Origin of the sequence: Chitinophaga sp. MM2321 (assembly GCF_964033635.1) — a bacterium.
In the GTDB taxonomy this organism is placed as follows: Bacteria; Bacteroidota; Bacteroidia; order Chitinophagales; family Chitinophagaceae; genus Chitinophaga.
This window is the reverse complement of sequence record NZ_OZ035533.1, coordinates 4,498,366-4,556,036: the sequence shown is the minus strand read 5'-3', so window position 1 is coordinate 4,556,036 and position 57,671 is coordinate 4,498,366. Positions and strand designations below refer to the sequence as shown.

36 protein-coding genes (2 of these 36 only partly in view) are annotated in these 57,671 nt (G+C 46.8%); 27 read left to right on the top strand and 9 right to left on the bottom strand.

Annotated features, from left to right (window positions below):
* The 20 genes from ABQ275_RS17465 to ABQ275_RS17370 all read left to right on the top strand — a co-directional run.
* Positions 1–741, top strand: the 3' portion of a protein-coding gene (locus tag ABQ275_RS17465) for a FecR domain-containing protein (protein ID WP_349314440.1). It extends 300 nt beyond the left edge of the window; 741 of the gene's 1,041 nt are visible here — the last part of the coding sequence; its start codon lies beyond the left edge, outside the window; it ends in the stop codon at positions 739–741.
* A gap of 16 nt (positions 742–757) precedes the next feature.
* The gene (locus ABQ275_RS17460) at positions 758–4,147 is read left to right on the top strand and encodes a SusC/RagA family TonB-linked outer membrane protein (RefSeq protein ID WP_349314439.1); all 3,390 of its coding nucleotides are present in this window, start codon (positions 758–760) and stop codon (positions 4,145–4,147) included.
* A 3-nt stretch (positions 4,148–4,150) separates the two neighbouring features.
* A complete protein-coding gene (locus tag ABQ275_RS17455) occupies positions 4,151–5,632 on the top strand; it encodes a SusD/RagB family nutrient-binding outer membrane lipoprotein (protein ID WP_349314438.1) in 1,482 nt (493 codons plus the stop codon).
* Positions 5,633–5,779: 147 nt separating this feature from the next.
* Complete coding sequence (locus ABQ275_RS17450) at positions 5,780–8,176, top strand: ABC transporter permease (RefSeq protein WP_349314437.1); 2,397 nt, start codon at positions 5,780–5,782, stop codon at positions 8,174–8,176.
* A 253-nt stretch (positions 8,177–8,429) separates the two neighbouring features.
* A complete protein-coding gene (locus ABQ275_RS17445; protein WP_349314436.1) occupies positions 8,430–11,324 on the top strand; it encodes a SusC/RagA family TonB-linked outer membrane protein in 2,895 nt (964 codons plus the stop codon).
* A 12-nt stretch (positions 11,325–11,336) separates the two neighbouring features.
* Positions 11,337–12,845, top strand: a complete 1,509-nt coding sequence (locus ABQ275_RS17440) for a RagB/SusD family nutrient uptake outer membrane protein (protein WP_349314435.1) — start codon at positions 11,337–11,339, stop codon at positions 12,843–12,845.
* 9 nt (positions 12,846–12,854) lie between these two features.
* On the top strand, positions 12,855–13,865 hold the full coding sequence (locus ABQ275_RS17435; protein WP_349314434.1) for a fasciclin domain-containing protein: 1,011 nt from the start codon (positions 12,855–12,857) through the stop codon (positions 13,863–13,865).
* A 27-nt stretch (positions 13,866–13,892) separates the two neighbouring features.
* A complete protein-coding gene (locus ABQ275_RS17430; protein WP_349314433.1) occupies positions 13,893–14,945 on the top strand; it encodes a DUF5007 domain-containing protein in 1,053 nt (350 codons plus the stop codon).
* A gap of 12 nt (positions 14,946–14,957) precedes the next feature.
* Entirely contained in the window at positions 14,958–18,074 is a 3,117-nt protein-coding gene (locus tag ABQ275_RS17425) for a SusC/RagA family TonB-linked outer membrane protein (protein WP_349314432.1), read from the top strand.
* A gap of 11 nt (positions 18,075–18,085) precedes the next feature.
* Positions 18,086–19,549 (top strand): RagB/SusD family nutrient uptake outer membrane protein, encoded by a 1,464-nt coding sequence (locus tag ABQ275_RS17420; RefSeq protein WP_349314431.1) that lies wholly within the window; start codon positions 18,086–18,088, stop codon positions 19,547–19,549.
* An 8-nt stretch (positions 19,550–19,557) separates the two neighbouring features.
* Positions 19,558–20,256: a fasciclin domain-containing protein gene (locus ABQ275_RS17415; protein WP_349314430.1), complete on the top strand. Its 699-nt coding sequence runs from the start codon at positions 19,558–19,560 to the stop codon at positions 20,254–20,256.
* Between the two features lie 19 nt (positions 20,257–20,275).
* Entirely contained in the window at positions 20,276–21,874 is a 1,599-nt protein-coding gene (locus tag ABQ275_RS17410; protein ID WP_349314429.1) for a DUF5008 domain-containing protein, read from the top strand.
* Positions 21,875–21,879: 5 nt separating this feature from the next.
* Complete coding sequence (locus tag ABQ275_RS17405; protein WP_349314428.1) at positions 21,880–23,550, top strand: alkaline phosphatase family protein; 1,671 nt, start codon at positions 21,880–21,882, stop codon at positions 23,548–23,550.
* A gap of 27 nt (positions 23,551–23,577) precedes the next feature.
* A complete protein-coding gene (locus ABQ275_RS17400; protein WP_349314427.1) occupies positions 23,578–25,251 on the top strand; it encodes an alkaline phosphatase family protein in 1,674 nt (557 codons plus the stop codon).
* A 150-nt stretch (positions 25,252–25,401) separates the two neighbouring features.
* Positions 25,402–27,531: a catalase gene (locus ABQ275_RS17395; RefSeq protein ID WP_349314426.1), complete on the top strand. Its 2,130-nt coding sequence runs from the start codon at positions 25,402–25,404 to the stop codon at positions 27,529–27,531.
* A gap of 253 nt (positions 27,532–27,784) precedes the next feature.
* Positions 27,785–28,162, top strand: coding sequence for a hypothetical protein (locus ABQ275_RS17390; protein WP_349314425.1), 378 nt, complete (start codon positions 27,785–27,787; stop codon positions 28,160–28,162).
* A 90-nt stretch (positions 28,163–28,252) separates the two neighbouring features.
* Positions 28,253–32,605 (top strand): CusA/CzcA family heavy metal efflux RND transporter, encoded by a 4,353-nt coding sequence (locus ABQ275_RS17385; protein WP_349314424.1) that lies wholly within the window; start codon positions 28,253–28,255, stop codon positions 32,603–32,605.
* 10 nt (positions 32,606–32,615) lie between these two features.
* On the top strand, positions 32,616–33,743 hold the full coding sequence (locus ABQ275_RS17380) for an efflux RND transporter periplasmic adaptor subunit (protein WP_349314423.1): 1,128 nt from the start codon (positions 32,616–32,618) through the stop codon (positions 33,741–33,743).
* 173 nt (positions 33,744–33,916) lie between these two features.
* The gene (locus ABQ275_RS17375; RefSeq protein ID WP_349314422.1) at positions 33,917–34,774 is read left to right on the top strand and encodes an urea transporter; all 858 of its coding nucleotides are present in this window, start codon (positions 33,917–33,919) and stop codon (positions 34,772–34,774) included.
* A 50-nt stretch (positions 34,775–34,824) separates the two neighbouring features.
* Positions 34,825–35,553, top strand: a complete 729-nt coding sequence (locus ABQ275_RS17370) for a metallophosphoesterase family protein (RefSeq protein ID WP_349314421.1) — start codon at positions 34,825–34,827, stop codon at positions 35,551–35,553.
* A 175-nt stretch (positions 35,554–35,728) separates the two neighbouring features.
* On the opposite strand, the gene ABQ275_RS17365 is transcribed toward ABQ275_RS17370, so the two are convergent.
* The 5 genes from ABQ275_RS17365 to ABQ275_RS17345 form a co-directional block, all read right to left on the bottom strand.
* Positions 35,729–38,275, bottom strand: a complete 2,547-nt coding sequence (locus tag ABQ275_RS17365; protein ID WP_349314420.1) for an outer membrane beta-barrel family protein — start codon at positions 38,273–38,275, stop codon at positions 35,729–35,731.
* 98 nt (positions 38,276–38,373) lie between these two features.
* Positions 38,374–39,084, bottom strand: coding sequence for a LytTR family DNA-binding domain-containing protein (locus tag ABQ275_RS17360; RefSeq protein ID WP_349314419.1), 711 nt, complete (start codon positions 39,082–39,084; stop codon positions 38,374–38,376).
* Between the two features lie 18 nt (positions 39,085–39,102).
* Entirely contained in the window at positions 39,103–40,143 is a 1,041-nt protein-coding gene (locus ABQ275_RS17355; protein WP_349314418.1) for a histidine kinase, read from the bottom strand.
* A 71-nt stretch (positions 40,144–40,214) separates the two neighbouring features.
* A complete protein-coding gene (locus tag ABQ275_RS17350; RefSeq protein WP_349314417.1) occupies positions 40,215–41,549 on the bottom strand; it encodes an AarF/ABC1/UbiB kinase family protein in 1,335 nt (444 codons plus the stop codon).
* Positions 41,550–41,554: 5 nt separating this feature from the next.
* The gene (locus ABQ275_RS17345) at positions 41,555–42,181 is read right to left on the bottom strand and encodes a TetR family transcriptional regulator C-terminal domain-containing protein (protein WP_349314416.1); all 627 of its coding nucleotides are present in this window, start codon (positions 42,179–42,181) and stop codon (positions 41,555–41,557) included.
* Between the two features lie 313 nt (positions 42,182–42,494).
* Here ABQ275_RS17345 and ABQ275_RS17340 point away from each other — a divergent pair, with 313 nt between their 5' ends.
* From ABQ275_RS17340 to ABQ275_RS17310, 7 genes are all read left to right on the top strand, one after another.
* A complete protein-coding gene (locus ABQ275_RS17340; RefSeq protein ID WP_349314415.1) occupies positions 42,495–44,591 on the top strand; it encodes a glycoside hydrolase family 20 zincin-like fold domain-containing protein in 2,097 nt (698 codons plus the stop codon).
* Between the two features lie 197 nt (positions 44,592–44,788).
* Positions 44,789–45,349 carry a sigma-70 family RNA polymerase sigma factor gene (locus tag ABQ275_RS17335; RefSeq protein WP_349314414.1) on the top strand — a complete coding sequence of 187 codons (561 nt, stop codon included), beginning with the start codon at positions 44,789–44,791 and terminating at the stop codon, positions 45,347–45,349.
* Between the two features lie 53 nt (positions 45,350–45,402).
* Positions 45,403–46,527: a FecR domain-containing protein gene (locus ABQ275_RS17330; protein WP_349314413.1), complete on the top strand. Its 1,125-nt coding sequence runs from the start codon at positions 45,403–45,405 to the stop codon at positions 46,525–46,527.
* A gap of 203 nt (positions 46,528–46,730) precedes the next feature.
* Entirely contained in the window at positions 46,731–49,961 is a 3,231-nt protein-coding gene (locus ABQ275_RS17325; RefSeq protein WP_349314412.1) for a TonB-dependent receptor, read from the top strand.
* A 15-nt stretch (positions 49,962–49,976) separates the two neighbouring features.
* On the top strand, positions 49,977–51,494 hold the full coding sequence (locus tag ABQ275_RS17320; protein WP_349314411.1) for a RagB/SusD family nutrient uptake outer membrane protein: 1,518 nt from the start codon (positions 49,977–49,979) through the stop codon (positions 51,492–51,494).
* Positions 51,495–51,506: 12 nt separating this feature from the next.
* Entirely contained in the window at positions 51,507–52,373 is an 867-nt protein-coding gene (locus tag ABQ275_RS17315; RefSeq protein ID WP_349314410.1) for a PKD domain-containing protein, read from the top strand.
* A 31-nt stretch (positions 52,374–52,404) separates the two neighbouring features.
* Positions 52,405–53,517: a DUF5009 domain-containing protein gene (locus ABQ275_RS17310; protein WP_349314409.1), complete on the top strand. Its 1,113-nt coding sequence runs from the start codon at positions 52,405–52,407 to the stop codon at positions 53,515–53,517.
* Positions 53,518–53,666: 149 nt separating this feature from the next.
* Here the strand turns inward: ABQ275_RS17310 and ABQ275_RS17305 are convergent, their stop codons facing one another.
* The 4 genes from ABQ275_RS17305 to ABQ275_RS17290 form a co-directional block, all read right to left on the bottom strand.
* Entirely contained in the window at positions 53,667–54,821 is a 1,155-nt protein-coding gene (locus ABQ275_RS17305; RefSeq protein WP_349314408.1) for an MFS transporter, read from the bottom strand.
* A 207-nt stretch (positions 54,822–55,028) separates the two neighbouring features.
* Positions 55,029–55,820, bottom strand: coding sequence for a DUF1080 domain-containing protein (locus ABQ275_RS17300; protein ID WP_349314407.1), 792 nt, complete (start codon positions 55,818–55,820; stop codon positions 55,029–55,031).
* Between the two features lie 55 nt (positions 55,821–55,875).
* A complete protein-coding gene (locus ABQ275_RS17295) occupies positions 55,876–57,024 on the bottom strand; it encodes a Gfo/Idh/MocA family oxidoreductase (protein ID WP_349314406.1) in 1,149 nt (382 codons plus the stop codon).
* Positions 57,025–57,068: 44 nt separating this feature from the next.
* Positions 57,069–57,671: the 3' portion of a TIM barrel protein gene (locus ABQ275_RS17290; protein ID WP_349314405.1), read on the bottom strand. 444 nt of this gene lie beyond the right edge of the window; 603 of the gene's 1,047 nt are visible here — the last part of the coding sequence; its start codon lies beyond the right edge, outside the window; the stop codon is at positions 57,069–57,071.

Genomic DNA, 57,671 nt, shown 5'->3' with positions numbered 1-57,671 from the left:
GTAGTGGTGAGTGCGGCCTTTTTGTTCCGTACCCGGCCACTGGTAGATACACATATCAGTCAGGAGAAGAATAAGATCGTTATGCGCAAAGGCGCCAGATCCAGCATACAACTGCCGGATGGCACCACCGTATGGATGAATAGCAGCAGTCAGCTTACCTATGGCGATGGCTTTGCCCATGGCAACCGGGAAGTATTCCTGGAAGGGGAAGCCTATTTTGATGTGGTGCAACACGAAAGCCATCCCTTTATTGTACATACCGGACATATCGATATCCTTGTGCTGGGAACCGTTTTTAATGTAAAAGCATATCCGGAAGATGATCATTCAGAGACGGCGGTACTGAACGGCAAAGTAGCCGTAACCATGCATGGCGGGGAACGAAAAGTGGAGGTCACTCCCGGACAAAAGCTGCTGGCATGGAGCAAAGGCTCTCCTGATAGTTTACAGATAGTCCCGATAAACCTGAAAAAAGGCGATAATTTTTGCGATGAAACAGCCTGGATAAACAACCAACTGATCTTTAAGAATAAACCCTTCCGGCTACTGGCCAGGGAGATGGAACGATGGTATAATGTAGATATTCATTTACAGGACTCCACTTTAGGCAATGAGTTATTTAATGGCGTATTTGAAAAGGAAAATATTGCGGAGGCATTAAAGGCATTACAGATTGCCACTCCCTTTTCCTTCTCTCAATCAGGATCTGATATTTATATAAAGAGGCAGACACAGAACTAACCAACTGTAGACCATTATGATGTTTCGAGTAGTGTTATGCATGCTGATAGCTGTGTTAGGGAACACGTATGCACGGGCGCAGCAAAAATTTACCTTTTCCTATACCAACACCAGTATGGAGAAGATCCTGACAGCTATGGAAGAAAAAAGCGGTTGCAAATTCCTGTATAATCCCCGCTTGTTGCCTACAGGCCCGGTAACACTGCGGGCTCGTAAAGTATCTCTTCCCCATGCACTTGATATGCTCCTGGGCGATTCTCTCGCTTACAGGATCCTCGATAATAAGTTAATCGTAATAGCAGCAGTAGGCTCCAGGTCCGTTATGCAGTCTGTTTCGGGAACAGTAGTGAATGAAGAGGAACAACCTGTAGTAGGTGCTACGGTACATGAACAGGGCGCAGAAACAGGGGTGATAACAGATGAAAAAGGCATGTTCAATCTGCTGGTCACTGCCAATGGTGCGCTGGGGATCAGCCATGTGGGTTATAACCATAAAACCATATTAATAGAAGGAAAGCAGCAGCTGCATATCGTGCTGGAAGAGCAATACAAAGAGTTGCAGGAAGTGATGGTAACGGCATTGGGCATACAAAAAGAAGCCCGTTCCATCGGATATGCTGTTCAGGAAGTAAAGGTATCCGGAACAGAGATGGTTAAAGCCAGAGAACCGAATGCATACAGCGCCTTATATGGTAAAGTTGCCGGCCTGGCGGTGCAGAACTCCCGCTATCTCTACAATAATCCCCAATTATATCTGCGTGGAAAAGTACCCCTGATCGTGGTGGACGGCGTACCTGTCAATTCCGATTCCTGGGATCTGAATATTGATGATGTGGAATCCATTGTAGTGCTGAAAGGCGCTGCCGCCGCTGCTTTGTACGGACAGGCAGGTGCTATGGGCGCTGTGCAGATCATCAGCAAACGGGGTAGTAATAATAAGCGCGGCTTCGAAGTGGAAATCAATTCAACAACAGAATTACAGAAAGGCGCTATCGCTATCCCGCATGCCCAGTATAACTACGGACCGGGAGATTATTTTAAATATGCCTTTGTAGACGGAAAAGGCGGTGGCATATTTGATTACGACTATAACATCTGGGGCCCACGGCTGGAAGGACAACTCATCACCCAGTGGAATAGCCCGCGGGATGCAAACGGCAACCTGGTACCGCTGCCCTGGGAAGTCAAAAACAAAGACAACCTCGGCGACTTTTTACAAACAGGAATGCTGGCTACAAATAATATAGCCGTTTCCGGTAGGAATGAGCAGGGCGATTTCCGGTTGTCTGTTACACAGCTGAATCAACGCGGCACTTTACCTAATACCAGGCTGGGGATTACCACCATGCAAATGTCCGGTGGGTATAAACTGGGTAAGAAAGCAAGGGTGGATGCACAGTTTACCTACAATAAACAATACGCTCCCAACTATCCCAGTATCGCGTATGGGCCTGAAAGTCCTATCTATGGCTTATTGATCTGGAGTGGAAGCAATTTTGATATCAATGACCCTGAGCTGAAAAATTACTGGTATCCCGGTATGGAAGGGCTACAACAACGCTGGGTGGAATATACCCGTTATAACAATCCCTGGTTTAATGCCAACGAGTATAAGAAAGCTTTTTATAAAGATGTATTGACGGGGTATGCATCGTTGTCGTATAATTTGAATAAATACCTGGACGTACAGGTAAAATCTGCCTTCAATATTTATTTTACGAATCAAAATACGAACTACCCGGTGTCAGGTCTTTATTACGGGGTGGATTTTTATAAAAACGGCGCTTATGCAGAAAGTTCCAACAGGTATAGCCAGCAGAATAATTCTGTGCTGCTGAACTTTCACCGGCAGTTGCCTGCTGGCTTTGCCATGAAACTGAGTATGGGCGGTAATATACAAACGATTCGTTTTCAGAGTAGTGATGCGCATACTTCCGGGGGCCTGTTAATACCCGGTGTATATACCTTGCAGAACTCTGCCAAACAGATTGATAATGCTACCAGCTACCGCGCTGTGAAGCAGGTGGCCAGTGTATTCGGCTATGCTGATTTCAGTTATAAAAATGTGTTGTTCCTGGATATTACCGGTAGGGCAGACCGGAATTCCAGCATGCCGATAGATCACAATACTTATTTCTATCCGCAGGCCAGCATGAGCGCCGTGATCTCGGATATGGTAAGTTTACCAAAGCCGATTTCTTTTCTGAAACTATCTGCCTCCGTGGCGAAAGTGGGAGAAGGCATCAGTTCCACCGCGCTTAACAGAGATTATTCGCTGGTGCCCACTTACGACAAGGGGAATACCTGGCTGGGTAACAGGTCTGTTAACTATGCCATAGATAATGTGCTGTATAATAAAGATATCCGGCCGGAATTCCATACAGCGTTTGAAACGGGCATGGATATACGTTTTTTTAATCAGCGGCTGGGATTAAGTGCACAGGCTTACAGATCTGTCGATGGTCCGCAGATCTTCAGTCTTTCCATTTCCAATGCATCGGGTTTTGGCTACCGGAAAGTAAACGGGCTGGTAACAGAAAGACGCGGGCTGGAATTGAACCTGGCAGGGGCTTTGGTAAAAACAAAAACATTTACCTGGGATATGGTGATGAACTGGAGCAGTAATATCACTTATCTCAAAGAAGTATATGACACCATGGATAGCTATCAACGGGTGAAGATAGGTGAGCGGTTTGACCAGATCTATATCAATCCTTTTGAACGCAACCCCACCACCGGTGCGATGCTATATCACAGTAATGGAACACCAATCGTAAATGACCAGGTGTATAAGTTCTGGGGCTATGCTGATCCCGACTGGATGCTGGGCACCACCCAAACTATTGCCTATAAGGATATATCGCTTACCCTGGAATTTGATGGCAGCTTTGGCGGAAAGATCTTCAACTACCTTAATTACAAGATGTGGCAATCGGGTACCAACCCAGCTTCGGATAATGAATACCGCTATCAGGACTGGCTGCACCGCGATGATCCGGGATATAAAGGAACGCGTGTAGGCGTTGGCGATATAGTAACCAGCGGAGAAGTGAAGTATGATCAGCAGGGAAAGATCATTTCGGATACCCGGACCTTTGCCCCCAATACCATGCCTGTACTGGAAGAGAACTGGGCCAACAGCTATGAAACAGCAGATGAACGGAAATACCGGAGCAAAACCTATTTTAAGTTAAGAGGTATCACGCTGACTTATCGTTTCCCTGAAAAGCTATTACGCAGGGTGAAAGAAGTGCATGCCGCCAGCGTATCGCTGGTCACCCGCAACGTGATGTACTTTGCGCAGTTGAAAGAGATTGACCTGGATCATTGGGCATATAATTCGGAGAGTGAACTGGAAGAGCCGTCTATGAGAAGCATAGGTATTAACCTGAATATTAAATTCTGAGTCATGAACCGTAGCAGGAGCATCTTAGCGGGGATCGTGTTGTTATATTGTGCAGGTTGTATGAAGCCGGCAGATTTGCAGGTAAATCCCAACAAGGCCACCGTGGCGCCGCCGGGGGCAGTGCTTACGGGTATTGAGCAGGCGATGTTTTCCGCTCCCTGGAGTTATGCACAGCGTAGCAGTCAGTATCATTGTCTTACCTACACTTATTACGGTGATCAAAGCTACCGGTTTGGATCCGGTACTTTTTACTATTACAACCTGCGTGATGTAACGCAGCTGGAAAAAGAGGCAACGCGTGTAGGAGGGGATGAGATGCGTCCTTATTTTGCACTGGCCAATTTTATAAAGGCATACTTTTATATTAACATGTCGGCGCAAATGGGGGATGTGCCTATGAGTCAGGCTATGATGGCTGATAAAGGGATAGACCGGCCTGCGTATGACCTGCAAAGGGATGTGTACAGGCAATCTTTCCTGTTGTTAAAACGGGCGCATGATACGCTGGCTGCATTGAACCGCAGCGGCAACTATACCGTTAACGGCGATGTATTTTATAATGGTAATCTGAAGCAATGGCAGCAGCTCGTTAATGCATTCCGCCTGCGCGCACTGATCAGTTTAAGTAATAAAACAGGTGATCAGGAGCTGCGGATAAAAGAAACCTTTGCGGAAATAATGCAGCTTCCTTTACCTGCCGGTAATGTGGACAACCTCCAGGTTACGTATGGCGCAGATGATGTGAGTAATTATAATCCTGCTTATTCCGCTAACGCCGAAGTGGATGCCAAACGTAATCCTTTGGGCGCCGTTTATATCAACTTGCTGACTGCCCTGCGTGATCCGCGTTTATTTGTAGTAGCGTTGCCGGCAACTATCGCGGATTCCAGTGGGTTGCAAGTGCATGATTTCAATGTTTACAGGGGTGCGCATACCGGCACTACCCAGGCGGAGCTGAATGATTCCGCCAGCGAGGGTTATTTCTCCCTGCCGGATTACAAATACTTTTTCTCTTCTAAAACAGGTCCTTCTACCATTCTGCTGGGGTATGCAGAAATGAATTTTACCATTGCAGAAGCGATCAACCGCGGCTGGATTACCGGTAGTGCAGCGTCCTATTACACGGCAGGTATCACCGCCTCCATGCAGGGATATAATATTCCGGCAGATACCATTAATGCATACCTCACGCAAACGGATATACGTTACAAGGGGAATAATGGTGCCGGCCTGGAACAGATCCTGCAACAGAAGTACCTGGCCTTTTTCCAGAACTCCGGGTGGGAACCTTTCTACAACCAACGCAGAACGGGTGTGCCTGTATTTGAAATAGGCCCCTCTAATTTAAACCAGGGCTTGCTGCCGGTGCGCTGGGTGTACCCGGCATCGGAGTATCTCGACAATGGCGTACACCTGAAAGAAGCGATTAACAGGCAATATGGTGGCGCCGATGACCTGAACGGGGTGATGTGGTTGCTGAAATAATGGCTTAAAACGAACACCCTCCTTATCAAAACCGGACAATTTATGATTTTTTTAAAAAAGTAATTGATTGACTTTCAGATGTTTGATAGGATGGCATTTTTTTGGCGCGGGTAGGAACAGGTGTTGTACTATTAACCATTCATCAGTATGTTTAAAAATTACTTTAAAATAGCTTTTCGCAATCTTGTTCGTCATAAATTATTTACCGGCCTGAATATTTTCGGGTTGGCTATCGGGATGGCCAGTAGTATCTTGATTTTTTTATGGGTACAGGACGAGTTAAGCTATGATAAGTTTAATGTACATGCCAATAATATCTACCGGCTCACTACCCGTTTATCTGACATTAATGCTGCGGTAGTACCAATACCTATGGCGGTAACGATGAAAGCAGAGATCCCTGTTATTAAGAATGCCACCCGTTTATCCACCCTGCATAGTATTGTAACGATAGGCAATACTAAATATGACGAAAAGAATATTTTTTACGCCGATACCAATTTCCTTCAGATGTTCAGCTACCCGCTGCTGGAAGGCAATAAAGCTACTGTGCTTTCACGCGCAGATGGCGTGGTACTCACCGCAAAAACAGCCGCGAAATATTTTGGCAACACACAAAATGCGATGGGGAAGGTGTTGCATATTGATAATGATATTAAGGGGAAAGACCTGGTGGTAACCGGTGTCCTAAAGGATATTCCGCATAATTCGCACCTGCAGTTCGATCTCTTGCTGCCTATATCGCTCTATGATAAAATAATCAATCAAACGCAGGCGTGGGGAAATTTTGATGTGTTTACCTATTTCCAGCTCGATGATCATTTTGATGCTACGCCTGCCGCATTAAAGTCACTGGAGCAACAGATAAATGTAGTCCACGATAAATTTGATGTCACCAAAACGAAAAGTGTGTACTTCCTGCAACCGCTTACGGCTATTCACCTGGATGGCCAACTGATGCTGGATGTAGAAGGGCAGGGCAACGGGCAGTATGTACGGGTGTTTTCACTGGTGGCCATTTTTATTTTGCTGATAGCCTGTATTAATTTTATGAATTTGTCTACCGCACTTTCATCGCAGCGGGCCAAGGAAGTGGGCATGCGTAAAGCCGCGGGAGCTATGCGTTCCCAGTTGATCATGCAGTTTATCAATGAATCGTTGTTCCTCTCTTTTATTTCGATGGTGATTGGTATCGTTGTGGCATTTATGTTGTTACCGCTGTTCAATGATCTGGCTGCCAAGACGATTGTATTCGATCTGTTCAACGTAAAGTTAATGGCCATCCTCATCGGTACTGCTGTATTGGTGGGCCTCATTGCCGGTAGTTACCCGGCATTGTACCTGTCATCGTTCAGTGCTGTGAAAGTATTGAAAGGCGTAAAAAATCTGCATGGAGGAAAAACATTCTTCAGGAATGGACTGGTGGTGATGCAGTTTGCTATTTCGGTGATCCTGATGGTAAGCACATTGGTGGTTTATCAGCAGTTGCAATTTATCCGCCACCGGGATATTGGTTTCAATAAAGATAACCTGCTTTATATGCAGCTGCCGCAGGTGGGTGACCTGCAACATAACAACCAGGCTATAAAGGCGTCCCTGAGCCAGTATCCGGATGTTGCTGACTATACCACTGTCAGCCATCTGCCTACTTATCTGACCACCGGCACCACCAATGTAAACTGGTCGGGCAAGGATCCGCAACAACAAATAATTTTTCCGCAGATATGGGTAGATGAAAATTTTGTCAAAACCTTTGGTATGCATATGCTTGCCGGCAGATTTTTTTCGAAAGAATTTAAAGGAGATGAAAATAATTTTGTGGTGAATGAAACTGCTTTGAAGATCATGAAGATGAATCCGGCAACGGCAGTAGGGCAGGCAGTTGAACATAACGGGCAAACAGGACAAATAATAGGCGTTATAAAAGATTTTAATTTTAAGCCTGTACAGAAATCGATAGAACCCCTTATATTAAAGAATGCTGTTTCCGGGAATATGAATGGTAATGCTGGTTATATGGTAATCAGGACCACCGGTGGAAACCTGGAACATACTATCAGCGAGTTGAAGAAGGTTTCGCAGCAGGTGTATCCTGACTATCCTTTTTCCTATGGATTTATAAATGATGACCTGACTAAATTATATAAAGCCGAACAGCAGATGGGCAGGCTTTTTAATGTCTTTTCTGTGCTGTCTATCCTGGTTTCCTGCCTGGGTCTTTTTGGCCTGGCCACTTTTACCACACAAAAGCGTATTAAGGAGATAGGCGTACGAAAAGTACTCGGCGCCAGTGAAGCGGGTATTGTTGCACTGCTGTCGAAAGATTTTGTAAAGCTGGTTTTACTGGCCCTCGTCATTGCTTTTCCTATTGCCTGGTTAGTAATGAACAAATGGCTGGAGGGCTTCGCCTATCGTATCAGTATCAGCTGGTGGATATTTATATTTGCAGGCGTTATTGCCATCCTCATTGCCTTCCTGACCGTAAGCTATCAATCTGTAAAAGCCGCTTTTGCCAATCCCGTAAAGAGTTTAAGATCAGAATAAAGCACCCCTTTTCGCCTTCCTGAAAAAAAATATTTATTCCTTTGGGGGTATTCTGAAATTTCTGTGTCCCTTATACAACGCCCCTGTAAAAACGGCGCGACATTTTTATCAACCATGTGAACGATGATGGGTATGTAGTGTCCACAACCTTTCATAATAAGATCGGGACAGGCTTGCAGTGCAGGCTTGCATGATATTGTATTGCGTTTACAGGAAGATGATTTTTTGCATTGGCTAAATATTATTCAACCTGATGATTTCACCTTTACTCATTACCCGGCTTGGTACTTTATCGCTGTTGGCAGGCATCTTTTGGGCGCAGCAAGGCTTTTGCCAGGATGCGCCGAAGGATACTTCGTATAGGCGTACCATTTGGAAGAACTCCACTTTTTTCTCAGACAGAAAAGATTCACTGTCTTACAACACTGTAAAGGAATTACCCTATCTCTATACAGGGGAGCTACTGGAAGGCAGGATGGCCGGTGTATCGTTATTGCGAACCTCCGGTGAGCCCGGCGTAGCGCCGGTACCGGTTATTCGCGGGTTCTCTGTTCCTTTGGGCGGTTACAAAGATCTCTACAGCAACCAGCCCTTGTATGTTGTAAATGGTATGCCGCTGGTGAGTAACAATCATCCCTATGCGCTGGCAATAAAGGATGCTGACTTCACTACTATAGGCAGTGGTATCGATGTAAATGCATTGCTGGATATGGACAACGTGCAAAATGTATCGGTACTGAAAGGCGCTGAAGCCGTTGCATTGTATGGCCCGCGTGCAGCCAGTGGCGCCATTGTCATTACTACAAAAGATCCCGAACCGGGCGCCTATCATATCGGTTTTAATATGTATGGCGGTGTAGCGGTGAAGCCTGCCATCAAAACAATGAACGGCAGTTTTCAGCGCGACTTCCTGATGCCTTTTTATCAGCAGTATGCGAAGCCTGCACAATGGATGAACTTCCCTGCCTATCTCGCAGATTCCACACAGCCGGTATATTTTGGCGCTGCCAACTGGGATGATGCCTATTATCGCAATGCTTTTCAACATGGCATGGGGCTGAGTATTGCCGGTGGCAGTAATCGCGCTAACTTCCGCTTTGGTGTAGGGGAGCGTACGGAAAATGGTGTAGCAGATAATACAAACCTTAAAAAGTATAATGTGTTCTATGACATGACCATTATACCCATAGAAAAATTGTTTATCAATACTTATGTACAGGCGCTTACCGCACGCAGAAGCAGGAACCACAGTATCCGCGAGCGCCTGGCGGAAGAAGAATATTATACCAATCAGCAATACCCGTTATCTCCCAATAAAAATTATCTCGCAAAATATAATGAGCTGCTGGAAACGGGCATAGACAGGAATATGGGAAATTCCATACAGGCAGCTATTGATGTGAGATATGATCTGTTGAAAACACTGTCACTCCATACACAGTTCTCTATCGATTACAACGATAATAACCGCGACCTTTTTGTACCTGCTTCCCTGAATGATGGCAACAGCTACAACTCTTATTTCACGGGTGTCAACAGGCGTATCCGCTGGAATAATTATGTGGAATACAGTAAACGCGCATTGCGGATACAGGTAGGACAAACACTGGAAGATGATCAGCTGAAATATGATTATATCCGCGCTTTCCGCGGACCATCAGATTTTATAAAGGTGATCCAGGTGGATACAGATAGCTCGCTGTGGATTTCGCATGATAAAACGCTGGTGTATACCTATAAAGATTATATGCGGCAACGCACTTTATCTTTCTACGGTAATCTTTCCTATGCTATGAAAGATAAGTACACCGCTACACTTTCCCTTCGCAGCGATGGATCATCGTTGTTTGGAAATGGTTACTGGTGGGCTGTTTCACCGGTTGCATCGCTGAACTGGGATCTGAAGAAAGAAGCATGGCTGAAAGATGCGGCGGCTATCAATGCGCTGCACCTGAATATCAGTGGTGGACGTACCGCGCGCATGCCTGTAGATGATTATTATAGTTACGGACCTTATTATACCGTAGATATTGGCTGGAGCGGAAGTAGCAAAGTAGCCACCTATGCTTCCATGCCTACGCTTGGAATGCCTTACAGCAGAGGCTATACGGGCGGTGGTATTAAATGGCCTTATGATGAACACCTGGAACTGGGTATTTCTTTACAAGCCTTCCACCATTTTACGGCTGCACTGAATATTTATTCCCGCACGAGCAAAGACATCCTGCTGCAATCTCCGGTGGACGCAGCTTACGGCTTCTCCGGAAAAACGGTGAATGGAATGGATGTCAGTAACCGGGGCGTAGAACTGAGCCTGCAAGGGAATTTTCATTTATCCTCCCAGCTGAATTGGTCCAGCAGTATAGTGATGCAATACAACCAGCAGAAACTGTTACGCCTGCCGGATGGTTTGCAATCCATGACCTACGGACAGCGGCGCCTGGAAGTTGGCAAAGCAACTGACCAGTTCTGGCTGTTGCAGAATGAAGGTATTTACAACAGCGACAATGAGATCCCGGTAACAAACGGCAAACAGCTTACGAATGATGGCATTGCTTTACACGCCGGTGATCCGCGCTGGAAAGATGTAAACGGAGATGGCGTTATTAATGATAAGGACCGTGTGTTGCAGGGACATATTAACCCGCCTTTCCGCGGCGGATGGAATAATACGCTGCAATATAAAAAATGGACACTCGATCTTTCCTTCTCCTATGCATTGGGTAACTCCCTGCTCAACGGTGAAATGGCTAACCGCTTTGATTTTGCCAACAGAGAAGGAGCAGCAGGGCTGGATGGTATAAAGGAAATTACTTTCTGGCAGGTGCAGTCCGGCCTGGATAAATATCCCCGCTACAATCCATGGAGCCTGGTAAAGCCTTATCAGGCGGAGCAGACCTTGTTCTACGAAAAGGCTTCCTGGCTGAAATTGCAGGCAATTACGCTGCGGCATGACCTGGCTGCTTACGCATTCCTAAAACAAACTGGTATCAGGAAACTGCAGGTATATATGTCTGCACTCAATGTATTCACGTTGTCACCTTATTCCGGTGGCGACCCTTCACTATCAGATTATTTTGGGTACAGCAACGGTTATGCGCAACCGTTACCCCGCACTTTCACGATTGGTATCAACGCAGATTTTTAAACGCACCGCTACATGACGAATATCCGTTTACATATAAAAATATTGCTGGCAGCCACCATCCTGATGGTTTCCTGCAAGCATACGCTGGAGCTGGACCCAACGCACCTGGTACCAGATGCACAGATGTGGCGTACAAAGAATGATGCCCGCTCTGCTGTATTTGCTACCTATGGTATGTTTCGTGCCGCACTTGCTGATAACAATGCCTATCTCGCTTATGGTGAATTACGTGGCGGCGATTTTTCCAGCGCCTCCCGTAGTGACCTGGATGCGGTAACAGGCAACCAGCTTAATGCCACTTATACTACTTTGGAAAATTGGAAAAACTGGCGTCGTTTTTATGCCGCGATAGCACAGGCAAACCTGTGCCTGGAAAAATTGTCGCTGGTACACGAAAACGATTTCCGCTATACCGTGGAAGAGATGAAGCTGGATATCGCCAACATACGGTTCCTGCGTGCACTCACCTATTTTTATCTCGTCCGTATCTGGGGAGATGTTCCCATGGTGACCACTACCACAGATGGCAGCTTTACACCGGTACAACGGGAAAGCCAGGCAAAGATACTGGCGATGGCCGGGCAGGATGCTACAGCGGCGGCGGCGGGGCTTCCCTGGCAGTATAACCAGCAATACCCCGAACAGCAGTCACCATACTGGGGACAGGGTGGCGCGTTGTGGAAAGGCGTTATCGCCAGCAAGGGCGCTGCCTATGCTTTACTGGCGCATATTGCAGCCTGGAGCGGCGACTATCTTGTAACGGAGAAGTATACACGCCTGGCGATTGATAACAAAGCAGCAGGTGGTTATACATTTGCAGACGTGGCTACGTTGACAGGTGTTGACGGCACCTTCGCCGGTCAGGCGCCCAATGTTATTTTTGCATTGCCCTTCAACAAAACCTACCAGGAGTCATCTGCCGGTGGTCATATAGAAGACTGGGCACTCGCAGAACCTTTTATCTCCCGGGTATCACCTGATATTTATGTATCCAATGATTCGATCCTGCGCATTTTTAATGAGCCGGGTGATCTACGCTTTAAAGTGGGGGATGGCGGCGCGGCCAGCGGTAACTATTTTACCGGATTCGGAAATCCGTTACCCATGTTCACAAAAATAAAACAGCTGAGTATTACAGGGGCAGATCCATTACGCAGTTTTCAATCTGCTATTATCATCTTCCGCTACGAAGAGCTGGTACTGCTCAGAGCAGAAGCCATGCTGTTTCTCAGTAAAAACCCGGATGCCATTCAGCTGTTGAATAGTGTGCGCGCGCAGCGGGGCTTGCCGGCTTTTAAAGCTACTGATGGCAATCTCGCGCAGGCTATCCTGCAGGAAAGAAGAAGGGAATTGCTGGGAGAAGGATGGCGTTGGTACGACCTGGTAAGATTTGATAAACTCACAGATTATTCCCGGTTCACATCAGCAGACATCGCCGCAGGCGCCCAGTGGTGGCCGGTTGCAAAAGATGTGCTGGATGGCAGCAAACAAATCATTCAAAATAAATTCTGGCAACAATAATTATAAATTATGCAAGGAAAAATCAGCACTGTTTTGTTGCTGCTCTGCTGTGTGGTGGTGGCATCCTGTAAAAAAGATAATACCTACCGCGCTGCGGTGCCGGAAGATACGTATGCGGGTACCGTATACGAATACCTGCAATCGCAGCCGGGTAATTTCAAAAATGTATTGTTGATGCTGGAGAAAGGCGGTCTGGCAACGGTACTCAAAAAGGATACGGTGACCGTGTTTGCCCCTACCGATCAGAGTCTGAACGCTGCACTGGAAGCATATAATGTATACCTGAAAACATTGAGCTCTCCGCCTGTTACACTCAATGATATTGATTCCTCCACCTGGCGTTGTGTACTCGCTAATTATCTCTTCAAAGGTAATTGGGAAATGGAGAGCTTTGCCGGACAGGATGGACGCACACTCACCAGTATGGGACTGCGTGCCATGGATATCCGCCTCGTACAACGTCCTGCTGCCGGCGCTGCCGGACTGGGCTCGGAGGTAGTGCGCCTTTCCAGTATGAATGGCTCCCGCTTCATCAAATACTGGTTGTCTACGTTTGCTACAACGTCAGACATTCATGCTACTAACGGGATGGTCTATATCCTGGAATCAAAGCATGTGGTAGGCTTCAATACTTTCGTTACCAAAGCAGCCGCTTATCAGAACCTCTATTCTGAAGAAAAAACGTTTGCTGACGGTGCCGTTACGTTAGGCAATGGTGTCGTAAACCTCTGGAACTTTTATCCAAAAAAATTAAAAGCCATCGATGCCAATACTGTGGAAACAGAAGCGGCCAATAAACTGGCAGACGACTACCGCATGCTGCTTACTATTCATGCAGATAATAAGATAACCGTTTCCTCCGCGCCCGGATCAGCCAATGCAACGATTAAAAATAATGGCTTGTGTTTATTTGATCCTATCGGACAGACATACACACTCAACTACAGTTACAAAGACAGTAATGATAAGGATTGTACCGTTACGGAAGTGATCAGGTATATCGCTATCAGGGAGCAATAAATCATATAAACGACAAATGTTTTTCAGATGAAATGGCAAGGTTATTTAAAATGCACCGTGGTACTTTCTCTCGCCATCACTGCATGCAGAAAGCTCCCTGAGAAAAAAGATTATCTCAGCCAGGATGCCAACTTTAACAAGAAATCGGTGTATGAACCTGTGCTGGGCCGTACGCAGCTGGAGCTGACGCAATTCAGCGCAGATGGGTCCAGCTATCCGTTACTGTTCACCATTGAGAATGCGAGACGCGTATCAGGCGGAAAGGATGCACCGGAACTCTTTCAACCCGTAAAGGTGCAGGAATGGTTACGTGATTATACCGGGTTGGAAAAATCATTGGAAGAAATTGAAGTCAAACGTGTGTGGGTAGAAGCGCCTTTCCTGGAAATACGCAAAGGCTCCGGCGACTTTATTTTCCGCAGCGCCCCTTCCTCCTTGATCGCCACTTATCCCGATTCAGGTTACGTGTTTGATATAAAGGTGGAAAACAAAGGCAATGAACGCACCATTCAAAATTTCAACCTGCGCCCGTTGAAAGAAGTGCCTTACGAACCGTATGAGTATGATGTGTATACAAGGGAGCGTAAAATGGAGAGCCGACCCATACAAGGAGGCGGACAATACCAGGTACCCTATACCATTCATCCCAGCACGCTCACAGAGCTGTATTACGCGAGCGATAAGGATAGTCTCTTTACAGACACACTGGTATCGGTATATATCAACAAAGCCAATCCAACCGGGCATTCACTCACTTTTAAATTCCTGGATGAAAACCTGGAGGCTATCAATCCGGCAGTATTTAATAATACAAAATGGGATAAGCTGTTGCATGGCTTCAACCGCCGGCAAACAGATAGTTCTGTGACTTACGATGTTGCTTATCCATTGCCGCTGACCAATCTTAAAACGGAGTTTGCAGCCAACGGTAAAGCTACCTGCACATTTGGATATAGCCGTAAAGGTTTTGGTGGTGAAAGGGTGGATGCTTACTTCGGTTTGAACTTCGCTATTTATGAGCCGGGTGACTGGACCATCATATTCTATTTCCGCAGGAACCCGCTTTTCAATGACGATTAATACATGCCATTTATGAAATTATATATACCATTACTCTTATTATTACTATTCTCCGATACATTACTTGCGCAGGATAAAATAATTTCCGTAAAGGGCAGGGTCACCGCTTCAACAGACCGTACGCCGCTGCCGGGAGTATCTGTATTGCTGCATCAAACAGGAGCTAAGCCCAAAGCAATTGCCGTGTCGGATGATAAAGGCGAATTCATTATTAAAGTAGCGCCGGATGCAAAACTGGAACTGCGTTTCATCTCCTATGAGTCGTTGATGGTATCGGTCAACAACCGAAATATCATCAACATGCAGTTAAAACCTTCTGCTACTTCCCTGAAAGAATCCGTAGTGGTAGGTTATCAGAAACGTACCAAGGAAACGGTAACGGGAGCGGTTACACGTATTACGGCTAAAGATATCCAGGACGTACCTGTTTCGAACGTTGAACAGTTGTTACAGGGACGTGTACCTGGATTGAATATCCAGCAAACAACCGGTGCGCCTGGTTTCCGGGGGTCGGCTTCTATCCGCGGTTTGTCGCAGGTAATGGTAAATGGCTCCGGTAACGATTCCTATCTCACACCGCAATCACCCCTGTATGTAATTGATGGGGTGCCGGTGGATGCGAATGCCGGCTTCGAATACGGCTTTCAGTCTAATGGTCCTGGTACCAGCCCGCTGTCACTCATCCCGCCGGAAGATATTGAAACCATCGATGTCATGAAAGATGCGGAGGCCACCGCCCTGTACGGCTCCCGTGGCGCCAATGGCGTAATCGTAATCACTACACGCCGTGGACAATCTGCCGTACCAATCGTGCGGTATGCAGGTAATATGTTCATTAATTTTCCACCAGCACTGCGCAAAACAATCGGTGGAAAAGGGGAAAGAGATTACCGTGTGAACATGATCATGGATACACGTGCCCTGGATCAGATCCACCTGATTTCATTGACACCATTTCTTTCGGACAGTCTGAATCCGTTTTTTAATAACTCCACCAACTGGCAGGATATTTATTACCAGGTAACCTACAACCAGACACATAACCTGTCAGTGAGTGGTGGAGATCAGAAGTTGAACTATAAAACAAACGTGAACTTCTACAATGAGAAAGGGGTTATTAAGAACACCGGTTTTGACAGATATTCCCTGAATCAGAATATCAACTTTAACCCCAACTCAAAATTGCAGGTAGCGGGCTACCTCTCTGCCGGACTGGGTAAAAAGCTGAAGGGTAGTGGTAATGGTTTAACTGATGTGGGCGCGGGTAAAGATGTTTCTTCCTCCCTGTTGCCGGGTCCATCGTACTTCAATAACGTAGGGCATTTCACAGGTGCTATGCTGAGTAAAAATGATACCCGTACCTATGATATCCGTACTTACCTGAATATCATGTATGAAGTATTGCCACATGTGCAACTCTCTACCAACACCAGTTTTGATTATACCGCCGACCAGGAAGATACTTTTACCCCGGCACTTGCCAATAGTGATCAGCCTGCGGTATATGGCTTTTCCGGCCGGAAAGAAAATCTTTACAACCGTAGTATGATCATGTACAATAATGTTTTTAAAGATAAACATGCCATCTATGGATCTGTTTTTACGGAAACCACGCTCACGCAGGCACAAACAAAAGTGATCCACCAGGCAAATGCACCGAATGATTTCTACCATGGTCCGCTGGGTTTTAATACTTACTATTCCTCTATCAGTGGAACACCTTTGAAAGGCGGATTTTCAGAAGTACACTCTGTAGCACTGGCAGCCAATATGAGTTATGATTATATGAAGAAATATATCATCAACGTGAACTATCGCGCTGATGGTAACTCTTATGCAGGTGTAAAAGAACGCTGGGCAAAAAGTCCGTCTATTGGTTTGCGCTGGAATTTCAATAAAGAGAAATTGCTGGAAGATCAGAAATGGCTGGACTTCGGTGACCTCCGTTTCAGCTATGGTGTGAACCTGCGCCCTACTACAGATGTATATGCCTCACTGGGCTGGTATGATATAAAGGGGAATTATAATGATGTGACGAGGATTTCACCACATCTGGGACAAATGCCGAACCCTTTCCTGAAACCGGAGAAAGTAGAGCAGCTGAACTATGGTTTTGATATGAGTATATTCAATGGGCGGGTCGGTCTTACCGTTGATGCCTATACGAAAACAGTATATAATATGCTGTATTCCCGTCCGCTGGCTACTTCTACGGGGTTCTCCTCAACTTTCACGAATGATGCATCCCTGTATAACTATGGTTATGAAGTGAGTCTTACCCTGCGTCCGTTTAAATCTACTTCAAAAATAAACTGGACAGTGAATCTTAACTGTGCTGTAAACCGGGATGTGTTATTGTCGCTTCCAGGAGGCGCCACACAGATGCTATCAACAGATAACACTATCATTAACCGGGTGGGTTATGGTGCATTGTCAAACTACCTGTACGTAACACAAGGGGTGTACCGTACAGACGATGATGTGCCGGTAGATCCTATCACAGGGCTTCGTTTCCGTACCGGTGACCTGGGTTATTACAAGGGTGGGGATGTGAAGTTTGGTGATATTGATGGCAACTATGTGACAGATGAAGCAGACAAGCAGGTAGCTGGTACGCCCGTTGCCAGGATAACTGGCGGGTTTAACTCTTATCTCACGTATAAAAATTTCAGCCTGAGCTTCAACGGAACCGTGTTGTTTAAGAGGGACCTGATCAATAATGCACTGGCGGAGCGGATGGATAACATGCGTTCTCCTTATGAGGAGAAAACATTGGTGGATCTGAGTGGTATGAATTACTGGTCGCAGTCCGGAAATGTGTCGCGTTATCCCAATCCATATAACTATAACGCCTATACTAATTCCTACCGCGGACTACAAACACTGTTTGAGGAAGATGGAAGCTATATAAAAATAAATGCTGTTACGGTAGGGTATACAGTTGACCGTAAGTGGTCATCTAAATATCATATCAATGCACTGCGTGTATACACCACTGTTACCAACCCGCTGATGGTGACCGGTTATACCGGTCCTAATCCGGAATCAGTAACAGAGCTGGGTCGTGACAGGTTGGATACTTATCCGGTATCAAAAACACTGTCGTTTGGTTTAAATGTTGAGTTTTAAAAAATCAGGGTATGAAGCGTATTATTTATACATGGCTCATGGTCGCAGTGCTGCTCACCACCGGTAGTTGCCGTAAGTTTCTGGAAGTGGCGCCGCCGGATCGCATGAGCGATGCCGCCTTCTGGAAAACAAAAGGGGATGTGGAATCTGCCATCGCCAACGCATATGGTTTCCTGTTTGATATCCTTACCAACGGGCCGTATGTACCGGCCAATGGAGATATCCGTGCCGGTGAATTTAATGCTACCAACGGCTTTGATGTATTCACTGCTGTAGGACAGAATGACCTGACCAATTTCAGCCGGCTGGACCGGTATAATATGAATGCATTGAGTGACTGGTATCCTTTTTACCAATCTATCGCTGCCTGTAATATTGACCTGGTAAGGGTGCCGGATGTAAAAGCCTTATCTCCACAGGAAGTAAAACAATACATGGCTGAACTGCGTTTTGTACGGGCTTTTACCTATTTCTTTATCTCCCGCATTTATGGCGACGTGCCTTTATATGTGGAAGCCTACGACCAGCATCCGCTGCCACGTACACCGATGGTGGAAGTATTACAGTTTTGTTTGAAGGAGCTGGATGAAATTAAAGACGACCTGCCCTGGCAATATGATGATCCTTCCAAATGGGGCGTACGCGCCGCCAGGGGAGCGATATACGGCCTGATGGCAAATGTAAATATGTGGGCAGCAGGATTTGATAAAGCCAACCAGCAAAAATATTGGACCGGCGCTGCGGATGCTATCCGTGCCCTCCGTGCTTCCGGTACATTTGAATTATTGCCGATAGAAGATTTCCGTAAAGTATTTGACGGCCGTACCAAAGAAAGCCTGTTTGAATTTTCTGTAAATGCCAACTACGGTACAACCACCCGTTATGTAAGCGTAGGCCAGTGGACGTTACATTCGCCACTGGTATTAAACTATGCCACCAGCGATTGCTTTTTTGAATCAGATTATGTGAAGCGGATCTTTCCGCAGGATAAACCAGACAAACGGCTGGACCTGTGGTTTTATGCGCCTTATGCCAACAATACAAGCGCCATGTTCGTGAAGTATAGTAACGTGGTGAATATGATCACCACTGCTTCCTGGCTCCTGGATGACAACCTGATCATCTTCCGTTATGGCGGCGAATTACTGCTGGGAGCGGAAGCCATGGCTAACCTGGGAAAAAACGATGAAGCCATTGAAATACTGAACCTCGTGAGAAAGCGCGCAGGCGCCCAGCAGTACAGCGGTGGAACAGACCTGAAACAATTTATTTTTATGGAGAGACAACGGGAACTGATTGGCGAAGGCGTACGCTGGTATGACCTGGTACGCACAGGCCGGGTAACCGATCCTGTACAATGTAAAAATTTCCTCACCCCCGAACAGTTTAACCGCGGTGGGTGGACATGGCCAATTTCAGCCGACGCCAGGAATTTTAATCCTAACATCACTTTAAATACCTACTGGACAAAATGATCACTGCTATGCACTCATCCGGAAAACCAGGTCGTATACTACTGCTGCTGCTGCTCGCGCTGGCAGTATGGCTTACCGCCTGTAAAAAGGACTACTACAACGATACAGGATTGCAGAAAGGGGTATTCCCCGGGTCCAGCTATGAGTTCCTGCAATCACAGCCTTATTTTTTTGATACCGTTGCTACTGTTATACAGCTTGCAGGACTGGAAAATGTGTTGCGCGATTCTACCATTACTTTTTTTGCACCGACTGATTATTCCGTGCAGATGGCGATGGCTATAGTGAACAGTGACCGCCACGCTAATTTTAAGGATTCCCTGCAACTAGCTGATATACCATCGGAAGTGTGGCGGAAATACCTCTCCCGGTACATCTTCCGCGATAAATTTATGTTGAAGGATATTCCCCGTTTCATGAGTTCACAACCGGAAGTATACCCCGGTATGAATATGGAATCCTGGCAGGGATATATCATGAACCTGGGGGTGCTGTTCAGCGATTATAACGGCACTAGGGATGTAGGTCCCCGGCAGGTTATGATCGCGGATATGGGTAGCCTGGACAATCCTGTTTACAATATTTCATTAGTAGCAACTTCTGATCTGCAAACAAAGAACGGGGTCATTCATGTACTGGATGCTAACCATCAGCTGGGCTTCAATCCCTTTGATTTTGCAGCCACCGTCAGGGAATATTTACAGTAACGCATTTATCATGATGAATATGAAAAAGTTTTCGCTGGCCTGGACTATGGTACTGCTGATTTTGATGTCAGCATGTAAGAAAGATAATTACGTAGGAAAAGATCCTTACGCTGATGCGAAGGAGCCATTAAAAATAAAAGTAGATAAAACGGTGGCCACACCGGCGGCCGGTAGTGTAGGCGCTACCGTTACCATTACAGGAAGTGGATTTGCCTTGTATAAGGATAGCGGTATAGTCATCAAATTTAATGATGTACCCGGAGAGATCACCGCCCTGACGGAAAGTTCCATTACGGCCAAAGTGCCGGAAATGGGTAGTAGCGGCCTGATTACGCTCACGGTAAACCGGCAGGTTTTTGCCGGACCAAAATTTCGTGTAACCGGACCCGTTACTACGGACCTGTCATTTGCTTCTGTACCCGGTGCTGATAAGGGGACTATACATGCCATTACTTATGTTCCCGGTGGTAAATACCTGATCGGCGGCTCCTTTGAAGATTATGACAACTCCGGTGCCAAAGATGGCTACCGCGGATTGGCACGTATCAACGGTGACGGTACGCTGGACCATGATTTTAAAGTGGGTAAAGGAATAGAGGGTATGGTATTTAGTACAGTAGTACAGGCTTCCGGTAAATACATTGTGGCAGGAAGTATCAGCAACTATGACAACCGCTTCAAAAACGGCTACCTGCGGAATATTGTACGCCTGCATGCCAATGGTATGTATGACAGCACCGTAGTAGTAACCCCGCTGGGTAACCGCGATACCGTCCCTGGACTGAATGCTTATTTGGATGGTGCGGTGGCTGTAGTATTACAAACACCCGACAGCGGTAAGCTGGTATTGGTAGGAGGTTTTAAATATTTTATGCGCAAGAATTATGCAGGTATCAGCTTCGATGGTAAACGTGATTCTGTTATCATAGACAGTATTCGCATGGAAGGTATTATGCGGCTGAATGAAGATGGCTCCTTTGATTCCACATTTAACTATAGCACGGCCAGGCGCGGCAGCTATCCGGGGCCGAATGGATCCATTGCGAATGCGCTCATACAGGATGATGGCAGGATTATGCTGGTAGGAACTTTCACCAACTATCACGGTCAGCAGACAGGGGGTATCGTAAGACTCAATGCTAATGGTGAACTGGATAATACTTTTAACACCGGCAGCGGCCCGGATGACCGGGTGCTCACCATATCACCAGTGACTGGCGGGCGTTATCTCATCACAGGCATGTTTGGAAAAATAAATGGTACTGAATCCCGCAAAGTAGCCGTACTGAATGCAGATGGCTCCCTGTACAATGGCTTCAGTGTTGGCATCGGCGCGAATGCAGGTCCTGCCGGATTTATCAACACCGCAATACAACTGAAGAACGGAAAGATTTTCCTCAGTGGATATTTTGACGCCTTCTCCGGCGTAAAACGTGGCGGAACGGTTATCCTTGATGAAGACGGGAAGCTGAGCAAAGGGTATAATTCGATGGGCTCACTGGGTGGTACAATAACCCGTATGCTGAATGTACCCAACAGCAATGCAACTATCATGGTGGGCAGTTTCTCGCAATATGACCTGCTGACGCTGAACAGTATTATGTTACTACGATATTAAAAAGTATGATGAAAAGACTTCTTCCTGCGCTCATAGGTTTGCTGTTTTTGCTGGCAGCCTGTTTCAAAGAAAAGATGCTGGTGGTGGGACCTCCAACAGACATAGATCCCAATGATACCACCAGTGCACCGGATGTGAATAATATCAGGCGAAAGGTATTGTACATCGGTATATCCGGTGTGCGCGGTGATGCCATGAAGGTGGCGCAAACGCCTAATATGACGGGCATGTTGCCACATGCTGTGTATAGTTTTGATGCTTTAACACAACCACCTACTACCACAGGAGCTGGCTGGACCAGCACCCTCACCGGTGTGTGGAGTGAAAAGCACGGTGTAACGGATGATAGCTTTTCCGGCAGTAACCTGAGTCGCTTCCCGATGGCATTTAAATATGTGAAAGCATTGGCGCCGCATCTGCGTACCGTATCGGTGCAGTCATGGCCTGCTGTCAACGACCAGCTGATTGCTTCTGCGGACGTGAAAGTGAGCCTTGCCGGACAGGATGCTGCGGTGCGTGACAGTGCGGTAGGCAGGCTGAAAACAGACAATGCAGACATGGTGGTGGTAGGTTTCAGTGGGGTGCTTTCCGCAGCGCATGATGCCGGATACGGCCCTGATGTACCGGAATATATGAGCGCCATTTCTACCGTGGATGCTTATGTGGGCGACCTGTTGGCCGCGATAGAAAGCCGTGCTACCAAAGATAAGGAAGACTGGCTGGTCATTATCAGCTCTGATCATGGTGGTATTGATAATGCGGAAGGAAGTAACACGCATGAAGAGCGGAACATCTTCACCATCTTCTTTAATAAAAAATTCGGGGGAAAAGAAGTAGTACCCCCACTGGCTTCTCTTAAAGCGGTGCGTTTTGCATCGACCGGTGAATATGCTTATTCAAATGATCCGCTGTATAATTTCGATAGCATCAAAAAATTTACGGTTCAGTTATCTATCCGTTCAAGAGGATTTGATAGTGACCCGCCATTTATCGGTAATAAGGACTGGAATAGTGGTGGTAATAAGGGCTGGTTGTTATGTCCCAAGGGGTCAGCTGGCTGGAAATTCCAGGCTGGTGACGGTTCTGGCGGCAGGGTGGATGTAAATTCAACCGGAGCGGCTATAACCGATAACAAATGGCATACGCTGGCCTTTACGGTAGACCGTAGCAGTGGTGCAGGCGAATTGGCACTGTACCAGGATGGCCTGCCGGCAGGCGGCAGCTCGCTGAATAACCTGTCGTCGTTTGCACCACAGGATGCGGTGACATTAGCTGTAGGCGATGATATCACCGGGAATTATCGTGGAAGCTGGGGGAATGCCGATTTCCAGCTGGCGAATATTCGTATATGGGATACCGTATGGACCAAAGAAGATATGCAGAAATATAGCCATTGCGATACCATTCAGACAAACAATCCTTACTACAGCCGGATAATTGGCTGGTGGAAAGCAACCAGTCCTACAGGTAGTGTGCTGACAGATGTTGGACCGTTGAAAAAAGACCTGCTGTTGCATGGTTCACCGCAATGGGTAAACCAGGAAATAGATTTCTGTAATACCCAGTTACCGGCGCCAGTGCCGCAAAGTGTAGATGTGGTACCTACCGTATTTGCCTGGCTGCATATAACTGCCGACCCGTCGTGGGGCCTGGATGGTATTTCCTGGCTACCGTAATTATTCAGCGATTTTTAAAGATTTACCATGATAAGAAATTTAGTAGCGCCTGCATTTTCCTTATTACTGTTGCTGGCAGGCAGCTGTAATAAGCCGGTATTGTTTGAGAATAACGTAGTCACTGATTCGCTACCCGATGCAGTGAAAAAGAAAGTACTGATCATTGCCATCGAAGGCGCACGCGGACAGGTAGTGCGGGATGCCGATATTCCCAATATAAAGTCCCTGTTATCCGCCAGTGTGTCCAGCTGGGATGCAGTAACGGACACGGCTACACTGGATGCTGCTTCCTGGGCCAGTTTGCTGACCGGTACCATCAACCATAAAAATGGCATTAACGGTAACGTATATACGGGGAATAAACTGGAAAGCTATCCTTCCTTTCCACAGCGGATGGCTATCAGTACTAACTTACAAATAACCGGTGTGAGCAGCAGCGCCTCGCTCAATGATACCCTGCTGCTGCAGGCTGGTACCAACACGCTGGTGAAAACCACCGGCAATGATATCGCCGCAAAAGACTCTGCTATCGGACGCCTGCAACATACCGATCCCGATGTGCTGCTGGTTGCTTTCAGCAGTGTGAATACCGCCGGTAAAAGCAGCGGCTTCTCTGCCAATGCTGCGGCTTATACAGCTGCGATTCACCAGGTAGATACTTATATCGGGGAGATCCTGGCGGCGCTGAAAAATAGGAAAGCATATGCAAAGGAAGACTGGTTGATCGTGATCACCTCCAATCATGGTGGCACGGAAGAAGGTACTTATGGAGGGGATAGTTTTAATGAAAGGAATACCTTCCTGTTGTACTACAACAAAGCCTTTACATCCAGTACGCTGGAGCTTCCCCCGTTAAACGTACCTTATGACGGCACCTATCCTTTCTTTTACCGCAAAGATGGAAGAGATCACGCGGCTTATTCGGATAACCCGGCATTTCATTTTGGTGCGGCACAGAATTTTACGATTGAGTTTAATATACAGACTACTTATGATGGTGGTGATGACCATGGTGTTATTGGAAATAAGAACTGGGGTAGTGGTTCAAATACCGGGTGGATTATCTATAAGACCGATGGGAACATCCGCCTTAACTATAAAGGTGCTGACAAGTCCAGGATTGATGTGCGGAATGGTCCGCCGGTAGCTGATGGCATCTGGCATCATGTTACGGTAACATTTGACCGACAGGGTACGATCGGCTTTTACCTCGATGGTGAATTCTTTGTGGCAGGTCCTGATATTAAAGACATGGGATCATTGGATGCCGGGTTGCCTTTTGTAGTAGGCACAGATGGTACGCTGAATTATGGCTATAATGGCGACGATGGCTCCGGTGATAATTATATCGCTGATATCCGGGTATGGAAAACAGTTTTGTCTGCCGCTACCATTAATAAATGGGCATTCAAAACTATCAGTAAAGAGCACCCGGATTATGCTTCACTGATCGGTTACTGGAAAGCGAATGAACTGCCAACGGGTAATAGCATCAAGGATTTTAGTAAAACAGCCGCCGATCTTACGATCTCCAACGGCTTACAGTGGGATGTGAAAAAAGATGTATTGAATCCGTCCGAAATTGATGCCACGCAACTGGTGCCGCATTCCATGGATATGGCCGTGAATGTGATGGCCTGGATGGGGATGAAAATTAAACCTGAGTGGGCATTGGATGGTAAAACAGTGATTTCAGAGTAAAACAATTCACAAACAGGCTGTCTGTTGCGCCTGCAACTGACAGCCTGTATAAAGTATTGCTGAGGCTGGCATGCTGGCTGCCCGTATCTTCGGATGGTACGATTTCTGATGCTTTTTGTTTCTTTTCTCACCTATTAAATTGTTGGGATTATGGCAAAAAAGAATCCGAAAAGTCTTAATAAAAAAGAGGAAAACCTCGCCCCTCACACAGAAGATGGAGCTGATCAGTTCCTGACCACCAACCAGGGATTGCGTATTAATGATAACCAGAACTCACTCAAGGCCGGAGAAAGAGGCCCCTCCCTACTGGAAGATTTTATTTTAAGGGAGAAAATTACACACTTTGACCATGAACGGATACCGGAAAGGATTGTGCATGCGCGGGGTTCTGCGGCGCACGGTTACTTCCAGGTGTATAAGTCGATGGCAAAATTTACAAAGGCGGGTTTTTTGACAGATCCGGCCCGGCAAACACCCGTGTTTGTGCGTTTCTCCACAGTGGCGGGTTCCAGGGGCTCCACTGACCTGGCCCGTGATGCACGCGGCTTTGCAGTAAAATTCTATACTGATGAAGGTAATTATGACCTGGTAGGCAACAATATGCCGGTGTTTTTCATCCAGGATGCCGTAAAATTTCCTGATTTTGTACACGCGGTAAAACCTGAACCTGATAACGAAATGCCACAGGCAGCCTCTGCACACGATACTTTCTGGGATTTTATTTCATTAATGCCCGAATCCATGCACATGATCATGTGGGTAATGAGCGACCGCGCCATACCCCGCAGTTATCGCATGATGGAAGGATTTGGTATTCACACATTCCGATTTATCAATGAAGCAGGTAAAGGCTGCTTTGTGAAGTTTCACTGGAAACCATTGCTGGGCGTGCATGCCGTAGCCTGGGACGAGGCGCAGGCCATTTCAGGGAAAGATCCCGACTTCCATCGCCGCGATTTATGGAACGCTATCGAAAATGGTGATTATCCGGAGTATGAGCTGGGTGTGCAGATAGTACCGGAAGCCGATGAACATAAGTTTCCCTTTGACCTGCTCGATCCTACCAAAATTATTCCTGAAGAAGTAGTGCCGGTGCAGCGTATCGGCAAAATGGTGCTGAACCGTAACCCGGATAACTTTTTCGCAGAAACAGAACAGGTGGCTTTCCATCCGGGACACCTGGTGCCGGGAATAGATTTTAGCAATGATCCGCTGTTGCAGGGAAGATTGTTTTCTTATACAGATACGCAGTTGTCGCGCCTGGGGAGTCCTAACTTTCATGAAATCCCGATCAACCGGGCGGTGTCGCCGGTGCATAACAACCAGCGGGACGCACATATGCGGCAAACCATCAACCGGGGTAATACAGCCTACGAGCCCAATACCATTGGCGGCGGTTGTCCTTTCCAGGCCAAAATAGCCGATGGCGGTTTCTCTTCCTATGAAGAGCGGGTGGATGGCCATAAGGTACGGGCGCGCAGCAGGAGCTTCTTCGATCATTTCAGCCAGGCAACCCTGTTTTATGAAAGCCAGTCGGAAGCGGAAAAAACACACCTGGTGAATGCGCTCCGTTTTGAATTGGGGAAGGTAACGGTAACGGATATACGTATACGTATGCTGGGACTTTTATCACAGGTAGATAAATCGCTGGCGGCCAGGGTAGCAGAAGGACTGGGATTAAAGGTACCTGCAAAACCGGAACAGCCCATTAACCATAGTATTCCCGCAGATGGCGACCCTGCAAAGTTTCAGCCGAAAGTAGTACCACAACAGGTGAAAACATCCCCGGCACTGAGTATGGCCAATACTGTAAAAGATACCGTTAAATCCAGGATGATTGCTTTCCTGGTAGCTGACGGCGTTTCATTTGATGATGTGAATGATATGAAGTCCGCCTTGCTGAAAGCTGGTGCGCAGGTGCAGTTGATAGCACCCCGCCTCGGCGCCATTAAAACTTCCGGCAAAGCTCTGGAAGCGGATGAACGCTTACCGGCAACGTCTTCCGTACTCTTTGATGCGGTATACATTCCCAAAGGAGCGGGCAGTGCGGCTACACTGAAGGCATCGCCGGAAGCCATTCACTTTATAAATGAAGCCTACAAGCATTGTAAAGCCATTGCAGCCGATGGAGAAGGAGCGGAGGTGCTGAAGGCCTCTTATGTGCCCGTTGACGATAAAGACCCCGCAGTGATCATTAACGGCAAACCTGCTGCCTTTATAAAAGCGGTTGCACAGCACCGGTACTGGGAAAGAGAAGCAAAAGGAGGTGTGCCGGCATAGACAGGATAAATGACCCGGTGTTGAAAAGCCTTTACTGTGGCTTGTTAACAAGGGCGTAAAAAAAATATATCAATGAAAGCTGCTTTCCTTTTGGAAAGTAATATACTTTATCTGGCCCGCGGGACCTACCTTTGAAGCTTGTTACTAACAGTGTAACAGTTGTAGGTTATCTGATGACTGGAATAATCCTATCCCGGGTCCAAATAAAAAAGGCGGTGCTGCTAGCGCCGCCTTTTTGTTTTATATTTGCTCCGTGAAAAAAGGAAGCGCCTACATATTATTATTGCTTTTCATTTTACATAATACCACATTTGATCAACTGCTGAAGTTGCCCGCCCTGGTAACACATTACCATGATCATCAGCAAAGGAATCGTGATATTAGTGTGATGGACTACCTGTGCATGCACTATTGGGGGGAAGATAACGACAATGACGATGAGCAGGACCGGCAATTGCCTTATAAAAATGTAGACTTCAGCACCATCCAGCTTTCCTATATTCCACTGGCCAAGGTGATTACCATCCGACAGCAGGAACATCGCAGCCTGGATATTCATTATCCTGTACTGAAAGATAATTACTTCCCCGAGCCCGCTATGAGGGCGCTTTTCAGACCTCCCAAAGCCTAACAGTCTTACCAGGTTTACTTTATTGTCCGTTAATTGCTGTCAACCGGCAATGGCGTACTCATTATTTCTATTAGTAATAACGAAAGATTTATGCTGAATAAGATCATTAGCTTTTCTGTAAAGAATAAGCTGATCATTGGGCTTTTTGTGCTGGCGCTCATTGGCTGGGGATCCTTTGAGGTGACACGTTTGCCCATTGATGCCCTACCGGATATTACCGACAACCAGGTACAGGTGATCACCGTTTCACCTTCCCTGGGTGCGCCGGATGTAGAACGGCTCATCACTTTCCCGATAGAACAATCCTGTAGCAACATCCCCGGACTGAAGCAGATCCGCAGTTTTTCGCGGTTTGGGTTGTCGCTGGTGACAATTGTATTTCATGACGAAACGGATATTTACTGGGCGCGGCAACAGATTGCGGAACGCCTGCAACAGGTGCAACAGGAAATTCCCACCGGTATTGGTTCGCCGGCAATGGCGCCGGTTACCACGGGACTGGGAGAGATCTACCAGTATGTGGTGCGGCCCCTGGCCGGTTATGAAGGCAAATACGGCCCCATGGAACTCCGCACAATCCAGGACTGGATTGTGCGGCGACAGTTGCTGGGCACCCCCGGTGTAGCGGATGTGAGCAGCTTTGGCGGAGAACTGAAGCAATATGAAATTGCCGTCATCCCCGGACAACTGAAAGCCGCCAACGTTACCATTGCAGACGTTTTTGATGCATTGGAACAGAACAACGAAAACACCGGCGGTGCCTATATAGAAAAAGGCCCAACGGTACTGTATATACGTAGTGAGGGACTCACCGGCAGCATCGCCGATATAGAAAAAATTGTGGTGAAAACACTGCCCAACGGCATGCCCCTGCTGATCCGCGATGTAGCCACTGTGCAGTTGGGCGCGGCTACCCGCTATGGCGCCATGACCTACAACGACAAAGGCGAGGTAGCCGGTGCTGTAGTAATGATGTTGAAAGGGGAAAATTCATCTGCTGTTATCAAAAGGGTAAAAGAAAAAGTAGCCGAAATACAAAAGTCGCTACCCGAAGGCGTGGTCATAGAACCTTTCCTGGACCGCACCAAAATGGTGAACAATGCCATTAACACGGTACAGACAAACCTGATAGAAGGCGCGCTGATCGTGGTGTTTGTATTGGTATTCTTTTTAGGGAATATCCGCGCGGGCCTGATCGTATCCTCCGTAATCCCGCTATCTATGCTGTTTGCCATCATCCTCATGAATAAATTCGGGGTGGGTGGTAACCTCATGAGCCTTGGTGCTATTGACTTTGGCCTCATCGTGGATGGAACGGTGATTGTGGTGGAAGCTATCCTGCACCGGTTTTCCCATTCCCGGCATTTCAGAAATGTAGGCAGGGTAAGCCAGCAAACAATGGATACGGAAGTAAATGCCGCTTCCGGACACATGATCAAATCTGCTGTGTTCAGCCAGATCATTATCCTCATTGTATACATTCCCATCTTGTCGCTCCAGGGTATTGAAGGCAAAATGTTCAAGCCCATGGCATTTACCGTGGCATTTGCCATACTGGGCGCTTTCCTGTTGTCCATCACTTATGTGCCGATGATGAGCGCATTATTTTTAAATAAAAAGATAAGTCATAAACGAACCGTATCGGACCGGATGATGATCTGGTTGGAAAGACGCTACCAGCCTGCTTTGCGGCGGGCGTTAACCATGCCGGTACGACTGATTGCCGGTACGTTGGTGTTATTTGCCATCGCCTTATTTATCCTGGGACGCATGGGAGGTGAATTTATTCCGGAGCTGGAAGAAGGCGACTTTGCCGTGGAAACCCGCCTGCTCACCGGCGCCAACCTGCATACCACCATCAACGCTACACAACAAACGGCGGGCATCTTACTAAAAAAATTCCCGGAAGTAGAAAAAGTGGTGACGAAAATAGGGAGTGCAGAAATACCTACTGATCCCATGCCACTGGAAGCCAGTGATATGATGGTGATTTTGAAAGATAAGAAAGAATGGACATCCGCAAGCAGCTTCGATGAGCTGGCGGAAAAGATGACGAAAGAACTATCCGCTGTACCCGGCGTGAGCGTGGGTTTCCAGTTTCCCGTACAGATGCGTTTCAATGAGCTGATGACAGGCGCCCGGCAGGACGTAGTGTGCAAGATCTTCGGGGAAGACCTCGACTCGCTGGCGCTGTACGCCACCCGGTTGGGGGAAATGATCAAAACAGTGGATGGCGCTATCAACATTTATGTGGAAACAGTAACAGGGATGCCACAGGTGGTGATTAAATACAACCGCGATGCGATGGCCCAATATGGCCTGAATGTAAGCGATATTAACCGTGTCGTGAACACCGCATTTGCAGGGCAAAGCGCGGGACTTGTTTATGAAGGAGAGAAACGTTTTGATATGGTCGTACGGCTGGCAGGTGCATCCCGGCAAAATTTGTCTGATGTACAAAACCTGCTGATCCCCACCAGGCAGGGCATTCAACTGCCTTTGAGCCAGGTGGCCACCGTGGAAGAAATAGAGGGCCCCAATCAGATCCAGCGTGAAAACACCCGCCGGCGCATCATTACCGGCTTCAATGTAAATGGCCGCGACGTACAAACCATCGTAACAGAACTACAGCAGAAAGTAGCGCAACAGCTGAAACTGCCCGCCGGTTACAGCATTGTATACGGTGGCGCATTTGAAAACCTTACGGCAGCAAAACAACGTTTATCCGTTGTGGTGCCCGTTGCCTTGCTGATGATTTTCCTGCTGTTATATTTTGCTTTCAATTCCGTAAAACAAGGACTACTGATCTATACCGCCATTCCGCTATCCGCCATCGGCGGCATCTTGGCGCTGTGGGCACGGGATATGCCTTTCAGCATCTCCGCCGGCGTAGGTTTCATTGCCCTGTTTGGCGTAGCCGTGCTGAATGGTATCCTGCTGGTAACAGAATTTAACCGCCTTAAAAAAGAAGGCTGGACAGATATTCGCCGCGTGGTTATCCACGGCACTAAATCAAAACTGCGGGCCGTACTGATGACCGCGTTGGTACCCTCGCTGGGCTTCATTCCTATGGCACTGAGCCAGGGCGCCGGTGCGGAAGTTCAGAAGCCGCTCGCTACTGTTGTCATTGGTGGTTTAATCATTTCTACAATGCTTACATTATTTGTATTGCCGGTATTGTATATCCTTTTCGAAAAGGGATTCAAACACTTTAAACCGGCGAAAGTATTACTGGTACTGGCCTTGATGATCCCTGCAGCTTTACCTGCACAGCAAAAGGTGTCGTTGCAACAGTCGCTGGACCTGGCCCTGAAAAATAACCTGCACATGCAGGTATCGCGTTTGGGTGAACAGTATTACCGCTCCCTGAAAAAGAGTCATCTTGACCTGGATAAAACGATGGCCGGTTTTGAATACGGAAAGTTCAACAGTATCAGTAACGATAACCGCTTCTCCGTTTCCCAGGGCATAGAATTTCCCGCAGTATACAAGCACCAGCGGGCGATCAATGAAATCAATATCGGTATCAGTGAAACTACTACCCGCTTTAAAGAAGTGGAACTGAAAGCACAGGTAAAAAAAGTGTTTTACGCCCTCGTGGTATTGCAACAGAAAGAAAATCTGTTGCAGGAAGCAGATAGTATTTACACTGCTTTTATGCAAAAAGCTGCATTGCGTTTTAAAGTAGGCGACACCGATGCACTGGAGAAAGCAACCGCCGAAAACCAGCGTTGGCAGATTGCTAACCAGCTATCGCTGTTACGCACGGATTATGATATCCTGCTGCAACAATTCCGGATGTTGCTCAATACACCGGATGTGGTGGTACCGGAACAGGATAGCCTTATTTACCAGTTGACCGTATTACCCGACACCGGCTCCCTGGCCGCTACGCCCGTTATCACCCTGCAACAGCAACAACTGGAGCAGCGTATCCGGGAAAATAAACTGGAGAAAAGCCGGCTGCTGCCTACGCTGAACCTGGGCTATAATAACATGAGCATCATCGGGTATCAGCTGGTGGGAACAGAGGAACGCTACTATGGCCGCGGCGATCGCTTCTCTTCCGTGAATGTGGGCCTGGGTATTCCCATCTTCAGCACGGGGCAGCGCGCGCGCATCCGCGCTTCCAATATCTTGGTGCAACAACAGCAGGGAGAGTTGGCCGCCACACAACAACAACTCAGTACGGAAATGCTGACCGCACTACGTACGTATAGTCGTCACCGTGAACTGGTGCGCACTTACCAGTCGGTCCTGCTGCATAATGCCTCCACTATCATCAACGGCGCCAACAAGCGCCTGAGCAGTGGTGATACAGGTTACCTCGATTGGGTGATCCTCATCAACCAGGCATTGGAAATGCGCAACAGCTATTTTACCGTGGTAGAACAAATGAATGAATCTGCCTTCACCGTTGAAAAATTAAGTGGAACAAACTAACTCACAGGATATGAAGACAAAAATTTTAAGCGCCTTCTGTTACAGTATTTTGCTGCTGGCGTGTAAAGAAAATAAACCGGCCACCAAAGAGCCGGAAGTGGCTGTAGTAGCTACCAACGAAGTGCAGCTTACACCGGACCAATTTAAAAATGGCGGTATCGAAGTAGGCGCACCGGCTATACGCGATATGCATACTACGCTTAAAGTGAACGGCAGTATTGATGTGCCGCCGCAGAACATTGTGTCCGTGAGCATGCCGCTGGGTGGCTATCTGAAAAGTATGAGACTGCTGCCGGGCATGCAGGTAAACAAAGGACAGGTGCTTGCTGTGATGGAAGATCCACAATACATCCAGCTGCAACAGGATTACCTGGTAGCTAAAAGCAGGCTGCGCTACCTGGAAACAGACTATGCGCGGCAGAAAGAGCTGAATGAAACCAAAACCAACAGCGACAAAGTTTTCCAGCAGGCGGGGAGCGACTTTGAAAGTCAGCAGGTGATGGTGAAATCCCTGGCTGAAAAACTACAGCTGATCAACATCAACCCGGCCACGCTGAATGAGCAGCATATTACCCGCACTATCAACATCTATGCACCGATCAGCGGTTATATCACGAAAGTGAATGTAAACACGGGCAGGTATGTAAGTCCTACAGAAGTGCTGTTTGAACTCATCAACCCGGCAGACCTGCACCTGAGCCTGACCGTTTTTGAAAAGGATGTTGTGAACCTCGCACCGGAGCAGCAGGTAACCTGCTACGCCAACGGCCGGCCGGATGAAAAGTATACCGCCAGGATCCATCTCATTACCCGCAGCCTCGATGATAACAGGACCGCAGAAGTGCATTGTCATTTTGATCATTACAACCAAAAGCTGCTGCCGGGTATGTTTATGAACGCAGAGATCCGGCTGAACAACGCACAGGTAACCGCTGTGCCGGATGATGCGCTGGTGAAATGGGAAAACAAGCCTTATGTATTTGTGGAAAAAGGTACCGGCAACTTTGTACTGACACCCGTAGAAACCGGTACTAACTTTGACGGGCATACGGAAATAAGAACTAACCTGGACGACAAAAAAATTGTAACAAAAAACGCATATACGTTGTTAATGAAGATGAAGAACAGCGAAGAATAAAAAACATTTTGGGATTTATGGATTTACGGATTTTGGAATTTTTGGGATCCTCTTTCTATAGTATATCTGCCGTAAACAGTATATCTGCTATAGCAACAGCACCCAAAAATTCCAAAATCAAAAAATCCGTAAATCCCAAAATATTTATTTGCCTTATTTTTAAAGAAAAACAATTGAAAAGACTACAACTATTTTGTGTGCCTTATCTGAGAGGTGTTGGTCAGATCATGTTACAAAACAACGCGCTCACTGGTTTACTCTTTTTGCTGGGGATCTTTTATAACTCTGTGGTAATGGGCATCGCAGCTTTGCTGGCGGTGATAACAGGCACGCTTACAGCGAAAATAGCCGGTTACAACCAGGAGGAAATCAACGACGGTCTTTATGGGTTCAGTGCCGCGCTGGTTGGTGTAGCCCTTACCTTTTATTTTAAGCCGTTGCCGGTGATATGGGTCGCTGTTGTAGTCGGTTCAGTACTGGCCGCCATGATCCAGCATTTCTTTATCGTAAAGAAGATGCCGGGTTTCACTTTTCCGTTTATCGTGGTTACCTGGCTTTGTTTATACCTTTTTCACCAGGTAATAGTGGTGAGTGGCCCCGATGCGGTTGCCGCCGGTACACCTGTGAATGACGCCTTTAACCTGGTGGCGCATGGATTTGGGGAAGTGATCTTTCAGGGGAGCGTGGTAACGGGTATTCTCTTTTTTATAGCGGTATTTATCAACTCGCCGGTAGCAGCCCTGTATGGTGTTGCAGGCGCGGTGTTGAGTGCTTTTATAGCCTTGCAGCTGGGAGCAGCCCCCGAAAATATATCCATTGGTCTTTTTAGTTTCAATGCCGTGCTGTGTGCCATTACCTTTCAGGGCAACAAATCGCTTGACGGCATCTTTGTATTCCTTGCGGTGGTATTATCTGTATTGATCAATGTGGCGATGGTAAAGCTGAATTATACCGTACTAACTTTCCCCTTTGTTGCAGCTTCCTGGATAACGCTTGGTGTTAAGCAGATGATGAAAGTACGTGTGTCGTAATTGGTAATTCTTTCGCTTGTGTTACCTTTATAGGCAAAAGAAGGAGTAAAATGTCCGCAACGTACGTCATAGGTGATATTCATGGAGCACTAAAAGCACTGGAACAACTGATAGAAAGAATTGCACCCGGCAGAGATGACCAGTTTATTTTTTTAGGAGATTATGTAGATGGATGGTCGGAATCGGCCGGTGTAGTCACTTATCTGATGGCGTTGGACAAAAAATACCGTTGCACCTTTATCAAAGGCAATCATGATGCCTGGTGTGAGTCATGGATGTTGCGGGTGATGCCCGAAAGCAGTTGGTTGATGCACGGCGGAAAGGCTACCATCGCCAGTTATGAGAAATTATCCCACGAAGAGCGGCTGCGGCACCTGGCATTTTTTAACCGCATGTTACTGTATCATGCAGATGAAGATAACCGCCTGTTTGTGCATGCCGGTTTTGCATCTATGCATGGCCCTACCCACGACCGCTTTGCTGCTATGTGCTATTGGGACAGAACATTGTGGGAGCTGGCGCTGGCCGTAGACCCCCGGATAAAAAGGGATTCAAGACGTTATCCTAAACGCCTCTTATTGTTTCGTGAAATATTTATTGGTCATACACCTACCCTGAATTATGGCGAAGATATGCCGATGTGTGCCTGCAATGTATACAATGTAGATACCGGCGCCGCCTTTACCGGCAAGCTCTCTGCCATGAATGTCGATACAAAAGAAGTATGGCAAAGCGATCCCGTGTGGACACTGTACCCAGAAGAGAAGGGACGCAACTAGACCAGGATTATATGGATTGTAAAGGATTACAGGATTGAACTTTTGTTGTTTATAAAAAGATCTAAAAAGATTAGCGAAGATATAAGCTGCTATTACGCTTTTATCTTCGCTAATCTTTTTTACAAACAACAAAAGTTCAATCCTGTAATCCTTTACAATCCATATAATCCTGGTCTTATTGGACTACCTCTGACATTCCCTGCATGCCTGCGCCCATGTTCTTTCTTTTAAACAGGCTGGCATCAATCTTACCAAAACGGTAAGCGAAATTGAGCCTGATCATTTGCGGGTCGCGCAACCGGCTATAGGTTTGTGTGAAGTATTCACTTTCTGAATATTGCGTTGATTTGCGGGTTCTGAAAATATCATTTACACTCAGCGTTACGGAAGCTGCATTATTTTTCAGGAAGCTCTTTTTGATGGCGGCGTCTACACCATAGAAAGAGGCGATATAACCCTGTGAGGCGTTTTGCGACTGCATCATCGGCGGACCATCCTGTCTGCCTTTGTTGTCATTGACCGGCAGATTGGTTTTGGACTGATAGGTACCGGTGAGCTGTATGTCGAAGTTGGCCGGCAGTTTAAACGTATTGTTCAGTTTACCGAACCAGCTCAGCATGGCATCCTGTGAAGTACCACTGATGTTATCCGTATTGATTTTTGAATTATAGATATTGACATTGGAAGTAAGGGTCCACCATTTTGTTAGTGTATTCATGGCCGTTAGTTCCGCACCCATTGCATAGCTGGAATTAGCGTTGATGTAGGTGTTTACCAACATCTGGCTACCGTTAACCGGATCCGTTTCCTTGTTCAGGTAGCGGGTAATCAGGTTGTCGGTATACTTGTAGTACAATGATCCCAGGAACGTATTATTGCCTTTGAACGTTTTCAGGTAAGACATTTCCACAGACTGTGTGAACTCCGGTACCAGTGCAGGATTCCCCTTGGTAATATTCAGCTTGTCCGTTGAATCGGTAAACGGAATCAGCTGGAAGAAGTTGGGACGATTGATCCTGCGTGTATAGCTCAGTTGCAGTTCCTGCTCATGTTTTAGTTTCTGACTTAAAAACAGGGATGGGAACAGGCTCACCGGGTAATTATTTTTGAAGTGCTCACCTACGTTGATGAGTTCACCGGTGTAGTTGGAACTTTCTGCACGCAGCCCTACTTTGTACCCGAAATTATTGATACTGTTGGAGATGCTTGCATAGGCTGCATATACATTGTCATTGTTTTTGTAATTGTTGGATGCACCCGGTATGAGTACATATTCCTGTTTCGTATGATCGAAGGTGTAGTTGTTGAAATTACTTTCCGTATGACGGATAGATACGCGTAAACCTGTTTCCAGTTTCATTTTTGCTGTAATCGGTTTTACATAATCCGTTTGTGCGGTCAGGAAACTGATGCGGCCATTACCCTGGATCTCCTGAAGATCCGATGAGGCGATGTTGTCGTTTTTATAATAATCCGTCGCATAGTTGGAGTTGTTCTTGCTTTTGCCGCCGAAGTAGTTGGCGTCCACGGTCAGTTCTTCCCCTTCTTTTGGGAACAGGTGTTTCATACCGAGTACGAGGCCATTGGCATCGAAGTTTTGTTTGGTATGTGAATTACGCTGACTGTAGCTGCTGAAGGCGTTGCCGTTCAACAGGGTATCGGTATTGATATCTATTTTTTCAGATGGATTCATGGCACCGTGTACTTTAATGCCTGTGATTGACAGGGTAGTACGGTTGGTGACGAAGTAATCCAGTCCCAGTTTTCCGAAAACGAAACCGCCGTTGGTCTGGTTGTAGTTAGACTGATTGATGGATGTACCTGGTTCTTCGCCGAAGTTGAGGCGGTCGGTTGTACCGGAGGTACGTCCTTTCATCTGATTACCCATTACGCTGGCGGAGATGTTTACCTTATCCTGGCGCAGGTTGAAGTCGCCGCCGCCATTCAGTCCGCCGCGTTTGTCAACGCCTGCACGGAGGTTACCATTGTAGCCTGTTTTGCGGTTCTTCTTGAGTACGAGGTTCAGGATGCCCGCATTGCCACCGGAGGCATCGTATTTGGCGGAAGGATTGGTGATCACTTCTACACTCTCGATGGCATCGGCGGGTATCTGTTCCAGGGTGAGGGTGGTGGGGCGGCCATCGATATAAAGCTGTGGTGAGCTGTTACGCAGGGTTACGTTACCGTCGATGTCCACGTTCACAGATGGAACGTTTTTCATCACGTCGAGGGCTGTTCCGCCGGCGCTGACGATATTTTTCTCTACGTTAAACACTTTTTTATCGATATCCATCTGCATCAGTGGTTTGGTGCCGGTAACGGTGACACCTTGCAGCTGACTTACGCTGGCAGCGAGTTTAATGTTGCCGAGGTCTTTATCGAACGGCGGGAAAGTAACCGCTTTCTCGTATGTTTTGTAGCCGGTACCGGATATTCTCAGTTTCAGGGGGCCTTTCATCGGGAGTTCGTCCAGGCTGAATTCGCCTTTCCCTTTGGTTAGTACACCTTTTACCAGGAATTCTTTCATTTTTTTGGTAGCGGTATCCATACGGTTTTGCAGGATGATAACAGAGGCATAGTTCACGGCTTTACCGTCGGTATCTATAACTCTTCCGTATACGTGTCCGTTATTGCCCATAGACATCCCCCTTCCGGCGGGGGCCTGGGCCTGTGCTTGTGTTACAAACAGAAAAAGGGTGATAAACAAGTAGATCTTTTGCATTTTATAAAGTATTCTGAAGATGCAAATGTATACCTGTGAAAGTTATTTCTGCTGTAAATGAGATGATCGGGCAAAATGTTGCTACGAACAGGGTAGTCTTACTGGTTGGTTTTCCCGGCTATGGCATACAGGGCATCGCGGTAGGTTTCGCCCACGGGTAGTTCCAGCTCATCCAGGAATACACTGTTTTTACGGATGGCCGTGATGGCTGCTACCGATACAATATACGACTTGTGGGTGCGGATAAACCGGGCTGCCGGTAGTTGTTCTTCCACCCCTTTAATACTCATGCGGGTAATAACAGGACGCGCAGTATTTTTAAGGTGAATTTTGATATAATCTTTCAATCCTTCTATCCAGATGATATCTGAAAAAACTATTTTTAAAAGACTGTAATCTACATTTACAAAAAAGAAGTCGGGCTGTTCTTTACCTGTTTTGCCGGCGGCTTTCAGCTGGTGGAGCTCCTGTGCCTTATTACAGGCTTTGATAAAGCGTTCCAGTGATACGGGTTTTACGAGGTAATCCGTTACATCCAGGTTGAAGCCATCGAGCGCATATTTTTCATACGCGGTAATGAGTATGACGAGGGGCTTGCTGGCCAGCGATTGTAAGAATTGAAGGCCGGTAAGACCGGGCATTTGTATGTCGAGGAAAAGGAGATCTACCGGCTGATTCCGCAATACTTCTATGGCCTCAAAGGCATTGTTGCATTTGCCAACCAGTTGAAGATAGGGCACCTTGCTGATATTATCTTCCAGGAGATCCAGTGCCAGGGGCTCATCATCTATCGCTATACATTTCATCATATACTTTCCTTTGACTGTTTAGTGGAGACTTAATTGCAACGTTACCGCAAACCAGTCATCTTTTTTATCTATCCTCAACACATAATCATCTTTATACAATAAATTCAGCCGCCGTTTTACATTGGCTAAACCAATTCCACTGGTTTTATCTTTTATCTCCCCGGATATTTCATTGTATTTATTTCTCACACAGAAAAATAATTTATCGTCGTTTGTACGCAGACTGATATCTATCTGTGCGTTGGGAATGAGTCCTGTACCGTGTTTGAAGGCATTTTCCACAAAGGGGATCAGCAGCATGGGTTCTATTTCATAATGATTCTCCATGGTATCCAGTGACACGTTGATCACCACATTTTTGCCGAAGCGTTGCTGTTGCAGATCGATATAACTTTGCAGGTATTCTGTTTCTTTCAATAGCGGCACTGTTTCTTCATCGGCTTCATACAACATATAGCGCATGAGTGATGATAGCTTTATCAGCGAAGGTTCCAGTACATCCGACTTTTTGCGCGCCAGCGATACCATGTTATTCAGCACATTAAACATGAAATGCGGACTTACCTGCGAGCGTAGCAGGGAGAGTTCTGTTTTTAGGTTTTCATTTTCCCGTGCACTGGCGTTCCGCTCCATTTTTATCCGGTCGCGGATCATCTGGTAAGCCGTACTGGCAGAGAGTATGAATAACAAAGTAAAGAAGGTGAAGAGGATGGCAGGCTTGATGTCGATCAGGTGGTCTTTCAGAAACAATTTCTCAAAGCTGTAACGGAGGCCATAGAAAAACAGGAATACTCCCAGGATGGTTATCGCATATTCCGCGATTTTCTTTTTATGAATGAACCTGGGGATGAAGTATTGCGCATTTATATAAAAGAAGCAGATCAGGGCGATATAGTAAAAGATGATAAAATAGAACCACGCCATCTTTTCGTCCATCGGTTCGGAGGTATGTTTCTCGTAAGACGGACGTAAAAGGAAAGGCAGTGAATACAGGATTGCCCATGCAAAAACATGGGATGCCACTATAGCCCATTTCCGGTTGTACCATTCCTCTTTCATGCCCGCAATTTAAGTATTAAACTGCGTACGTGATAAATATTGCGACCAACACGGGGAATTGCACGATGACTTTAAGCATGGACCATCCCGCCTTCCATCATTTCATGAATTCTTCCCTGGCCGGTGATCACATTGGATTTAAGATCGCTTAATATGGAGTACAGCCCGAAATAAGTACGGTTTACGTATAGACTATGCCGTGAGCCGCGCGCAACTTTCGATTCCCTGATTTCCTTCATGTTGTAGAGTTCATCCATGTAGGCGTATATTTCATTGAAATAGACTTCGTTGCCAAAATCAAATGTTTCCCGTGTAAACGGCAGGGTGAGCAGGTCAATCATATGTTGAAAGAGGCCGGAGAAGAACGCCACTTCTTTGGGCGTATCGCTGGGATGGATCATTTCCAGGTTGGTATAGATCTCATGTCTGCGTTTTTCATCTTTCAATACTTCTTTATCTACCAGCAGGAAATAATTCTCATAAAAATCTTCCGGGATTTCCTTTACACAGCCGAAGTCGAAGATGCCTACCGTTCCATCGGCGCGCATCAGGAAGTTGCCGGGATGGGGGTCTGCATGCACCTGTTTCAGTTTGTGTACCTGGAATTGGTAGAAGTCCCACAACGCCTGTCCGATTTTGTCGCGTACTTCCTGTGAAGGGTTGGTGAGCAGGAATTCTTTCAGGTGTTGTCCTTCAAGCCAGTCCATGGTGATGATTCTTTCAGAAGACCAGGCGGGGTAGTACGCCGGAAACAACAGGTTGGGAATGTGTGCACATTCCTGCGAAAGCGCCATGGAGCGGGCGAGTTCCAGTTTATAGTCTGTTTCTTCCAGTAGTTTGCTTTCTATCTCTTCAAAATATTTATCCATGTCTACCTCGTTCATGCCTACAATGCGGATGGCAAAAGGTTTTACGAGGCGCAGGTCTGATTTTACGCTGTTGGCCACACCGGGATATTGTATTTTTACCGCGAGTGGTTTACCTTCTTTCCAGGCTCTGTGTACCTGCCCGATAGAGGCGGCGTTGGAAGCCTGTAGTTCAAATTTATCGTAGAGTTGCAAGGGTGATTTACCCAGTGTTTTCATGAACGTGTTCACTACCAGCGGACCGGAAAGGGGTGGGGCGCTGTATTGCGACATGGCAAACTTTTCTGAATATGCCCTGGGCAGCATGCCTTTGTCCATACTCAGCATCTGCGCCACTTTCAGGGCGCTGCCTTTCAGGTTGCTGAGGGTATCGTAAATATCTGCCGCATTATCCTGGTGGAGTTCCTCTTTGGTAACGGAGGGGTCCATCAGTTTGCGGGTGTAATGTTTAATATAGTTGGTGCCTACTTTTAGTCCGGTGGTAACAAATTTACCTGCTCTTTCCACTTTGGAGGTGGGAATATTCGATTGTTCTTTCATAAAGCCTATTTCCGCGTAAAAATGAATTTCCCGAAGTCTAGTAAGCTGTCCAGTGTATTGGACCTGATCAGCTGAAAGCTCAGGTTTACCGCTTTTTCGATGGCGGCATCGGTCATTTCAAAATTGGTGCTGGTATCATTCAGCCAGTATTTGAGTACAAACAGGGCCTGTACCCAGAATCCATGTACATATTGATCAGAAATATATTTCCTTTCCTTGATCTCACTGCTCATATATCCTTCTTTCAGCAGATCGGATGCATAATTATAGAAGGCATGTTTGAAGGTTTCCAGTTTGTTGTGGTAGAGATCCGGTATCCGGAAGTGCTTTTTTTGCAGCAACAGATAACTGCGGTCTTCTTTCAGCTTTTGAACCCAGAGGAAATAGAAGGCCAGGAGTTTTTCCTGGGCAGTATACTGTTGATATATTTCATCTGTATTTAACTGATCCAGTGTAGATTGAAAGATAGATAACCAGATATCTTTTTCGATGGCTTCGAGAGAGCTGTATTCCTCGTAAAAGGCGGCTTCTGTTATATCCAGTGTTTTGCATAAAGCATAAACGGATACCGGCGCTTTGCCATTTTCGAGCCAGGCGAGTTTATAAGCGTTGCGGATGAGTTGTTTGTCCATATGTGAAAGGTTTACCGTTGTTGTAATTCCCCGCCCGGAGAAGGTTTCCGGAGGTTACAAAAAGCGGGGGACGCGTGCATACAAATTTACGCCATACCGGGTTATAAAAGGCATTTTATTGATGGAGGAAATGTTAAAAAATGAGGGGGTGTGTCGCTATGGTAGGTCCCGGAGGGACCTACCATAGCGACACACCCATTTATTTCCTTTCATCCTTGCACCTTTTCAGCTATTTTTTTATAGCTTGTAATGCGTAATCCCGCTTCCCCCTTCAGAAAGCGTGTATGTAAAAAATTTATATAAGGTAAAAAGCATGAAATCCCTTTATTTCTTTATTTGTTGCCTGATCTGTATACCCGGCACTCATAGTGCCTTTGCACAGGACTCTTCAACAGACAGTTTCCATCAATCGTTCCGATTACTTCCGCAGCCACAGCAAATAACCGTGTTCAAAGAACCAGGAATTGCCCAGGGAGTGCTCCATGCTATATATCTTGAAAAAGGAGTCCGTTTACCTGTCCTGTATAGCAGCCTGAAAACCTTAACAACGGTTGCTAATCCCGGTAAGGGCGTCGTTACACTGCGTATTGCCAAGCTCCGGCAGCTGCCCGATGCAGGCGAAGGGTATGTGCTGGAAGTACGCTCCGGGCAGGTAACAATAACAGCCGAAACACAAGCCGGCCTGTTTTACGGCTGCCAGACGCTGGGCCAACTGGTGGAAGATGCGCGAGATCAGCGGATTGATATACCCTCCTGCCTCATTACAGATTATCCGGACATTGCTTACCGCGCCGTACACTGGGACCTGAAATATCATATTGATTCGCTGTCATATTACTACCAGATGATAGATCGCCTGGCGCATATAAAAGTAAATGCGCTAATTATCGAATTTGAAGATAAACTGAAGTATGAAAAGGCGCCGTTAATAGGCGCATCCAACGCAATGTCCATTCAAACCATTGCGGCCCTCAGTGAATATGCACACGAGCGTCATATCGAGATCAGTCCCTTGGTGCAGGGGTTGGGGCATGTACCATTCATCCTGAAACATGAACAGTATAAATCCCTGCGGGATGATTCCACCTCCAACTGGGCATTTTGTGCGTTGAATCCGGGTACCTATGATCTTCAGTTTGCGTTGTATGAAGATGCCATCAAGGCGACCCCTTATGGAAAGTATTTGCATGTGGGTGGAGATGAAGTCGGCGAAATCGGAAAGTCGGCACTGGCAAAAAAGTCAGGTATGAAACCTTTTGAGCTGCAAATGTACTGGCTGAAAAAAGTAACCGATTTTGCCAAGCAACATCACCGTATTCCCATTTTCTGGGATGATATGATTTTCAAGCTTTCCGGGCTTTACCGCACCACGTACGACCCTTCCTTGTCTGTGGATGCATCCCGGCAGTTATGGCAGGAAAACCGGCACCAGCTGGATGAGAACCTGGCTTTGTTTCCCGGAAACTGTGTTTTTATGCGTTGGAATTACGGATCACAGGATTTGTGGGGCAACCTTGAAGCACTCAACTGGTATAAATCGAAAAAGCTGGATGCAATGGCGGCTACAGCGGCCCAGACCAACTGGATGCTGATGCCGCGGGATCATTCCAACTGGGAAGCGATCAGGGGATTCAACAAAATAACAAAAGAGAAAGGACTCGATGGCATTTTATGTACCACCTGGGATGACGGCTCCCCACACATGGAAACTTTTATGCGGGGAATGTATTTCTTTGCGCTTTCTTCCTGGAACACACAGGTACCCGATGTGGCGGTTGTCAATACCATCTTTCGCCACCGGTTTTATGGACCTGCCGTAAGTGATGCCAGGTATGAATTCCAGGACCAATTGGAAAATGCTTTATCGTTTTGGGAAAACATGCTGGTAGATGAGGGCGACAGGAATAAATCGCGCCGGCCTTTTGAACTGATCAGGCTACCCGACAGGAATATTCCCGGCGAATGGAGAAAGAAATACAGAGATAAACTCACCCTGGCGCATATAGCGGATGAATATTACAGAACAGTACAACAAAAGATAGCAGAAGTACAGGCGAAAGCCATCCGCAATCAGTATCATTTGTCACTGCTGCAACAGATCAACGAAGTGCAGCATTATCCCATACAATTGATGTTCCTGCTGGAAGCATTTGACCGGCAGCCCGTGATGGACAAAACCGCTTCCGTGAGGGATATCAATGCATATGTTACCCGCTTTAACCGGATCAGGAAAAATTTTGAACATGTTTTTGCCCAAACCCGGGTACTTCATAATCCGGATGATTATATCATCGATGCGAGTGTCAGTCATGCCAATCCGGCCAACAGCATGACCACCGACTGGATGTATCGTTTTGAACTGGGCATGAATGAAAAGATCAGGTCATGGTTAACCAATTTTGATTATTGACCGTTCCGGAATAAAGTGTTTTACAGGAAATCAGCAGCCACCGTATTTTATTTTGCCACCGTATATTTTTTCTTCGGGAGATAATTATGTACTGTTGTTATTTGCTTGCCGGGACACCCCCGGCATCATATTTCCTTTCATCATTGCTGCTTTTTAGCTATTTTTATAACCTGTAATGTATCAACCAACTATCATAAGTGCAGGAACTGAGTGACATAGCGTTATTGCAGCGATTACAGGATGCTGATGAAGCGGCCTATACTGAAATCTTTCACCGTTACTGGGAAAAATTATATGCGATTGCCTATAACAGGTTACGGATACGGTTTGCTGCGGAAGATGTAGTACAGGAGGTGTTGGCTAGTTTATGGGTACGCAGGCACGAACTGGAGATCCAGCATCTTTCCCATTACCTGGCTACCGCTACGCGCTACGCTGTATTCCGTCAATTAAGCAGGTTGCTGCCGGATCAGTCGCTGGATGTTGCCGAGGCGGAAAAGCTGCTGGTAGCGGATCCTGATACCAGCCACCTGGATTTTCTGCTGTTACAGGAAAGGCTGGGTACCGAAATTGACCAGCTACCGGAAAAATGCCGCCTGGTTTTTTTATACAGCCGCCGGGAACAGTTTACGAATAAAGAGATCGCCGCTACCTTGCGGTTGTCTGAAAAAACGGTGGAAGCCCATCTTACCAAAGCATTGAAGCATTTGCGCGGTCGTCTCAAAGATTTATATCCTTTACTTCCTTTCTTCTTTTAAAAAAATATCCTGTCTGACTAAGGGTATTGTTTTCATTTCTGTACTATACTATTATGGACCAGTTAAAAGATCTCATCCAACGTTATCTGAAAGGGGAAGCCACGCCTGAAGAAGCAGAGGTATTGAATGAGTGGTATCATACTTTTGACGACAGCGCCGTAGAGCTGCCACTGGAACCGGGCGAAGACCGTATACAGCTGGAACAGCGGTTGCTGAACAGGCTGAAGCCCGTGATGCAGCCGGTGCCCCTGCGGGCGCGCATCTACTGGTGGCGTTATGCCGTAGCGGCTGTACTGCTGATAGCTGCCGGCGGTGCCATATGGTTACTGCGTCCTGCTTCTTCTCCTCATAATATTTCCATAGCTACCCAATCGCCGGTGAAAGATATAGCACCCGGCAATAAAAAAGCATTGCTTACCCTCGCTGATGGCAGCACCATTGCGCTGGACGACGCCGCCAATGGCGCTTTGAGCCGGCAGGGTGGTAGTGAAGTGGTAAAGAAAGAAAAAGGACAATTGTCTTATGAGTCCGGAAACGCTACGGCGGAAGTAGTCTATAATACGTTGACAACCCCCCGTGGTGGCCAGTTCCAGGTAGTGTTGCCGGATGGTACCAAAGTATGGCTCAACTCCGCTTCCTCGCTGCGTTATCCTACCAGTTTCCCCGAAGGGGAAAGAAAGGTGGTGCTGACAGGACAAGCCTATTTTGATATTGCCGCCAATGCCCGGCAGCCTTTTAAAGTGGTGGCCAATGAAATGGAAGTGAATGTACTGGGTACTCATTTTGATGTGATGGCTTATCCGGATGAAGCGATGATCAGTACTACGTTACTGGAAGGGAAAGTGAGGATTCAGGATAAAATACTCAGCCCCGGACAACAGGCCATACTCCTGCATGGCAGTGGTGAACTGACCATTCAGGACGCCGATATCAACAAAACAATCGCCTGGAAAAACGGCTTGTTTGTATTTAATAAAATGGATCTGCCTACCATCCTGCGCGAAATTGCCCGATGGTACGATGTGGAAATTGTATATAGCGCCCCGGCCGGCAATGAGCTGTATGGTGGCGGAATCAGCCGGAATCTTAATTTATCAGCCGTTTTGCGCGTACTCGAAGAGAACGGCCCGAATCACTTTAGCATAGAAGGGAAGAAAGTGGTGGTATTACCCAGGTAAACCTGTAAAAAAATAACGTATGAATAAACTATGAACAATGGAAAACCGGAGGTGGTGACACACCCCCGGCGAAAGTCCAGCATCCTGTAAGATCAGCAAAAGATCATTTAAGAATTCTAAACCTTATTAAAAGTATGCAATTAAACTTTAAGGAGACATGGTTTCTCCCCAGGGGACTTTTATTTACCAAAATCACACGGGTTATGAAAATGACCACATTGCTTATCCTGATTGCCTGCCTGCATGTAAGCGCGCGCGGTTTTTCACAGGGCGTCACGCTTTCCGTGAAAAATATGCCACTACAACAGGTGTTTGCGGAGATCATCATGCAATCAGGAGCTACTATCGTGTATAATGAATCAGTCCTGAAAGATGCCGGCAGGGTAACCCTGCAGGTAAACGCTGCTACGGTGGAACAAGTACTCGAAAAATGCCTGCTGGATCAGCCGGTAACCTACAGTGTACATAACGGTGTGTTTGTGATCAAAAGCAAAACACAGTCACTAACGGAAATGGATACACTGAGTAGAATTTCCGGTGTGGTAAATGCAGTTGATGGCACCTCCCTGCCCGGCGCCACCGTTATCGTAAAAGGAACCAGCCGCGGCATCGCCACCAATGGCAACGGACAATTTACCATCTCCGCTAATCCGGGCGATATGCTCGTATTTACTTTTACCGGTTATGATAAACAGGAACTGCCAGCCAGACAAGGCATGCAGGTAACCTTACAACCCTCCAGCAGTCAGCTTGACCAGGTGGTGGTGGTAGGCTACTCCGACAAAAAGAAAAGTGAACTCACCAGTGCCGTTACTGTTGTAGATGCAGGTAAACTGAAAGATGTAACCACCAACGATGTAGGTACCATGCTGCAAGGCAAGGTAGCAGGCTTACAGGTGGTAAGCAGCTCCGGTGTACCCGGTGCAGCATCGGAAATACGCATGCGCGGCATCTCTTCCGTGAATGCTTCGCAAAGCCCGCTGGTAGTAGTAGACGGGATCATCGGCGGAAATTATGATCCCAATGATATTGAAAATGTAACCGTGCTGAAAGATGCCGGTGCCACCGCCATGTACGGCTCACAAGCCAATGCGGGCGTTATCATCATCACCACCAAAAGAGCGGCATCAGGGAAAACACGGTTCCAGGCAAAGATCACTACCGGCTTCCGTACACCCGACTTTGGTACGATGGATATGATGAACGGAAGCGAATTATACGAACATCAGAAAGAATATTACCGCGATTATATCCCCGGTAATACCGATAACTCCTATAAAATTGATCTGCTTAAATTTTACAATGAACGACCACTGGCCCTGCGCGATCAGAACTATAACTGGTTAACAGACATGTTCCGCCGCGCACCCATGCAGAACATCTATTTATCTGCCAGCGGCAAAACAGAAAAAGCCGATTATTATCTGGGCCTTTCCTACTACAATGAAAAAGGAACGTTCCGGAATACCAACTATCAACGGGTAAATCTGCGCGCCAATTCTACCTATCATTTTACAAAAAATATCAGCCTTACCAATAATATTAATATCAGCGGTACATCGGGCAAAAGCTACGACTACAATGATGTGTACTATGCCTACCTGAATATGCCGTGGGATAATCCATATGACAGCGTGGGCAAGCCGTTGTATGTAGATGGGAATGCCCCATTCAAATGGTGGTCGCGCGACAAAGTGAATCCTATACACACCATCGATAACTCTGAGCATCCTTATAAAAATTTTGATGCGAACTACGACCTGGGACTAACTGCCGGTATTACCAGCTGGCTTACTTTTTCCAGTACCAACAGGGTTTCTGTTGGCTATAATAAAAACAAATCGTTTTATTCATCCGGGGTAGCGGGGCAATACCATGGCACCGGTTATCTGGCCGAGCTGAGTACACTCAATTATGGCTATATCTCCAATGACCTGCTTAAGTTTGACTTCCGTTTAGGAGATCATCATCTCAGCGGGTTGGCCGGACTGGCATTTGAAGGTAGTAATACCGAGATCCTGGGCGCTTCCGGAAAAGGGCTGCCGCAGGGCCTTAAAGTATTGAATGTGGTGAGCAATAATCAGCAGGTAAATGGCAGCTATGATCAGGCCATTATCCAGTCGTTCATCTCGCAGGTGAATTACAGTTATCTTGATAAATATTTTCTGACAGGTTCTTACCGGGTGGATGGTTCTTCCAACTTTACACCGGATAACCGCTACGCACCTTTTCCATCGATATCTGCTGCCTGGCTGATGAGCAATGAATCATTCCTGAAAGAAAGTGAGGCTATCAATAACCTGAAGTTAAGATTGAGCTATGGGGTGACCGGTACGCAGGACATCGGCTCTGCGCGTTACCTGGCACTGTTTTCACTGACCAGCAAATATAATTCCCAGACAGCGGCTACACCTTCACAACTGCCAAGTCCGGACCTCACCTGGGAAAGTAAATACCAGTGGAATGCGGGCCTGGATGTCAGTTTATTTAAGCGTATAGACGTTACCGTAGATGTATATAACAACGTCACCAAAAACCTGTTATTGCAGGTATCCCAGCCATTGTCTGTTGGTTTTGAAACGAGATGGCAAAACGTGGGAGAACTTGTGAACAACGGTATTGAACTGAGTATCGGCTCTGTCAATATCCGCAGCCGTTCTTTTGAATGGAGTACAGATTTTAATATCAACTTCAATACCAACAAGCTGCAAAAATTCCCGAACAGTATCATCAATACACAGTCTACCTGGAGCATCTCACAGATCTACCGCAATGGTGGCAACCTGTACGAATTTTATATGCCTAAATGGCTGGGTGTAGATAAAGATAATGGTGCGCCTTTATGGGAAGTTGTGGATAAAGATGGCAACCGTTCCGCTACCTCTGATTACGCCAGCGCCACCTACCAGGAAGTAGGATCAGCACTGCCGAAATTCCAGGGCGGGATGACAAACAGCTTCCGGTACAAAGGTGTGACTTTAGGTGTGAATGTATACTTCCTTTCCGGCAATAAAATTTACAGTAACAACTTACGCTTCGTAGAAAACGATGGTAATGAACCTTATTATAACCAGGTGAAATTACCTGCTGGCTCCAAAACCTGGTCCCAGCCCGGAGATGACGCCACAGAACCTAGTCCACAGAATTCTGCGAATTCCACCCAGACGTCCACCCGTTTCTTAAAGGATGGCAGCTTCTTATCACTCCGTAATATCAGTTTGAGTTATGAGTTGCCGGTATCGTTGGTGCAAAAGCTGCGGCTGGATGGCATCACGGTAGGTTTTACGGCAGACAATGTACATACGTTTACCAATTTCCTGGGACAGGACCCGCAAACAACTATTACACCCGGCTCTTTTGTGATGCCCGGCGTGTCGGATTTTAAATATCCGAATAACCGCCAGTACCTGTTCAACATTAATTTCAGATTTTAATTCAATACTACTATAATGAAATCAGCTATAATAATATTGATATTACTACCACTGCTGCTTTGGCAGACGGGCTGCATGAAGGATGTAAATCCCACGGATGCGCTGACGACTGAAACGATTACCAGTAGCCCCGAAGGATTGAGGAATGCAGTAAACGGCGCTTATTCCCTGTTGAAAGATCATGTAACGTTTAATGGTACAACAGATGATAATAATATGTACCTGCGCCAGTATTTCCAGTTGTCGGATTTTGCGAGTGATGATATTGTATGTGGACAAACAACAGAGGATCCTTTGTTTTACAGTTTCTCACTTGGTCATTCTCCCACGCAAACGAATACACGTTATTTCTGGTATATCTCTTATAAGATCATTAACGATGTAAATACAGTGATAGAAGCAGTGGAGAAAGTAACTAACCCCGACGCAGCTACGCAGCAGATGTTGGGCGAATGTTATTTTCTGCGGGCTTTCAGTCATTTCAACCTGGTGAAGCTGTTTGCAATGCCATATACACAAAATCCGGCCGGACCCGGCATTATTTTGCGTACTTCCACCGGTGATGCACCGCAAAAAGAGCGGGCTACCGTATCAGATGTATATGCGCAGATAGTAGCAGATGCAGAAAAGGGCGCCGCCCTGATGAACCAGCAAAGAGGTGCCCAGTATGCGTCGCAGGAAGCCGCCTGGGCGCTGTTGTCCAGGGCTTATTTATACGAAGGCAAAAATGACAGTACCATTTATTATTCCAATAAAGTGATTAATGCCGGTCGTTTTACCTTAACCACTGCCGCTACCTATCCCACTTTATTTGCGAATGCTATAAACGGTAGCGAAACTATTTTTTGCGTGGCTTTTACAGAGGTGGAAGACTACCATAAATTTGGTTCCATTGCTTCCATGATCTTTTCCGATGGTAATTCCGGCTGGGGTGAAGAATATGCATCCGCCTCGCTGAGAGATACAATGGCTGCACACCCGGAAGATGTACGCTGGAAATATATTGTGCCGTTGAAAGATGATAACGGGATTGTGCAACAAAAGAATGGGATTGACATCTATTATATCTCCAAATTTTCCGGACAGGGCGGTAGTCCTACTTTAAGTTCACCGATCCTTTTCCGTTTATCGGAGATGTACCTGAATCGTGCAGAAGCATCGGCCAAGGCGGGGCAAACCAATGCGGCGCTTGATGATGTGGATCTTATCCGCAGCAACAGGGGACTGGAAAATGCCTTGTACAACAAGCAGCTGCCTTCCGGTAAAACCGCACTGGACATTGTGTTGAAAGAAAGAAGGATAGAACTGGCCTTTGAAGGGCATCGCACTTTTGATGTATACCGCAACAAACGGCCGATGAACAGGACCTATTGGGGCTATCATCTTCCCGGTCTGAAACAATCGGATATCAACCTGGCTGTGAACCCGGCGGGTTATGCCGGTATGATCATCCAGCCGGATAATACGAAGATCATCTATTACATTCCGATAGATGAAACAGAAACCAATAAACTGTGCGTACAGAATCCCTAAAACACACTGAACATGCAAAAGACATTATTATATATCTTCCTGTTATGCCTGCTGGCAGCCTGTAAAAAGGACGAAACATCGCCGGAGCCACTCGTTGTATACACGATTGCAGTAGATGGTAACCAGGTGACCTTTAACAATGAAACCACCGGCGCCACTTCCTATAAGTGGGATTTTGGCGATGGCAGCGAATCTACCGATGTAAGCCCGGTGCATACGTACAAGGGCAAAGGAAAATATGTGCCTACACTGTATGCCACATCTGCCGGCGGCGTTACTGCAGAAGGATCTACCGTGATCCGTATCTCCAAAACATCACCGGTGAAACTGAATGATAACAGCCTGGCCGACTGGGATACTATCAGCCAGAATATGATCACCGCAGGTCCTGCCGGCGGCGTGTTTAAAAAGGCAAAATTTGATTACGACGGACAAAGTGTATTCTTTTATGTAGAAATGACATCGAAGCTGGCAGACGCCAATATTTTCGATATTTATATTGATGCAGATAACAATCCCGGTACGGGCCTGCTGACAGGACTATTTACAGATGGCGCCTATGATGTACTGCTGGAAGGGCAACTGCTGCTGAAGCCAGCCGTGGCAGCCATTCCTATGGCCATGTATTATCATACTGGTCCGCAGACGGGTTTTACTTTTGATGCGCAGTCGGGGACCGACTTTTTCAGTATCGGGACTATTTCTGAGGCGAATGGGGTACTGCGGTTTGAAGGAAAACTGGACCGTTCCAAAATAAAAGGATTCACAGGAACGGCTATACGATTGGGTATGGTGGCTACGAGCAATGATTGGAGTACACAGTTAGGCACAATTCCGGATGATGGGGCACCTTCTTTTTTATTGAATATGCCGGAATAAATTATTACTTTAAGTGCCATAACTATGAACAATGAACAATTCCACTACCGTTAATCAACGTCTCATTTCCCTGGATGTTATGCGCGGGCTTATCATGATCCTCCTCGCAGGAGAGAGTGCCCGTCTGTATAAGTCACTCAACAACCTGGAGTCAACTGGCATATTCCATAGCTTTATGCAGCAGTTCTTTCATCATCCATGGAATGGCCTGCGTGCCTGGGATCTTGTACAGCCGGCATTCATGACCATGGCAGGTTCCGCCATGTACATTTCTTATTATTACAAAACGAAGAAGGGGATCACCTGGGGGCAAAATTTCAAGCATATTGCCTGGCGTTGCCTGAAGCTGCTCATCTGTGGTACTGCCTTACACTGCGTGTATTCCGGGAAGTTAGTATGGGAGTTATGGAATGTGCTCACGCAACTGGCCGTAACTACTATGATTGCCTATCTCATTATCCGCCGTTCGGATGGTTTTCAGCTGGCTTTCAGTATTTTACTGTTGATCGCCACTGACCTGATGTATCGCTACATCCTGGTACCGGGTTTTGAAGAACCCTTTATAAAGGACCATAATTTCGGCTCATTTATGGACATGGTATTGATGGGTAAGATCAACAGAGGTGGCGGATGGGTAACCATCAACTTCATTCCAACTGCGGCGCATACTATATGGGGCGTGCTTGCGGGTAAGTTACTCATCAGCGATAAATCATCCCGTCAGAAAGTCCTTACGCTGGTAGTTGCCGGTCTGATTGGACTGGTACTTGGTTTTGGCCTGGATTGGAGTGGTATTACGCCTATCATCAAAAGGATCAGTACTGCTTCTTTTGCCCTGGCATCCGGTGGTTGGGTAATGCTTGTACTGGCACTGTTATACTGGCTGATAGATGTTAAGAAAAATGTGCGTTATGCCTGGATCGCTACGGTTGTAGGGATGAATGCTATTTTCATCTATCTTTTCTTTGAAACGGTGGGAGTACAATGGGTAAACGGCGTTGTCGGTATCTTCGTGAAAGGCTTTGCCGGGATGATAGGAACACCGGAAGGAATCAGTGAAGTTTTATCTGCCCTGGCAGTACTGGTACTGGAATGGGGTATGTGTTACTGGTTGTATACGAGGAAGATTTTCTTCAAGTTGTAGTTCCTATTTTGGGATTTACGAATTTATGAATTTACGAATTTTGGGATTTGGAATGCAGCAAAGATAAACACATATGCTTAAGTCTCCGCTGCATTCCAAATCCCAAAATTCATAAATTCATAAATCCCAAAATTTCCGCATAGTCTAAGCTATTCTTTAATCCCTGCCACCATCAATATAATTACGAGTCCGCATATAGCCATGATCCCAAACGACCAGCGCAGGCTGGAAGCCTGTGCCACAAAGCCGATTAATGGTGGTACTACGAGGAAGCCCATATAACCGATGGTAGAAATAGATGCCAGCGTTTGTCCGCTGTTGGTGCTTTTTGATTTTCCTGCGAGACTGAAAACCAATGGTACGATACAGGCTACTCCCAGTCCTGTAAAGATGAACCCGATGCCGGTAGTGACAGGGTAAGGCAGCAGGATGGCCAGTAACAGGCCGATGAAGATTAACCAGCCGCTGTTACGTAACATGGTTTTAATGCCCAGCTTTGCCACGAGGCGGTCGCCCGCAAAGCGGCCTATGGTCATAGATACCATGTATAATACAAAAGCGGCGGTGGCAGCAGATCCGGAGCCACCCACTATTTTATGGAAGTAGATACTGCTCCAGTCATACATCGTATTTTCTGTGGCCATACAGGCGAAGCAGATAAAGGAAAATTTAAGCAATGATTTATCAGGCAGGGAAAACACTGGTTTCTTTTCCAGTTGCGGTGTTGGCTGGTCGGGGTATGATTTGGGATAATAGTACAGCGTAAATACCAACAATAATGCGCTCACAGCCAGCAGGTGATAGGAGGGCGCCACATGCATGGATACCATCAGGTAACCGATGGCGGCACCGGCGAAACCGGCAATGCTCCATATGCCGTGAAAGGTGGTCATGATTGACTTTGGATAGAGATATTGCACCTGTACCGCCTGTGCATTCATTGACAGGTTCAGGAGGTTGCGGGATGATCCGAAGCAGAAGAGGATCAGTGCCAATTGCCATACGCTGGTGGTAAAACCGGGTAAACTGAGGATGAGATTAAAGACGAGTGCGCCTACCACCATGATTTTACGGCTGCTGAAGCTCCCCAGCAATTTGCCGGTAATGGGCATCGTTATCATGAGGCCAATCGGCAGCGCAAAGAGTACTGCCCCCAATTGCGCTTCATTTAAATGTAGTTGCTGTTGGATGGAAGGTATCCTGGATGCCCAGGTGGCGTAGCCCAGCCCAGAGATAAAAAAGAATACGGAAGTAGCTATTCTATACTGCCTGGCATTGCTTTCCTGCTGAATTTCTATTAACATTTTTCAATCAAACACACTCCTTTTGGAGTCATTCAGGGTGCAAAACTAGATTAAATATTTGGGAATTTTTTGATTTACGTATTTAGATATTTAAAATGCAGCGAAAAATAAATGCAGTAGAGATATGATTTTTTAATTTAACATTAAGGTTAATCTCCGCTGCATTTTAAATATCTAAATACGTAAATCAAAAAATTCCCAAATATTTTATTCCTGTTTCAGCATAATGTTACGATATGCTACTTTCATCGGTCCGCCTACGTGTACCTGTACGCCCAGCATACCTGCTGACTTTCCGTTTACGGTATCGTTGTCGGTTACATCGCTCATTAAAACGTCATTGATATAATGTTGGAGGTGGTTGCCTTTTACGATTAAATGACATTTGTTCCAGTCTTCGCTTTTAATCAGTGTTTGTAAGGAATCCGCGCTGCCCAATGATTTGGTAACGATGGCGGCTGTCCATGCGTTGTTTTTAACGCCATCCTTCAGGGAGGAGGTAGGAGCCGGAATGGTTACTTCCTGTCCGCGATAGGCCAGGGTAGTACGTCCGCGTTCCTCGTAGTTCTGCCCGGTGTAGTGGTTGGCGCCATCTATATCTGCCTGGTAGCCTTTCAGTGCGTGCGGTACATCTTCTACTGCCACACTGCGGTAGTTGATACCACTATTCCCTTCCTTGGTGATTTTGAATTCCAGGGTGAGTTCAAAATCGGCTGGCTGTCCACCTTTCCAGATGAGGAAGGTGTTGGTTTTTATTAAATTGGCGGGCGTTATTTCGCCAACGATGTTGCCGTCCTGCACGCTCCAGTGAATGGAATCACCTTCCCAGCCATTTAATGTTTTGCCATCAAAGATGGAAACGAATTCCGCTTCTTTGGTGGTGCTATCCCCGGCAGCGCCTTCCTGGGCCGCACTGTTGGTATTACCGCAACCGGCGGCCATAAACAGGAGCGATACGGCTGCCAATGGCACTGCTATTGCAGGAAATTTTCTGAGCATATAGTGTTGTTTTTTTAGTTATCAGTTATTTTCGTATAGCCATTGGCGATACCTTTTATGCATTTGCTTCTTTCCAGTTGCCGGAGGCGGCGGAATCCAGTACAGCCTGGCATACCACCTGTGTTTCCAGGGCTTCCCGGAAAGTAGGGGAGCAAGGTGTGTTTGTTTCCAGGCTTTTGAGGAAATCGGCCACCTGGTGTACAAAAGAATGCTCGTAACCGATGCTCAGTCCCGGTACCCACCATTTATCCATGTAGGGTTGATCGCCGTCTGTAACATGGATAGAGCGCCAGCCGCGTACCGTAGAGGCGTCTGCGTTATCAAAGTATTCCAGGCGGTTTAAGTCGTGCAGATCCCAGCGGATAGAGGCATTTTCACCATTGATTTCGAAGGTATACAATGCTTTGTGTCCACGTGCATAGCGGGTAGATTCAAACAGGCCGAGAGAGCCGTTATTGAAGCGGCAGATGAAAGCGCAGGCATCATCAATGCTTACCTTTTCTACTTTACCGGTCAACTGGTGCATCCGTTCTTTCACAAATGTTTCTGTCATAGCAGATACATTTTTTATGCTGCCATTGAGCCAGATGGCGGTATCTATGCAATGGGAGAGGAGATCGCCCACTACACCGGATCCTGCCACGTCAGCATCCATGCGCCATAAGGCTTCACCGCCCTGGGGCAGGTTGGCGTTGATGGTCCAGTCCTGCAGGAAGTTGGCGCGATAGTGAAAGATACGACCCAGCTTTCCTGAATCGATGATCTGTTTAGCCAGGGTAACGGCCGGAATGCGGCGGTAGTTGTACCATACCGTATTGGGTACGCCTGCTTTTTCGATGGCATCCACCATGGTTTGTGATTCTTCCAGGGTGCGTGCCAGCGGCTTTTCACAGAGGATCATTTTGCCTGCGGCAGCAGCAGCGATGGCAATTTCCGCATGCATATTATTAGGTGTGCAGATATCCACTGCATCTATATCATCACGTTTGAGGAGTGTTTTCCAGTCTGTTTCTACGGATGCATAACCCCACTGATCAGCAAAAGCGCGTGCTTTGCTTTCTGTGCGGGAACATACGGCCTGCAACACCGGCACATAGGCCAGGTCAGGGAAAAAATTTTTTACCCGCTGATAGCCGTTGGAATGTGTTCTGCCCATAAAGCCACATCCTATTAATCCAATCCTCAGTTCTTTCTTTTTTGTCATAGTTGTCACGGATTATATTTGTTGAGAATAGTCATCTTGAATGGTTATACTGCTTCATACCATCCATGTTTGCGCCTTACATTCACCATGGCGGCCAGGATATCGTTCCAGGTCTTTGGCTGTGTCATCACTTCGTTGGGAAACATGCAACCATCCCAGCAGATGTGACGGAATGCTTTGGTGAGTGCACCTGCATCATCACGGAGCCAGTGGCCGGCATCAGTAGCGATGTCCAGTTTACCATTGGGGTCGCTGGCCAGGCAGTGCCGTCCTGTTTTGTCGTGTGAACCGGTACCGTGTACGGTGCCATCATTCTGTGCTACGTGGAAATCAATGGTCCAGGGGCGCAGGGCATGCGTTAATGTACGCAGGCCGGCTGTCAGTGCTTCCCGGTCTTTCCAGTCGAAATCAACAGGTAGTATGCGGTCTTCCGGGCTGTTGTAGCCCAGGAGATAGAGGAAGGTGTGCGACATATCCGCCTGGAAGCCGATATTGGGCCTGTTTACGGCCTCTAATGTATCGATCATAGCTTTCCAGCTGTGCATGCCACCCCAGCAGATTTCGCCCTCTGCAGCGAGTTTTTCGCCATAGTCGGCTGCTACATCGCAGGCTTCACGGAAAGTTTGTGCAATCAGTTTTGTATTACC

Bases quoted from the DNA above. Each gene is read 5' to 3' on its own strand.
- ABQ275_RS17460 (WP_349314439.1), top strand. From the start codon at position 758: ATGATGTTTCGAGTAGTGTTATGCATGCTGATAGCTGTGTTAGGGAAC.
- ABQ275_RS17455 (WP_349314438.1), top strand. From the start codon at position 4,151: ATGAACCGTAGCAGGAGCATCTTAGCGGGGATCGTGTTGTTATATTGT.
- ABQ275_RS17450 (WP_349314437.1), top strand. From the start codon at position 5,780: ATGTTTAAAAATTACTTTAAAATAGCTTTTCGCAATCTTGTTCGTCAT.
- ABQ275_RS17445 (WP_349314436.1), top strand. From the start codon at position 8,430: ATGATTTCACCTTTACTCATTACCCGGCTTGGTACTTTATCGCTGTTG.
- ABQ275_RS17440 (WP_349314435.1), top strand. From the start codon at position 11,337: ATGACGAATATCCGTTTACATATAAAAATATTGCTGGCAGCCACCATC.
- ABQ275_RS17435 (WP_349314434.1), top strand. From the start codon at position 12,855: ATGCAAGGAAAAATCAGCACTGTTTTGTTGCTGCTCTGCTGTGTGGTG.
- ABQ275_RS17430 (WP_349314433.1), top strand. From the start codon at position 13,893: ATGAAATGGCAAGGTTATTTAAAATGCACCGTGGTACTTTCTCTCGCC.
- ABQ275_RS17425 (WP_349314432.1), top strand. From the start codon at position 14,958: ATGAAATTATATATACCATTACTCTTATTATTACTATTCTCCGATACA.
- ABQ275_RS17420 (WP_349314431.1), top strand. From the start codon at position 18,086: ATGAAGCGTATTATTTATACATGGCTCATGGTCGCAGTGCTGCTCACC.
- ABQ275_RS17415 (WP_349314430.1), top strand. From the start codon at position 19,558: ATGCACTCATCCGGAAAACCAGGTCGTATACTACTGCTGCTGCTGCTC.
- ABQ275_RS17410 (WP_349314429.1), top strand. From the start codon at position 20,276: ATGAAAAAGTTTTCGCTGGCCTGGACTATGGTACTGCTGATTTTGATG.
- ABQ275_RS17405 (WP_349314428.1), top strand. From the start codon at position 21,880: ATGATGAAAAGACTTCTTCCTGCGCTCATAGGTTTGCTGTTTTTGCTG.
- ABQ275_RS17400 (WP_349314427.1), top strand. From the start codon at position 23,578: ATGATAAGAAATTTAGTAGCGCCTGCATTTTCCTTATTACTGTTGCTG.
- ABQ275_RS17395 (WP_349314426.1), top strand. From the start codon at position 25,402: ATGGCAAAAAAGAATCCGAAAAGTCTTAATAAAAAAGAGGAAAACCTC.
- ABQ275_RS17385 (WP_349314424.1), top strand. From the start codon at position 28,253: ATGCTGAATAAGATCATTAGCTTTTCTGTAAAGAATAAGCTGATCATT.
- ABQ275_RS17380 (WP_349314423.1), top strand. From the start codon at position 32,616: ATGAAGACAAAAATTTTAAGCGCCTTCTGTTACAGTATTTTGCTGCTG.
- ABQ275_RS17370 (WP_349314421.1), top strand. From the start codon at position 34,825: ATGTCCGCAACGTACGTCATAGGTGATATTCATGGAGCACTAAAAGCA.
- ABQ275_RS17365 (WP_349314420.1), bottom strand. From the start codon at position 38,275: ATGCAAAAGATCTACTTGTTTATCACCCTTTTTCTGTTTGTAACACAA.
- ABQ275_RS17360 (WP_349314419.1), bottom strand. From the start codon at position 39,084: ATGATGAAATGTATAGCGATAGATGATGAGCCCCTGGCACTGGATCTC.
- ABQ275_RS17355 (WP_349314418.1), bottom strand. From the start codon at position 40,143: ATGAAAGAGGAATGGTACAACCGGAAATGGGCTATAGTGGCATCCCAT.
- ABQ275_RS17350 (WP_349314417.1), bottom strand. From the start codon at position 41,549: ATGAAAGAACAATCGAATATTCCCACCTCCAAAGTGGAAAGAGCAGGT.
- ABQ275_RS17345 (WP_349314416.1), bottom strand. From the start codon at position 42,181: ATGGACAAACAACTCATCCGCAACGCTTATAAACTCGCCTGGCTCGAA.
- ABQ275_RS17340 (WP_349314415.1), top strand. From the start codon at position 42,495: ATGAAATCCCTTTATTTCTTTATTTGTTGCCTGATCTGTATACCCGGC.
- ABQ275_RS17330 (WP_349314413.1), top strand. From the start codon at position 45,403: ATGGACCAGTTAAAAGATCTCATCCAACGTTATCTGAAAGGGGAAGCC.
- ABQ275_RS17325 (WP_349314412.1), top strand. From the start codon at position 46,731: ATGAAAATGACCACATTGCTTATCCTGATTGCCTGCCTGCATGTAAGC.
- ABQ275_RS17320 (WP_349314411.1), top strand. From the start codon at position 49,977: ATGAAATCAGCTATAATAATATTGATATTACTACCACTGCTGCTTTGG.
- ABQ275_RS17315 (WP_349314410.1), top strand. From the start codon at position 51,507: ATGCAAAAGACATTATTATATATCTTCCTGTTATGCCTGCTGGCAGCC.
- ABQ275_RS17310 (WP_349314409.1), top strand. From the start codon at position 52,405: ATGAACAATTCCACTACCGTTAATCAACGTCTCATTTCCCTGGATGTT.
- ABQ275_RS17305 (WP_349314408.1), bottom strand. From the start codon at position 54,821: ATGTTAATAGAAATTCAGCAGGAAAGCAATGCCAGGCAGTATAGAATA.
- ABQ275_RS17300 (WP_349314407.1), bottom strand. From the start codon at position 55,820: ATGCTCAGAAAATTTCCTGCAATAGCAGTGCCATTGGCAGCCGTATCG.
- ABQ275_RS17295 (WP_349314406.1), bottom strand. From the start codon at position 57,024: ATGACAAAAAAGAAAGAACTGAGGATTGGATTAATAGGATGTGGCTTT.